This is a genomic window from Klebsiella sp. CN_Kp091 (genome assembly GCF_040065095.1).
Taxonomy (GTDB): Bacteria; Pseudomonadota; Gammaproteobacteria; order Enterobacterales; family Enterobacteriaceae; genus Klebsiella; species Klebsiella aerogenes.
The window spans coordinates 1-56,917 of the sequence record NZ_JBEAIO010000036.1; the positions used below are offsets into that span (position 1 = coordinate 1).

The following is a 56,917-nucleotide window of genomic DNA, read 5'->3' on the forward strand; positions in this document are numbered from 1 at the left end:
TGCCTGTCACGCAGGGGGTCGCGGGTTCGAGTCCCGTCCGTTCCGCCACTTATTTATATTAAGCCTGCTATATTAGCGGGCTTAATAGCGAGAAAGATTTAGGGGCGTAGCTCAGTTGGTAGAGCACCGGTCTCCAAAACCGGGTGTCGCGAGTTCGAGTCTCTCCGCCCCTGCCATATATAATCCTTTGCTTCGGCAAAGGATTTTTTTTGTCTTTAATTTCTCCTCTTACTCTGCCTTTCCTGTTGTTTTGTCACTCCGTCCATGGAGTCAGATCGCTATTCCAGGATGCTGCTTTTCAGAATTTCGCGAATATGGGCCTGCTTATCGCTATTTTGTAGCCAGATGGCATACAGAGGACGTGAAAGCGTCGCGCTATCGGTCACCGTGTGCAGGCCGGTTTTCTGCTGTGCCCAACTAACGGGTAACCATGTACAACCATTCAGCGTACTGAGTTGCTGATAAGCCAGTTCTGCGGAACTCGTCGTCAACAGGGGTACATCATCGCTGCCGATCAAACCTACTTCGTTTTGCTGGAAATCCGGCCCCCATTCCAGTCGCAGATAGTTCAAATCATTCTTATTTTTTCCCGGTGCGGCACAATAGAGCGCCAGGGTGAAATGACCCAATAACTGGCTGCTTAATTCATCCATCTTCGGTGATTCAGTGGTGATCAGGAGATCGAGTTGGCGTTCATGCAACTGCTTAACTAATGACTGGCGCTGAGCTATCCGCGCCTCAAATTGCAGGTTATAGGGATCTTTGTATAGCGTTCCCAGCCAACCGTTTAACAGGCATTCCCATAGCGACGCGCTGGCGCCGATCGAAAATTCATTATGGCGAGAAGAGTGGGCGACCTCCTTACGCGCGGCCTGCCAGGTATTCATCAACGTTTCTGCATAGGGCAGGAGCTTTTCGCCGGCTGACGTCAGACGAATATTGTTACGATGGCGGGTGAATAAATTTACGCCCAGCTGGTTCTCCAACTGACGAATGCGGAAGCTAACCGCTGATTGTGTTAAATAAAGCGCTTCCGCTGCCCGGCCAAAGTGGCGAGTTCTGCTCACTTCAAGGAAAGTTTTGAGCAATTCCGTGTCCACACTCTTCTCCGCAAAATTATTTGTCGTGATGATTTAAATGTTTTGTTTGACGCTCTGTCAAGCGTAACTAATACTCCGCGCCATAAATAGCTCGGCCAAAGAATCAGGAGCGTGTAGGATGGCGGAAAGCTTTACGACGACTAATCGTTTTTTCGACAATAAAAATTATCCACGCGGGTTCTCCCGTCACGGTGATTTCACCATCAAAGAGGCGCAACTGCTTGAACGTCATGGTTACGCCTTTAATGAGCTGGAATTGGGTAAACGCGAGCCTGTTACCGAAGATGAAAAACAATTCGTTGCGGTATGCCACGGCGAACGTGAGCCGGTAACCGAAGCGGAACGCGTTTGGATTAAGTATATGGCGCGAATCAAACGTCCGAAGCGTTTTCATACTTTATCTGGCGGCAAGCCGCAGGTTGAAGGCGCTGAAGACTACACTGAAAGCGACGATTAAAAAAAGGGCGAAAGCCCTTTTTTTATGCCATCAGCGTCTGCAGGTGATTTAACATACGGTCGATAGCCCGGTAGCTTAGCGCCTCCTGCAAATGATGACGTTCGATATCCCTATCCTCATTCAGATCGGCGATAGTACGCGCAACTTTCAGTAAACGTTGCCATGCGCGGATTGAGAGCCCTAACGCTGAGAGCGTCTGTTCCAGCCATATCGCGTCGTCTTCTTTCAGCTTGCACCAGACTTTTATCTCCCCGCTATCCAGTTGTGCATTAAGTTTATTCTGCCGTGCGATCTGTCTGTCGCGCGCCGCGAATACCCGTAGACGAATGGTGGCGCTTCGCTCTTCGCCAACGCCACCCCGGCTTAATACGCCCGGTGGAGGAAGTGGAATCTCAAGCGAGAGATCGAAGCGGTCGAGAAATGGCCCTGACAATCGGCCCAGGTAGCGCAGGGTCTGTTCCGGTGTGGCCCGATTATGCTGACCCTGGTAATGTCCTGTTGGGCTGGGATTCATGGCGGCAATCAGCTGAAATCGCGCAGGATAGTCAATCTTAGCCCGAGTGCGGGAAAGATGAATTTTTCCTGATTCAATGGGCTCTCGTAGTGCATCCAGAACCCGACGCTCGAATTCAGGTAGTTCATCAAGAAACAGAATACCGTTATGCGCGAGAGAGATCTCTCCAGGGGCCGGGATTGAGCCGCCGCCGACCATCGCCGTTAGCGACGCGCTGTGGTGAGGGGCGCGAAAAGGCCGCCGACGCCACTGACGCGTGACGTAATGAGCATTGACGAGGCTGAGGATGGCCGCGCTTTCCAACGCTTCCTGGTTGCTTAGCGGCGGTAAAAGCCCCGGCAAACGGCTGGCGAGCATCGTCTTTCCTGTACCCGGTGGACCCATCAAGAGTAAATTGTGACCGCCCGCTGCGACTATCTCCAGCGCGCGTTTTCCCTGCTGTTGGCCAATGACATCGCCGAGATCGTCATAATCGTCGTCTCCCGCTGTTATTTCGCCTGCCGGCGGCTGCAGAGTATGTTTCCCTTCCAGAAACGCGCAGACTTCCTGCAGGTGCCTGGCCGTGAGGCACTCATTGCCGCCAATCAAGCCGACCTCTTCGGCGTTATCTCCAGCAACGACAATCTGCCTTCCGGCTTTTATCGCTTCCATGGCGCTGGATATTGCCCCAGGAACGCCGCGTAACGCGCCTGTAAGCGCCAATTCGCCAATAAACTCATACTGATTAAGTTTCGATGCGGCAAGCTGCTGCGAAGCGACCAGGAGCGCGAGAGCGATAGGTAAATCATATCTTCCACCCTCTTTCGGCAGATCGGCTGGCGCAAGGTTTATGGTTATCTTCTTTGCCGGATAGCTGTAGCCGCTGTTAATAATGGCGCTACGTACCCGATCGCGGGCTTCCTTTACCGTGGTTTCCGGCAGACCTACCATCGTCAAACCGGGGAGTCCGTTGCTGATATGGACTTCGACGGTAATTAGCGGCGCGCTGACCCCGAGCGCCGCGCGGGTATAGACAATTGCGAGTGACATAACGCCTCCTGAGCGGAATGATTATGTCTATTTCTGTGGTTTCATGAACCTATGAATGCTTAACTTTACGCTGCCTGTTCCAGACAATTGTCTGCAAAGTTTTGCATTTTCATTGTTTTCGGAGTGCGCGCGCAAATCCGTCATGACGCCGTTTTAATGCCGTAAAACACGGATGCAAAAGCGAGAATAAGCTGAATTTTTTTCATTTAATTTTTTTCTTTTTAAAAACAACTGGTTTAATAAAAATCGTTAGCAAGATCAGAAAATGGAACATAAAAAAATCTTGTGCTTAATGTGATGTCTGTGGTAACTCTTTAGGTATTCCTTCGAACAAGAAGCCAGAAAGAACAGAAAATGACAGCCCTTCTACGAGTGATTAGCCTGGTCGTGATTAGCGTGGTGGTGATTATTATCCCACCGTGCGGGGCTGCACTTGGACGAGGAAAGGCTTAGAAATCAAGCCTTAACGAACTAAGACCCCCGCACCGAAAGGTCCGGGGGTTTTTTTATAACTTAAAAAACATAAGCGAGGAGCAGAATATGGGTTTTAGCATAAAATTCTGTTTCTCCCGATCTATGACGGGGAAGTAACTATGAACGGGGCGCAGTGGGTGGTACATGCTTTGCGAACACAGGGTGTCGACACGGTATTTGGCTATCCGGGTGGCGCGATTATGCCGGTTTACGATGCTTTGTATGATGGCGGCGTGGAACACCTGCTGTGTCGGCACGAGCAAGGCGCCGCAATGGCCGCCATCGGTTATGCCCGCGCGACCGGCAAGACTGGAGTTTGCATCGCCACTTCCGGCCCTGGCGCCACCAACCTGATCACCGGTTTGGCTGACGCGTTACTTGATTCTGTGCCTGTTGTCGCCATCACCGGTCAAGTGGCGGCGCCGTTTATCGGCACCGATGCTTTTCAGGAAGTGGACGTTCTCGGTTTGTCGCTGGCCTGCACCAAACACAGTTTCCTCGTGCAGTCGTTGGAAGAGCTGCCGCGCGTGATCGCGGAAGCTTTCCAGGTGGCAAACTCAGGCCGTCCTGGCCCGGTACTGGTGGATATCCCTAAGGATATCCAACTGGCTAAAGGTGAATTAGATCCGCATTTCTCTACCGTTCCTGACGATGTTGAGTTCCCTCACACACAAGTCGAGCAGGCGTTAGCGATGCTTGCACAGTCCCATAAGCCGATGCTGTACGTGGGCGGCGGCGTCGGAATGGCGCAAGCGGTGCCGGCCGTGCGCGAATTTCTGGCGGTGACGCAGATGCCTGTCACCTGCACACTGAAAGGGTTGGGCGCCGTTGCCGCAGATTATCCCTATTATCTCGGCATGCTGGGTATGCACGGTACCAAGGCGGCAAACCTGGCAGTGCAGGAGTGCGATTTATTGATCGCCGTCGGCGCCCGTTTTGATGACCGGGTGACCGGCAAGCTGAATACCTTTGCCCCGCACGCCAAAGTTATCCATATGGATATTGACCCGGCCGAGCTGAACAAACTGCGCCAGGCGCACGTCGCTTTAACTGGAGATTTAAACGCCATGCTGCCAGCATTGCAGCAGCCGTTGGCCATTGATGCGTGGCGCGAGCACAACGCACAGCTGCGCGCGGAGCACGCCTGGCGTTACGATCATCCCGGCGAGGCAATCTACGCGCCGCTGTTGCTCAAGCAGCTTTCCGATCGCAAACCGACGGATTGCGTCGTGACGACCGATGTCGGCCAGCACCAAATGTGGTCGGCCCAGCACATGACCTATACCCGCCCGGAAAACTTCATCACTTCCAGCGGCCTCGGCACCATGGGTTTTGGTCTGCCGGCAGCCGTTGGCGCGCAGGTGGCTCGCCCGGACGATACGGTTATCTGTATCTCCGGCGATGGCTCTTTCATGATGAACGTGCAGGAGCTGGGCACCGTTAAACGTAAGCAGTTACCGTTGAAAATCGTGCTGCTGGATAACCAACGTTTAGGTATGGTTCGCCAGTGGCAGCAGCTGTTCTTCCAGGAGCGTTACAGCGAAACCACGCTTACCGATAATCCTGATTTTCTTACGCTGGCCAGCGCCTTTGGCATTCCAGGCCAGCACATCACCCGTAAAGACCAGGTTGAAGCGGCACTCGACACCATGCTTTCGAGCCAGGGGCCATACCTGCTTCATGTCTCAATCGATGAACTTGAGAATGTCTGGCCGTTGGTGCCGCCCGGCGCCAGTAATGCAGAAATGCTGGAGAAATTATCATGATGCAACATCAGGTCGCTTTACAGGCTCGCTTCAACCCCGAAACCTTAGAACGCGTGCTGCGCGTGGTGCGCCATCGCGGTTTTCAAATCTGCTCAATGAATATGGAAACCGCGTCGGATGCGCAAAACATAAATATCGAACTGACCGTTGCCAGTCAGCGGCCCGTCGAATTACTGTTTAGTCAGTTACGCAAACTGGTCGACGTCGCCTGCGTCGAGATCCAGCAACCCACATCACAACAAATCCGCGCCTGAGCGCAGAGGAATAAAAAAAATGACGACGAAGAAAGCTGATTACATTTGGTTCAATGGCGAGATGACCCCATGGGGCGAGGCGAAAGTACACGTCATGTCCCACGCGTTGCACTACGGGACTTCGGTATTCGAAGGTATCCGCTGCTACGATTCTCACAAAGGGCCAGTGGTGTTCCGCCATCGTGAACACATGCAGCGTCTGCATGATTCAGCCAAAATCTACCGTTTCCCGGTTTCTCAGAGCGTTGACGAGCTGATGGAAGCCTGCCGCGAAGTTATTCGTACCAATAAACTGACCAGCGCTTATATCCGTCCGCTGGTGTTTGTTGGCGATGTTGGCATGGGCGTTAACCCGCCGGACGGTTACAAAACCGACGTTATCATCGCGGCGTTCCCGTGGGGTGCATACCTTGGCGCAGAAGCGCTGGAGCAGGGGATCGATGCGATGGTTTCTTCCTGGAACCGCGCGGCGCCTAACACCATCCCAACCGCAGCGAAAGCGGGCGGCAACTATCTCTCCTCTCTGCTGGTCGGCAGCGAAGCGCGTCGTCACGGTTATCAGGAAGGTATCGCGCTGGACGTTAACGGCTATATCTCCGAAGGCGCAGGCGAAAACCTGTTTGAGGTGAAAGATGGCGTGCTGTTTACTCCGCCGTTTACCTCTTCCGCGCTGCCGGGTATCACCCGCGACGCCATCATCAAACTGGCGAAAGATCTCGGTATCGAAGTCCGCGAGCAGGTGCTGTCCCGCGAATCTCTGTACCTGGCGGATGAAGTGTTCATGTCCGGTACCGCTGCGGAAATCACGCCGGTACGCAGCGTTGACGGTATCCAGGTCGGCGCAGGCCGCCGCGGCCCGGTGACCAAACGCATTCAGGAAGCCTTCTTTGGCCTCTTCACCGGTGAAACGGAAGATAAATGGGGCTGGCTGGATCCGGTAAGTAAGTGATTAAAAATGGGACGGCACGCACCGTCCCATTGCATAAACAGAGATGGGAGTAAAAAGAGCATGCCTAAGTACCGTTCCGCCACCACCACACATGGCCGCAATATGGCGGGCGCCCGCGCGCTGTGGCGCGCAACCGGGATGACCGATGCCGATTTCGGCAAACCGATCATCGCCGTTGTTAACTCCTTTACCCAGTTTGTACCTGGGCACGTGCATCTGCGCGATCTCGGCAAACTGGTTGCCGAGCAAATTGAAGCTGCGGGCGGCGTCGCTAAAGAATTCAACACCATCGCAGTGGATGATGGGATCGCCATGGGTCACGGGGGTATGCTCTATTCACTGCCATCCCGCGAGCTCATCGCCGATTCAGTCGAGTACATGGTTAACGCCCACTGCGCCGATGCCATGGTTTGTATCTCCAACTGCGACAAAATCACCCCGGGGATGCTGATGGCCTCCCTGCGTTTGAATATTCCGGTAATCTTTGTTTCCGGCGGCCCGATGGAAGCCGGGAAAACCAAGCTGTCTGACAAAATCATCAAGTTGGATCTGGTTGATGCCATGATTCAGGGGGCAGACCCGAAAGTCTCTGACGATCAAAGCGAACAGGTGGAGCGTTCCGCCTGTCCGACCTGCGGTTCGTGCTCGGGGATGTTCACCGCGAACTCAATGAACTGTCTGACCGAAGCATTAGGCTTGTCGCAGCCGGGTAATGGTTCTCTGCTGGCGACCCATGCCGACCGTAAAGCGCTGTTCCTCAACGCCGGTAAACGTATCGTTGAACTGACCAAACGCTACTACGAGCAGGACGACGCCTCCGCGCTGCCGCGCAATATCGCCAGCAAGGCGGCATTTGAAAACGCCATGACTCTCGATATCGCAATGGGCGGCTCAACCAATACCGTTCTGCATCTGCTGGCGGCGGCGCAGGAAGCCGAAATCGACTTCACCATGAGTGATATCGACAAGCTGTCCCGCAAAGTGCCGCAGCTGTGTAAAGTGGCGCCGAGTACGCAGAAATACCATATGGAAGACGTGCATCGCGCCGGCGGCGTGCTGGGGATCCTCGGCGAGCTGGATCGCGCGGGGTTACTCAACCGCGATGTTAAAAACGTTCTTGGCCTGACGCTGCCGCAGACCCTGGAACAGTACGATGTGATGGTGACTCAGGACGACGCGGTGAAAAAAATGTTCCGCGCCGGCCCGGCGGGGATCCGTACCACCCAGGCGTTCTCGCAGGATTGCCGCTGGGATACGCTGGATGACGATCGCGCCGAGGGATGTATCCGTTCTCTGGAGCATGCCTACAGTAAAGACGGTGGCCTGGCGGTCCTGTACGGCAACTTTGCCGAAAACGGCTGTATCGTCAAAACCGCCGGCGTGGACGATAGCATCCTGAAATTTACCGGCCCGGCGAAAGTTTATGAAAGCCAGGATGAAGCGGTTGAGGCCATCCTCGGCGGCAAAGTCGTGGAAGGCGACGTCGTGGTTATTCGCTATGAAGGGCCTAAAGGCGGGCCGGGAATGCAGGAGATGCTCTATCCGACCACTTTCCTGAAGTCCATGGGGCTTGGCAAAGCGTGCGCGTTGATCACCGATGGCCGTTTCTCCGGCGGCACCTCCGGGCTTTCCATCGGCCACGTATCGCCGGAAGCGGCGAGCGGCGGCAACATCGCGATCATCGAAGATGGCGACATGATTGCTATCGATATTCCTAACCGCGGTATTCAGCTGCAGCTCAGCGATGCCGAAATCGCCGCCCGTCGCGAAGCGCAAGAAGCGCGTGGCGATAAGGCGTGGACGCCGAAAGACCGCGAGCGCCAGGTCTCCTTCGCGCTGCGCGCTTATGCCAGCCTCGCGACCAGTGCCGACAAGGGCGCCGTGCGCGATAAATCAAAACTTGGGGGTTAATCATGGCCGAATCGCAACCCCTATCCGCCGCCCCTGAGGGGGCGGAGTATCTCCGGGCGGTACTGCGCGCGCCGGTTTATGAAGCGGTGCAGAAAACGCCGCTGCAAAAAATGGATAAGCTCTCTTCGCGGCTGGATAACGTGATTCTGGTGAAACGCGAAGACCGCCAGCCGGTGCATAGCTTTAAGCTGCGCGGCGCTTACGCGATGATGTCCGGCCTGACGGCGGAACAAAAATCAAATGGCGTGATCACCGCTTCGGCGGGTAATCATGCGCAGGGCGTGGCGTTTTCCGCATCCCGGCTGGGTGTTAAGGCGCTGATCGTGATGCCGGTAGCGACCGCCGATATCAAAGTCGATGCCGTTCGCGGCTTCGGCGGCGAAGTGCTGCTGTACGGCGCCAACTTTGACGAAGCTAAGGCCCGCGCGATTGAGCTGGCGCAGCAGCAAGGTTTTACCTGGGTGCCGCCGTTCGATCACCCGATGGTGATCGCCGGTCAGGGAACGCTGGCGCTGGAGCTGCTGCAGCAGGATGCCCACATTGACCGCGTATTCGTCCCTGTTGGAGGCGGCGGTCTGGCGGCAGGCGTGGCGGTGCTGATCAAGCAGCTGATGCCGCAGATTAAAGTGATAGCGGTGGAAGCGGAAGATTCGGCGTGTCTGAAAGCGGCGCTGGATGCCGGTCATCCGGTGGATCTACCGCGCGTCGGTTTGTTTGCTGAAGGCGTGGCGGTGAAGCGCATCGGCGATGAAACGTTCCGTTTATGCCAGGAGTATCTGGACGATATCATCACCGTCGATAGCGATGCTATCTGCGCGGCGATGAAAGATCTGTTCGAAGATGTGCGGGCGGTGGCGGAGCCTTCCGGCGCGCTGGCGCTGGCGGGGATGAAAAAGTATGTCGCCCAGCATAACATCCGCGGTGAGCGTCTGGCTCACATCCTGTCCGGCGCCAACGTCAACTTCCACGGACTACGCTACGTTTCTGAGCGTTGCGAGCTCGGGGAACAGCGCGAAGCGCTGCTGGCGGTGACGATACCGGAAGAGAAAGGCAGCTTCCTTAAGTTCTGTCAGCTACTGGGCGGCCGTTCGGTCACCGAGTTCAACTACCGTTTTGCCGATGCCAAAGATGCCTGTATTTTCGTTGGCGTGCGGCTGAGCCGCGGGTTGGATGAGCGCAAAGAGATCCTCGAGCTGCTAAGCGAAGGCGGATACAGCGTAGTCGATCTTTCCGATGACGAAATGGCGAAGCTGCACGTGCGCTATATGGTCGGCGGACGTCCGTCTAAACCGCTGCAGGAGCGCCTGTTTAGCTTCGAATTCCCGGAATCACCTGGCGCGCTGCTTAAGTTTCTGCACACCCTCGGCACCCACTGGAATATTTCGCTGTTCCACTATCGCAGCCACGGCACCGATTTTGGCCGCGTTCTGGCGGCGTTTGAGCTTGGCGAGCATGAGCCAGACTTCGAAACCCGTCTTAATGAACTGGGCTACGAGTGTCATGACGAAACCCATAACCCGGCGTTCCGCTTTTTCCTTGCGGGCTAGTGGTTAGGCAGTATTTTCCAGAACGCATCAATAAGCGGCTCATACAGCCGCTTTTTTTGTGCACAGACGCCCAGCTCAAATGGCGTTTTCTCATCGCTGCGATCGAGGATCATCACGCGATTACGCACCGGCTCGGGGCTGTTTTCCAGCACCACTTCCGGCAGTAGCGCCACGCCGCAGCCGAGGGCGACCATCGATACCATGGCTTCATGGCCGCCGACGGTGGCGTAAATGGATGGATTGCTGATTTTATGGCGGCGGAACCACAGCTCGATGCGGCGGCGCACCGGCCCCTGATCGGCCATGATAAACGGTACCGTTGCCCAGTCAGGATGTTCGACCGACACCTGATTGCGCACCGGGCAGGGTAACGCCGGGGCAATCAGCACTACCGCAAGATTTTCCAGCATCGAAAACGCCACCGAGCCCGGCAGCGTCTCCGGCTTACCGGCAATGGCCAGATCGGCTTCTCCAGTGACCACTTTTTCCATCGCATCAGCGGCATCGCCAGTCGATAACTTTATCTCTACTGAGGGATGCGCGGCGCGAAAGCGGTCGAGAATCGGCGGCAGATGGCTGTAAGCGGCGGTCACGGAGCAGAAAATATGTAGCTCGCCGGAGAGCGACGGCCCCTGCTGGTCGATGGCGTGACGCAGTTGCTGATACTGCAGTAAAGTCTGCTGGGCAAAGGTGCGAAGTTCTTCGCCAGCCTCGGTTAGGGTCACGGTGCGATTATCGCGAACGAACAGCGGCTGGCCGAGGTCCTCTTCGAGGCGTTGAATCTGCCGCGAAAGCGTCGAGGGACTAACGTGCATAGCCCGCGCGCTGCGGCCAAAATGGCGGCTTTCCGCCAGATGCAGAAAGGTTTTCAGATCGCGTAAATCCATGGCTCAATCCCCTGAGAATAACGTTGCAGTTATTGCAATGTGATGTTGTGAATATATCAATTTTCGCAACGAAATTCCTGTCATATAGTGGGTTCATTCTCGCAAAACGCGAACCGAACAATAAGCACGACAACACAACATCACGAGGTATCACCATGGCTAACTACTTCAACACACTGAATCTGCGCCAGCAGCTGGCTCAGCTGGGCAAATGCCGCTTTATGGGGCGCGATGAATTTGCCGATGGCGCAAGCTATCTTCAGGGTAAAAAAGTAGTCATCGTCGGCTGTGGCGCGCAGGGCCTGAACCAGGGGCTGAACATGCGTGACTCCGGCCTGGATATCTCCTATGCGCTGCGTAAAGAAGCGATCGCCGAGAAGCGCGCATCCTGGCGTAAAGCGACCGAAAACGGCTTCAAAGTGGGTACCTATGAAGAGCTGATCCCGCAGGCTGACCTGGTCGTCAACCTGACTCCGGACAAACAGCACTCTGACGTTGTGCGTTCCGTACAGCCGCTGATGAAAGACGGCGCGGCGCTGGGTTACTCCCACGGCTTCAACATTGTTGAAGTGGGCGAGCAGATCCGCAAAGACATCACCGTGGTGATGGTGGCGCCGAAGTGCCCGGGTACCGAAGTTCGTGAAGAGTACAAACGCGGTTTCGGCGTGCCGACGCTTATCGCTGTACACCCGGAAAACGATCCGAAAGGCGAAGGTATGGCCATTGCTAAAGCGTGGGCAGCGGCGACCGGCGGCCATCGTGCGGGCGTTCTGGAATCCTCCTTCGTGGCGGAAGTAAAATCTGACCTGATGGGCGAACAGACCATCCTCTGCGGTATGCTGCAGGCGGGTTCTCTGCTGTGCTTCGACAAGCTGGTGGCTGAAGGTACCGATCCGGCCTACGCGGAAAAACTGATTCAGTTCGGTTGGGAAACCATCACCGAAGCGCTGAAGCAAGGCGGCATCACCCTGATGATGGATCGCCTGTCTAATCCGGCGAAACTGCGTGCTTACGCGCTGTCAGAACAGCTGAAAGAGATCATGGCGCCGCTGTTCCAGAAACATATGGATGACATCATCTCCGGCGAATTCTCTTCCGGTATGATGGCTGACTGGGCGAACGACGACAAAAAACTGCTGACCTGGCGTGAAGAGACCGGTAAAACCGCGTTCGAAACCGCGCCGCAGTATGAAGGTAAAATCGGCGAGCAGGAGTACTTCGATAAAGGCGTTCTGATGATTGCAATGGTGAAAGCGGGCGTTGAACTGGCCTTCGAAACCATGGTTGATTCCGGCATCATCGAAGAGTCCGCTTACTACGAATCACTGCACGAACTGCCGCTTATCGCCAACACTATCGCCCGTAAGCGTCTGTATGAAATGAACGTGGTTATCTCCGATACCGCGGAGTACGGTAACTACCTGTTCTCTTATGCTTGCGTACCGCTGCTGAAAGAGTTCATGACTACCCTGCAGACCGGCGACCTGGGTAAAGCGATTGCCGAAGGCGCGGTAGATAACGCTCAGCTGCGCGACGTGAACGAAGCGATTCGCAGCCACGCTATCGAAGCGGTGGGTAAAAAACTGCGCGGTTATATGACCGATATGAAGCGTATCGCGGTTGCCGGCTGATAAAACAAAAGGTGCGGGCGGATGCCCTCACCCCAACCCTCTCCCACAGGGAGAGGGGGCAAACATTAAAGGCCTTCTCTTTGAGAAGGCCTTTAATGTTTATTTCCGGTACAGCACTTTGATGATGTGGTAACCGAACTGGGTATGCAGCGGGCCGGTTGGCTCCAGTTCAGGGCAGGAGAAGACCACTTTATCGAATGCCGGAACCATCTGGCCCTGGCGGAATTCGCCCAGATCGCCGCCGCGTTTTCCTGACGGGCAGATAGAGTGTTTTTTCGCCAGCTTGCCGAAGTCGGCGCCGTTTTTGAGCTGCTCAAGCAGATCGAGAGCCAGTTTCTCTTCTTTTACCAGAATATGCAGTGCTGCCGCTGTTTTAGCCATGATTGCGCCTTGATTGAGTTGGGATAAATCAGGGCGCCATAGTAACACGCGCTAGCGGCGATACAGCACCTTGATGATATGGTAGCCAAATTTGGTGTGTACCGGGCCATAGGGTTTGAGCAGCGGACAGCTGAACACGGCTTTATCAAACGGAGCGACCATCGCGCCCTGCTGGAACTCCCCCAGATCGCCGCCATGACGTCCGGACGGACATTTTGAGTAGCGCTTCGCCAGATGATCGAAGCTGACGCCTCGTTCCAGCTTGGCGAGGATCTCGTGTGCCAGTTTTTCTTCTTTGACCAGAATATGCAGGGCCGCTGCGCTTTTTGCCATAACCGGAGCCTCAGGATAAATTGCGTGGCTGACACTTTACCATCAGCCGGTAAATCTCAGCCTCGCTTTCTGCTACAATCCACACCCCGTTCGAAGATTGAGCAATATTCCCATGCGTTTAAACCCTGGCCAACAACAAGCCGTCGAATTCGTTACCGGACCGTGCCTGGTGCTGGCGGGCGCCGGTTCCGGTAAGACCCGCGTTATTACGAATAAAATCGCCCACCTGATCCGCGGCTGCGGTTATCAGGCGCGCCATATCGCGGCCGTCACCTTTACTAACAAGGCCGCGCGCGAAATGAAAGAGCGCGTCGGGCAAACGCTGGGGCGTAAAGAGGCGCGCGGGCTGATGATTTCCACCTTCCACACCCTGGGGCTGGATATCATCAAACGTGAATACGCCGCGCTGGGAATGAAATCTAACTTTTCCTTGTTCGATGATACTGACCAGGTCGCGCTGCTGAAAGAGCTCACCGAAGGGTTGATCGAAGATGACAAAGTGGTGTTGCAGCAGCTGATCTCGACGATCTCCAACTGGAAAAACGATCTGAAAACGCCGGCGCAGGCGGCGGCTGGCGCGAAAGGCGAACGGGACCGCATCTTCGCCCACTGCTATGGCCTCTATGATGCGCATATGAAGGCCTGTAACGTCCTCGATTTTGACGATCTTATCCTGCTGCCGACGCTGCTGCTGCAGCGTAATGAAGAGGTGCGCGAACGCTGGCAGAACAAGATCCGTTACCTGCTGGTGGATGAGTATCAGGATACCAACACCAGCCAGTATGAGCTGGTGAAGCTGCTGGTGGGGCAGCGCGCGCGCTTTACCGTGGTGGGTGATGATGACCAGTCGATCTACTCGTGGCGCGGCGCGCGGCCGCAAAACCTGGTACTACTGAGCCAGGATTTTCCGGCGCTGCAGGTGATCAAGCTTGAACAGAACTACCGTTCATCAGGGCGTATTCTGAAGGCCGCCAACATTTTGATCGCCAATAATCCGCACGTCTTTGAAAAGCGGTTGTTCTCTGAACTAGGCTACGGGGCTGAACTGAAGGTGCTCTCCGCTAACAATGAAGATCATGAAGCGGAACGCGTCGCAGGCGAACTGATTGCTCACCACTTTATTAATAAAACCAACTACAAAGATTACGCCATCCTTTATCGCGGCAATCACCAGTCGCGGGTCTTTGAAAAGATGCTGATGCAGAACCGTATCCCGTACAAAATCTCGGGCGGCACGTCGTTCTTCTCGCGTCCGGAAATTAAAGATCTGTTGGCCTATCTGCGCGTACTCACCAACCCGGATGACGACAGCGCCTTCCTGCGTATCGTCAATACGCCAAAGCGAGAGATTGGCCCGGCGACATTGCAAAAGCTGGGCGAATGGGCGATGAGCCGCAATAAAGGCTTATTCACCGCCAGCTTTGATATGGGATTAAGCCAAACGCTGACCGGGCGCGGGTATGAATCCCTCACTCGTTTCACCCACTGGCTGCGGGAAATTCAGCAATTGACCGAGCGTGAACCGGTCAATGCCGTGCGGGATTTAATTCGTGGGATTGATTATGAGTCCTGGCTATATGAAACCTCGCCGAGCCCGAAAGCCGCGGAAATGCGGATGAAAAACGTCAACCAGCTGTTCACTTGGATGACTGAAATGCTGGAAGGCAGTGAGATAGACGAGCCGATGACGCTGACGCAGGTGGTTACCCGCTTTACCCTGCGCGATATGATGGAACGCGGCGAATCGGATGAAGAGCTGGATCAGGTGCAGTTGATGACCCTGCATGCCTCAAAAGGGCTGGAGTTCCCCTATGTTTACCTGGTGGGAATGGAAGAGGGATTGCTACCGCATCAGAGCAGCATCGATGAAGATAACGTCGATGAAGAACGGCGACTGGCCTATGTGGGTATCACCCGCGCGCAGAAAGAGTTGACCTTTACGCTCTGTAAGGAGCGTCGTCAGTATGGCGAGCTGGTGCGCCCGGAGCCGAGCCGTTTTCTGCTTGAGCTCCCGCAAGACGATCTGATTTGGGAGCAGGAACGGAAAGTCATCTCTGCGGAAGAACGTATGCATAAAGGCCAGGCCAACGTCGCGAATATTAAGGCGATGCTGGCGAAGGCGAAAAAGGGCTAACGCTTCAGGCGACAAACTGCTGCCAGGCGGTGGAAAATGGCATCACCAGCAGCAGCGACGGCAGCATGTTGGCGGTGGGGAAATGGCGAATACCGCAAAGCCGAAAACCGGTCGCCAGCATAATAATACCGCCGCAGGCAGTAAAATCAGCGATCATCGATGGGCTTATCAGCGTCATAATAAACGTGGCGGCGAAGAACAGAATCACGAAGATGATCAGCTGGGGAATAAAAATCGCGGTGATAATGTAGCCCAGCGTGGATGCGAAAATAGCGGCGGTGAAAAAGTCGAGTATCGACTTGGTCAGTAGAATGGTCGGGTCGCCGGTCATCCCTTCGGTTAGGGCGCCAAAAATACCGGTACCGCTAGCGCAGAACAGGATCAGCACCGCGATAAACTGGTTCATAAAATCTCCGCCTTCTACACCAGCGTTGTTTTGGCCTGGAAAAATGCGCTCGATGGGCGTGCGTAGTTTGGTGCCCGCCCGCTCAATCCACTTCTCAATATTCAACAGGCCGCCAATAATCGTGCCGATGATAACGGCCAGCGCAATGGGCGGCAGATTGATCAGTTTGTTAAGGAAGAACACGCCCATACTGATAGAGATTAACCCGGAAATAAGCGGTAGCGTTTTCTTAAAGTGGTCCGGGATAAATCGGTTGAGCGAGGCGCCTGCAATTGCGCCAACGAGTAATGAACCGCTGCAAACAAAAATACCTATCGGCATACTATATTCTCCCTGTAATAAAATCAGGGCCTGAAATCAGACCCTGAAGCGTGTTTTTTAAATTATTTGATATTAAAAACGCGGCTGGCATTGCCCCAGGCTATTTTATCTTTTAGCCCTGTTTCCATCTCCAATGGATCAAACCAGTCGCAGGCCTGATGAATATCTTCATACGGATAATCGACGGAGAACATCACGCGATCGGCACCCATCACTTCAATCGCATTATTTAGCGAGTGAGTATTAAAATGACCGCTGGTGGTGACAATAAAGTTATTTTGCAGATAGTGCATTAACGGTTTTTCCGCCTTGCCCAAACCGCAGCCGAAACGCTGACGATAGAGACGATGTTGAGTGCGCGGCAGCATGTGTACCAGCCCTTCACCGAGGTGTCCCAGCACCAGATTAAGGTTTGGATAACGGTCGAACAGGCCGCTCATCATCAGGCGAATGGCATGAACGGCGGTTTCCTGCGCAAAGCCCCAGGCGGAACCGATCAGGCTTTCGTAACCGGTATAAATACCGCGAGCCGGGCCTTCCAGCGGTTCACGCGGATGCAGGTACACCGGCACGTTTAACTCGTTAACTTTATCCCAAAATACCAACATGGATTCATCATCAAGATACAGGCCATGTTCGTTATCTTTGACGTTGGTATAGCCGTTAATCAACGCGCCTTTCATGCCCAGTTTTTTCACCGCGCGCTCCAGCTCTTCCGCCGCCGCTTCCGGGTTTTGTAACGCCAGCGTGGCGAAAGCGCTAAATTTATCCGGATTCGGTTTTACATAATTATCAACGATAAAGTCGTTAGTGTCGCGAGCGAAAGAGACCGCTTTGGCTTTATCTAAAATAGATTGCGCGCCGGGTGAAGTCAGAGAAAGAATTACGTGGTCAATATTACGTTGCGCCATCTCTTCGAGCTGAATACTGCGGTCTAGCAGGCGGCGTTCAACATCTTGCATATATTCGCTACCGTTACGGTTAGCTTCGCCGGTCGAATCCCACAAACGATTATTTTCAGGGGTGGATACATGTTCTTCTAAAGCGATTTTTCCGCGCATGATAAGTTCCTTTATTTATTCTATCGATATGAACTGATGCGAGGAGATTAAAATGTTTGACGTATTGACAGCAATAAACCAAATAGAATACGGCGTATCAGTAATACTAATACAGCCGATTCTTTTATGATTTAAATGCTAATAGAACCGCCAGAGGCGGCAAGGCCTACAATCTGCGTGCGCAGCCAGATATGCCCTGGGTCGCGGTGCAGGCGCTGGTGCCAGACCTGGCGAATCGCGATGTTAGCCAGTGAGAAAGGCAGCGGCCAGCTGCGGCAGGGGTAACGTCTGGTGATGTGGCGCGCCAGCTGTTCCGGCACCACCGCGATCATCTCGCTGCCGGCAACCAGCTCGCCTGCGCCTAAAAAGCTGGGCAGCGTCAATGCGATGCGTCGCGGCATACTGTGTTCCGCGAGCAGTTTATCAATATCACCGTGGGCGGTGCCGTTGACGCGAACCGCAAGATGCTTTTCCTGACGCCAGTCTTCGGCGCTGAAATGATGACGAATGCGCGGGTGATTGTCCGCTGCCAGACAAACATACGATTGATCGAACAGATGCTGCTGATAGACGCTATCCGGCAACTGGGTAAGATACCCGATCGCCAAATCACATTTCCCGGATTCCAGCGCGCTAAGCGTTTGATCGTCAATATTCAGCACCGTAAAGGTGATGTCGCTGGCTTCCAGCCGTTGGATCTGGCTTTGCAGCAAAGGAAGAAGCGTCATCTGGCTGATATCGGTCATGCCGATGGTGAAGTTACGGTTGCTCTCTTGTGGGATAAATTCCGGCTTAGCCGCCAGATCGGTATCGGCCAATTGCAGCAGAGTAAAAATAGTGGGGGCGATAGCGTCCGCGCGCGGCGTTGGCGCCATTCGTTGACCAACGCGCACAAATAGCGGGTCGTCAAAGTGCTCGCGTAGCTTTTTTAGCAGCAGGCTTCCGGTTGGCTGGCTGATATCAAGCGCTTCCGCCGCCGGAGAGACATTCCCCAAACGGTAGAGCGCGGAGAAAAAGCGTAGTGATTTGAAATCCAGTTCTTCCCGCATGCGCCCTCCTGGCCGGAAATTACCTCGCCGCGTCGTCGTTGATCAGCAGCGCCCAGTGGACATAGCTTTGCCACTGGCACTCTTGCTCGACCATTTCCCGGCCCAGCGGATGTTCTTCCAGCCAGTCATCCGGCAGCGTCAGCGTCAGTTTTTCGTCGTCGGCGGTAAGCTGAATGGTTGGCAGGAGATCGTCGCGCCGGCGGCTGGCAAACAGAATCGCCAGTCGCTGCAGGCGACACAGATGTTCGGCAACGCGCGGCGGTACCGCGTTTTGCTGATGGAGCGAAGAAAGGTCGATGGCGTTAGTCTGGTTGAGCAGCAGCGTGGCGATGAGCTTCTTTTGCGCCGGGGTGAAGCCGGGTAGGTCGAGGTTATTGACCAGATAGGCGGCGTGCTGCGGCGCGCGTTTAAAATCAACGCTCAGGCCAATTTCATGTAGCGCGCAGGCGCTGACGAGTAAATCGCGGCTAAGCGGATCCAGCTCCCAGCCGCTTTCCAGTTGATCCACCAGATGGGTGGCCAGATTAGCCACCCGCTGCGCCTGTTCGGTATCGATCATAAAGCGCCGCTGAATATTACGCAGCGTGCGGCTACGAATATCCTGATCGACAGAAAGGTGCAACATGCCGTAGACCAGCCCTTCGCGTAAGGCGCCGCCAGCCAGCGTCATGCACTGAATATTCAGTTCGCTAAAGATAGCAATCAGAATGGCAAGGCCGCTCGGAAAAACCAGGGCGCGTTCGAGCGTCAGCCCTTCGATTTCCAGCTCTTCGAGTCGGCCGCACTGGATGGCGCGCTGCTTAAGCTGCTGTAGCTTGCTGAGGGTGATGCGCTCATCCATTCCCTGCGCCATCATAATTTCCTGCAGCGCCTGCACGGTGCCTGAAGCGCCGACGCACACTTTCCAGCCGTGATAACGCAGGACATCGGCGATCGGACGCAGCACATCGCGCGCCGCCGCTTCAGCGAGATCGAAGTTTTCTTTAGTCAGACTACGGTCGGAGAAGTAGCGTTCAAGCCAGGTGACGCAGCCCATCGACAGGCTGAACAGCGAGGTGGTTTGCGCGCCGGTGCCGGTCACCAGTTCAGTACTGGCGCCGCCGATATCCACCACCAGACGCTGATCGGCGCCGCCGGTGGTATGGGCTACGCCCTGGTAGATTAGGCGGGCTTCTTCTTCACCGCTAATCACCTGGACGGGGCAACCGAGGATTTCCTGCGCTTTCGCCAGAAACTCGCCGGCGTTGACCGCCAGACGCAGGGTGGCGGTGGCGACGACGCGAATTTGCGCCGAAGGAATATCCTGCAAACGCTCTGCAAACAGGCGTAAGCACTGCCAGCCGCGCTCCATCGCTTCCGCGGAGAGCGCATTATCGCTATTCAGGCCAGCGGCCAGACGCACCTTGCGCTTAATGCGGCTCAGCGTTTGAATACTGCCTGCCACCTCGCGCACCACCAACATATGAAAACTATTGGAGCCAAGGTCGATGGCGGCATACAGCGAGGTGGAACTCATACTCTTCATCTTTCAGGCGGCTCCTGTGTCGACTGGGCTTCGTTGCCCATTCCACTTATCTGAACGCGTTGCCCGGGATTATCTCCGTGGCGCATCCTGAAAGATTTCGCGTATGGCATAGATGTTAACCTGAACGACGACGATTGCGTGGCGGGCCATTACGGCGCGGGCCATTACCTGGGCGGGTACGCGTCAAACGCAACGGCTTCGGTAAATCGGTCATCAGCGCGTCCGGATTGTACTTGCTGACCGGGATCGAATGGCCGATATAGGTTTCGATTGCCGGCAGATTCAGTGCGTACTCTTCGCAGGCCAGACTGATGGAGTGTCCGCTGGCGCCCGCGCGGCCGGTACGGCCGATACGGTGGACATAGTCTTCGCAGTCATCCGGCAGGTCATAGTTAAAGACATGAGTGACGGCGGGGATATGCAGACCGCGAGCGGCTACGTCGGTCGCAACCAGAATATCGAGATCGCCGCGGGTGAACTCTTCGAGAATACGCAGGCGTTTTTTCTGCGCTACGTCGCCGGTCAGCAGGCCAACGCGATGCCCATCTGCCGCCAGATGGCCCCAGATATCTTCACAACGATGCTTGGTGTTGGCGAAAACAATAGCGCGGTCAGGCCATTCTTCTTCCAGCAGCGTCTGCAGCAGGCGCATTTTTTCGTCGTTGGAAGGGTAGAACAACTCTTCTTTAATGCGGTGGCCGGTTTTCTGTTCCGGTTCGACTTCAACGTACTCGGCGTTGTTCATTTGTTCGAACGCCAGTTCGCGTACGCGGTAAGACAGCGTGGCGGAGAACAGCATGTTCAGGCGCTGAGTGGCCGGCGGCATGCGGCGGAATAGCCAGCGGATATCTTTAATAAAGCCGAGATCGTACATGCGATCGGCTTCGTCCAGCACGACAACCTGAATGGCGCCGAGATTAATGTGGTTTTGTTTAGCGTAATCGATAAGGCGACCGGTGGTGCCGATCAGAATATCAACGCCGCTTTCCAGTACTTTCAGCTGCTTATCGTAGCCGTCGCCGCCATAAGCCAGACCGAGCTTCAGGCCGGTCGCCTGCGCCAGCGGTTCGGCGTCAGCGTGAATCTGTACCGCCAGCTCGCGCGTCGGCGCCATGATCAGCGCGCGCGGTTGGTTAACCTGGCGGTCTGCGATGGCCGGGTGAGAGAGAAGATAATGAAACGTTGACGTCAGAAACGCCATCGTTTTACCGGTACCGGTTTGCGCCTGCCCGGCGACATCGCGGCCTTCCAGCGTGAGCGGAAGGGCGAGAGCCTGAATGGGTGTGCAATTATGAAACCCTTTTTTTTCAAGGGCTTCGACAACTGCCGGGTGCAGGGCGAAGTCGGAAAACTTCTGTTCTGTCAAATGTGTTTTGCTCATAGTGTGGTAGAATATCAGCTAACTATTGCATTAAGAAAGCGTATCCGGTGAAATAACGTCAACCTTTCGTTGGCGATATACGAAATTATTCAAGGTGCGTCTCCGGCTACTGAATGGATCCCGGAAAGCTTAGACTACTAAGCGCAACGGGGGCGGTAAATCTGCCGCAGGTTGATTTGCAGACAGTGCGCTTAAGCATCGGCGGTGGTGGTCCATGGTGGATCCATTCCCGCAGGTAGCTTATAAAAGAGGCATCCTGAAGAATAGCGTGCATAACGTAGCATCAACACGTCGTTGATGACTGCGACACCAACACACCAGGCTTATTCCTGTGGAGTTATATATGAGCGATAAAATTATTCACCTGACTGACGACAGTTTTGACACGGACGTACTCAAGGCTGACGGGCTGACCCTCGTCGATTTCTGGGCAGAGTGGTGTGGTCCGTGCAAAATGATCGCCCCGATTCTGGATGAGATCGCTGAAGAGTATCAAGGCAAACTGACCGTGGCTAAACTGAACATCGATCAGAACCCGGGCACGGCGCCGAAGTACGGCATCCGCGGCATCCCGACGCTGCTGCTGTTCAAGAACGGCGAAGTCGCGGCGACTAAAGTCGGCGCGCTGTCCAAAGGCCAACTGAAAGAGTTCCTCGACGCCAACCTGGCGTAATCGGTTTGCCATTCCGGCGTCCGGATTCCTATTTTTTGTGGAACTCTGGACGCCCGGCCTGAGTCGTGCTAAGTTAATTCCAGACTTCGTTTTAAACATACCTATTGTTTGAATCTTGTTTTACCCAAAGCGTCCCGCAGACTATGCGCGTGAGGCTAATAATTCCGGGCTTATCACTCATTCCGTCTTGTCGTTTCAGTTCTGCGTTCTTTCCTGTGACCAGGCAACGTACAGACACGAGATGAAGCCGCTAACAGGCATGGATGTTCCTGCCATACCATTCACAACATTAAGTTCGAGATTTACCCCGAGTTTAAGAACCCACACCACTATGAATCTTACCGAATTAAAGAATACGCCGGTTTCTGAGCTGATTACTCTCGGCGAAAATATGGGGCTGGAAAACCTGGCTCGTATGCGTAAGCAGGATATTATTTTTGCCATCCTCAAGCAGCATTCAAAGAGTGGCGAAGATATCTTTGGCGATGGCGTACTGGAGATACTGCAGGATGGATTTGGATTCCTCCGCTCAGCAGACAGCTCCTACCTCGCCGGTCCAGACGACATCTACGTATCCCCCAGCCAAATCCGCCGCTTCAACCTCCGCACTGGTGACACCATTTCCGGTAAGATTCGTCCTCCTAAAGAGGGTGAACGTTACTTCGCGCTGCTGAAAGTTAACGAAGTTAACTACGACAAGCCGGAAAACGCGCGTAACAAGATTCTGTTCGAGAACTTAACGCCGCTGCACGCGAATTCACGCCTGCGTATGGAGCGTGGTAATGGTTCTACCGAAGACTTAACCGCCCGCGTACTGGATCTGGCATCGCCGATTGGCCGCGGCCAGCGTGGCCTGATCGTCGCGCCGCCGAAAGCCGGTAAAACCATGCTGCTGCAGAACATCGCGCAGAGCATCGCATACAACCATCCTGACTGCGTGCTGATGGTGTTGCTTATCGACGAACGTCCGGAAGAAGTGACCGAGATGCAGCGTCTGGTTAAAGGTGAAGTTGTCGCTTCTACCTTTGACGAACCCGCATCTCGTCACGTGCAGGTTGCCGAAATGGTTATCGAGAAAGCGAAACGTCTGGTTGAGCACAAAAAAGACGTTATTATCCTGCTCGACTCCATTACCCGTCTGGCCCGTGCCTACAACACCGTAGTTCCGGCTTCCGGTAAAGTGCTGACCGGTGGTGTGGACGCCAACGCCCTGCATCGTCCGAAGCGCTTCTTCGGTGCGGCGCGTAACGTGGAAGAGGGCGGCAGCCTGACTATCATCGCTACCGCGCTTATCGATACCGGCTCTAAAATGGATGAAGTTATCTACGAAGAGTTCAAAGGCACCGGTAACATGGAACTGCACCTCTCCCGTAAGATTGCGGAAAAACGCGTCTTCCCGGCTATCGACTACAACCGTTCCGGTACCCGTAAAGAAGAGCTGCTGACCACCCAGGAAGAGCTGCAGAAAATGTGGATCCTGCGCAAAATCATCCATCCTATGGGTGAAATCGACGCAATGGAGTTCCTCATTAATAAGCTGGCGATGACCAAAACTAACGACGACTTCTTCGATATGATGAAGCGTTCGTAGGACGGAATACGCCGAAAAAACGCCACGCGATTGCGTGGCGTTTTGTTTTGTAGCTTTGTATGATCCAGGCGGGAAAAGCGCCGCCAGCGTTGCCGTATGATATGCGCGGCGGGTAAGGCAGAAAGGACTTTAACAGTCTAAAATATATACAATAAATTTGTAATGTTCTGCTTTTCCCCTTCAGGAGTGGAGACATCATCGTTATACTCCCCGGATTAACTATGCTGAGAGCACATGTGTTGTGAATTTACTCACTGCTATTACTGAATTAATCAGTGTTTTCTTATTCACGACCCTGTTTATATTTGTTGCCCGTAAAGCAGCGAAAAAAATTGGGTTAGTGGATAAGCCAAACTATCGGAAACGGCATCAAGGTTTGATTCCGTTAGTTGGTGGTATCTCAGTTTATGCCGGTATTTGTTTTACCTTTGCGATTGCCGATTATTATATCCCTCATGCCACGCTGTATCTGGCCTGTGCGGGCGTGCTGGTGTTGGTTGGCGCGTTGGATGACCGATTTGATATCAGCGTAAAAATTCGTGCGGTTATTCAGGCCGCGATAGCCGTTATCATGATGACGGCGGGTAATCTGCATCTCAGCAGCCTCGGCTATATTTTCGGTTCGTGGGAGTTAGTCCTCGGCCCCTTTGGTTTTTTCCTCACGCTTTTCGCCGTTTGGGCGGCAATCAACGCCTTCAATATGGTGGATGGCATTGACGGGTTGCTCGGCGGGCTTTCGTCCGTTTCCTTCGCCGCAACCGGCATCATCTTATGGTTTGACGGCCAGTACAGCCTGGCGATGTGGTGTTTTGCGATGATCGCCGCCATCCTGCCCTATATTTTACTTAATCTCGGCGCGCTTGGACGTCGCTATAAAGTGTTTATGGGCGATGCCGGCAGCACCATGATTGGCTTCACCATTATCTGGATCCTGCTGGAGACTACGCAGGGTAAAACGCATCCCATCAGCCCGGTGACGGCGCTGTGGATTATTGCGATTCCTTTGATGGATATGGTGGCGATTATGTATCGCCGCCTGAGAAAGGGGATGAGCCCGTTCTCGCCGGATCGTCAGCATATTCATCATTTGATAATGCGTGCCGGGTTTACTTCCCGGCAGGCCTTTGTCCTGATTACGCTGGCTGCCGCTTTACTGGCGCTGGTCGGCGTAGTGGCGGAATACACCCGTATTGTTCCTGAATGGGTGATGTTAATACTCTTTTTGTTTGCTTTTTTACTTTATGGCTACTGCATTAAGCGCGCATGGAAAGTGGCGCGTCTGGTTAAGCGCATTAGACGCAGAATTCGGCGACACAGCGGCAATAATCCAAATTTAACCAAGTAAAACTGGGGACGTGATGACTCAACCATTACCGGGAGCACAAGCAGTGAACGTTGAGAACGAACTGGATATTCGCGGGCTGTTTCGCGCCTTATGGGCAGGAAAAGGCTGGATAGTCGGCACCGCCGTGCTATTCGCGCTGATCGTTCTTATTTATTCCTTTTTTGCTCGCCAGGAGTGGAGCGCGACGGCAATTACCGACCGGCCGACCGTCAATATGCTGGGCGGATACTATTCGCAACAGCAGTTCTTACGTAACCTGGATATCAAAGCCGATCTGGCTTCGGTAGACCAACCTTCCGCCATGGATGAGGCATACAAAGAGTTCATTATGCAACAGGCGTCATGGGATACCCGCCGTGACTTCTGGCTGCAGACCGACTACTACAAGCAGCGTCAGTCAGGTAACGCGCGCGCGGATGCGGCGATGCTTGACGATCTCATTAACGATATTCAGTTTATCCCGGGCGACCCGCTGAAAAGCGTCAATGACAGCATCAAGCTGACGGCGGAGACCGCGCCAGATGCCAATAATCTGCTGCGTCAGTACGTCGCTTTCGCCAGTCAGCGTGCCGCCGGTCATCTTAATGATGAGCTGAAGGGCGCCTGGGCGGCGCGTACCGTACAGATGAAAGCGCAGGTGAAGCGTCAGGAAGAGGTGGCGAGCGAGATCTACAACCGCCGCGTGCAGAGCGTCGAGCAGGCGTTGAAAATCGCCCAGCAGCATAACATTTCGCGCAGCGAGACCGATGTTCCAGCGGAGCAGCTGCCGGCCTCCGAACTCTTCTTACTGGGCCGGCCGATGCTGCAGGCGCGCCTCGAAAATCTGCAGGCCGTAGGGCCGGAATACGATCTCGACTATGACCAGAACCGCGCCATGCTGAACACGCTAAACGTTGGCCCGACGCTGGATCCACGTTTTCAGACTTACAGATATTTGCGTACGCCGGAAGAACCTGTAAAACGCGATAGCCCGCGGCGCGTATTTCTGATGATCATGTGGGGGATTGTGGGCGCGCTCATCGGCGCAGGCGTGGCGTTAGCACGTCGTCGTGTCCAGTGAATGGGGCCTGTGATGAAGGCTCCGCGCCATCATCACCTAATCGAAGAGAATCGATGTGAAAGTACTAACTGTATTTGGCACGAGACCAGAAGCCATCAAGATGGCGCCGCTGGTCCATGCGCTGGCAAAGGATCCTCATTTTGAGGCAAAGGTTTGCGTAACCGCGCAGCATCGGGAGATGCTCGATCAGGTGTTGAAACTGTTTTCGATTACGCCGGACTACGATCTGAACATTATGCAGCCGGGTCAGGGATTAACCGAGATCACCTGCCGCATTCTGCAAGGTTTAAAGCCGGTACTGGAGTCGTTTAAGCCGGACGTAGTGCTGGTCCATGGCGATACCACGACGACGATGGCGGCCAGTCTGGCGGCGTTTTATCAGCGGATCCCGGTGGGCCACGTGGAAGCGGGCCTGCGTACCGGCGACCTGAACTCGCCGTGGCCGGAAGAGGGCAACCGCACGCTGACAGGGCGCCTGGCGATGTACCATTTCGCCCCGACCGCCACCTCGCGCGATAACCTGCTGTGGGAAAATATTGACGCAGAGCGCATTACCGTCACCGGCAATACGGTGATCGATGCGCTGTTCTGGGTTCGCGATCGTGTCCTTGGCGACGAGGCGCTGCGCAATGAACTGATGCAGCGCTACCCGTTCCTTGAAGAGGATAAGAAATTAATTCTGGTGACCGGCCACCGTCGCGAGAGCTTTGGTCTCGGCTTCGAGCACATTTGCCATGCGCTGGCGGATATCGCCAGCCATCATCCTGATGTGCAGATTGTTTATCCGGTTCACCTGAACCCGAACGTCAGCGAACCGGTCAACCGTATTCTTGGCCATGTCGCTAACGTGAAATTAATTGAACCGCAGGATTACCTGCCGTTCGTCTGGCTGATGAATCGGGCGTGGCTGATTCTGACCGATTCCGGCGGGATTCAGGAAGAGGCGCCGTCGCTGGGGAAACCGGTACTGGTGATGCGCGAAATGACTGAGCGCCCGGAGGCGGTCGCCGCTGGCACCGTGCGGCTGGTCGGCACCGACAGGCAGCGTATCGTCGATGAAGTCACCCGGCTGCTGCAGGATGATGCCGCCTGGCAGGCGATGAGTCGGGCCCATAACCCTTACGGCGATGGTCAGGCATGCGATCGTATTTTATCCGCCCTTAAAAATAATCAGGTAACGCTATGAGTTTTTCTACCATTTCAGTGATTGGCCTTGGGTACATTGGTCTGCCAACCGCTGCCGCATTTGCTTCCCGGCAACGGCGGGTGGTTGGCGTGGACATCAATCAACACGCCGTTGAGACCATTAACCGTGGTGAGATTCATATCGTCGAGCCGGATTTAGCGAGCGTCGTGAAAACGGCGGTTGAACAGGGATATTTAAGCGCCACCACCGTGCCGGTGGAGTCTGACGCCTACCTGATTGCCGTTCCGACGCCGTTTAAAGGCGGGCATGAGCCAGATATGGCCTTTGTTGAATCCGCCGCTAAATCTATTGCGCCGACCCTGAAGAAAGGGGCGTTAGTGATCCTGGAATCCACCTCGCCGGTCGGCTCGACTGAACAGATGGCCGAGTGGCTGGCGGCGATGCGCCCCGATCTCAGCTTCCCACAGCAGGTTGGCGAGGCGGCCGACGTTAATGTCGCCTACTGTCCGGAGCGCGTGCTGCCGGGGCAGGTGATGGTTGAGCTCATCAAAAACGACCGCGTTATTGGCGGAATGTCGCCGGTCTGCTCGGTGCGCGCCAGTGAGCTGTATAAAATTTTCCTTGAAGGCGAATGCGTAGTGACTAACTCGCGCACTGCGGAAATGTGCAAGCTGACGGAAAACAGCTTCCGCGACGTCAACATCGCCTTTGCTAACGAACTATCGCTGATTTGCGCCGATCAGGGGATCAACGTCTGGGAACTCATCCGCCTGGCGAACCGCCATCCGCGCGTCAATATTCTGCAGCCGGGTCCGGGCGTCGGCGGCCACTGTATCGCCGTCGACCCGTGGTTTATCGTGGCGCAAAACCCGCAGCAGGCGCGTCTGATTCGCACCGCGCGCGAGGTTAACGACCACAAGCCGGAATGGGTAATCGATCGGGTAAAAGCACAGGTTGCCGAGTGCCTGAATGCCAGCAATAAACGCGCCAGCGAACTGACTATTGCCTGCTTCGGCCTGGCTTTTAAGCCTAACATTGATGACCTGCGCGAAAGCCCGGCGATGGAAATTGCCGCGCAGATCGCCCGCTGGCACAGCGGCGCGACGCAGGTGGTTGAGCCCAACATTCATGCGCTGCCGAAGAAACTTGATGGCCTGTGTACGCTGGCGACCCTCGATGACGCGCTGGCGAGCGCCGATGTGCTGGTGATGCTGGTCGATCACAACGAGTTTAAAGCCGTTAGCGGCGATAGCGTTACTCAGGCCTATATCATCGACACCAAAGGAGTGTGGCGGTGAGAACGATTCTGGTCACCGGCGGCGCGGGCTTTATTGGCTCCGCGGTAGTGCGTGAAATCATCCAGCACACCGCCGATCGCGTCGTGGTCGTGGATAAGCTGACCTACGCCGGCAATTTGATGTCGCTGGCGCCGGTGGCGCAGGATGCGCGTTTTGCCTTTGAACAGGTGGATATCTGCAACCGAGCCGAGCTGGATCGCATCTTCCGCCAGCATCAACCCGATACGGTGATGCACCTCGCGGCGGAAAGCCATGTCGATCGTTCCATCGATGGCCCGGCGGCGTTCATCGAAACCAATATCGTCGGTACCTATACGCTGCTGGAAGCCGCGCGCAGCTGGTGGAATACGCTGGCGGCGGAGCAAAAATCGGCGTTTCGCTTCCATCATATCTCGACGGATGAAGTGTATGGCGATCTGCACGGCAGCGATGATTTCTTTACCGAGACCACGCCCTATGCGCCAAGCAGTCCTTATTCGGCCTCGAAAGCTAGCAGCGACCATCTGGTGCGCGCCTGGCAGCGTACCTATGGCCTGCCGACGCTTATCACTAATTGCTCGAATAACTACGGCCCGTATCACTTCCCGGAGAAGCTGATCCCGTTGATTATTCTCAACGCGCTGGCGGGAAAACCGCTACCGGTTTACGGTAACGGCCAACAGATTCGCGACTGGCTGTACGTCGAGGATCACGCCAGAGCGCTGTATCTGGTGGCGACCCGCGGCGAGCCGGGCGAAACTTACAATATCGGCGGTCATAACGAGCGTAAAAACATCGAGGTGGTGGAAACCATTTGCGAACTGCTCGAAGAGCTGGCGCCGCATAAACCGCAGGGCGTGGCGCACTATCGCGATCTGATTACCTTCGTCGCTGACCGGCCGGGCCACGATCTGCGTTATGCGATTGACGCGGCGAAGATTGCACGCGAGCTGGGCTGGACGCCGGATGAGACCTTTACTTCCGGTATGCGCAAAACCGTCCAGTGGTATCTGGCAAATGAGGCATGGTGGCGACAGGTTCAGGACGGTAGCTATCAGGGCGAGCGTCTTGGGCTGCACGGCTAACTGGCCCAGGGGGGCATGATGAAAGGTATTATTCTGGCAGGCGGTTCCGGTACGCGCCTGCATCCCATCACGCGCGGCGTGTCGAAACAGCTGCTGCCGATTTACGACAAGCCGATGATTTACTACCCGCTGTCGGTGTTAATGCTGGCCGGGATCCGTGAAATCCTTATCATCACCACGCCGGAAGATCAGCGCGATTTCCAACGCCTGCTTGGCGATGGTTCCGAGTTCGGTATCCAATTGCAGTATGCCGTTCAGCCGACGCCGGATGGTTTAGCCCAGGCGTTTATCATCGGCGAAGCGTTTCTCAACGGCGAACCGGCGTGCCTGGTGTTGGGCGATAATATCTTCTTTGGCCAGAGCTTTAGTCCTAAGCTGCGTAGCGTCGCAACCCGCACCGAAGGGGCGACGGTATTTGGCTATCAGGTGATGGATCCTGAGCGCTTCGGCGTGGTGGAGTTTGATGACAACTTCCGCGCCTTGTCGCTGGAGGAAAAGCCGAAACAACCGAAGTCGAACTGGGCGGTCACCGGGCTTTATTTCTACGATGGCAAAGTGGCCGAGTACGCCAAACGGGTCAAACCGTCCGAGCGCGGCGAGCTGGAAATTACCTCCATCAACCAGATGTATCTTGAGGATGGCGCGTTAACCGTCGAGCTGCTTGGACGCGGCTTTGCGTGGCTGGATACCGGCACGCACGATAGCCTGATTGAAGCCAGCATGTTTGTGCAAACGGTAGAAAAGCGGCAAGGTTTTAAAATCGCCTGTCTGGAAGAAATCGCCTGGCGTAACGGTTGGCTTGACGATGATGGCGTCAAACGCGCCGCGAAGCGGCTGGAAAAAACCGGCTATGGCCAATACTTGCTGGATCTCCTCCGTGCCCGCCCGCGCCAGTATTGAAGCGCTGGAGTGGGAAAACCGCTTCTTCGCCGTTAATAGCGGCATCGTTCGCTTTGACGAACGCGCGCCGCAGCTCACCGCTGAAGCCCTGGCGGGATGGTCGCGAGTGCAGGCGAAAGTCGCCGCCAGCGACACCGTCCGGCTGGATGCGCTACAGGAGATCGGTTTTCAACTGGTAGAAGGCGAGGTCGATCTGGCGTTGCCGGTGGGCGAGCCGGCTGATGCCGGCGCCGAATGGGCCGTTGAAGGCGACATTGCGCGACTGCGTGAACTGGCGGCGCAGGCCTTTGCCATGAGCCGTTTTCGCGCTCCCTGGTACGCCGCTGACGCCAGCGGCCGGTTCTACGCGCAATGGATCGAAAACGCGGTACTGGGAACCTTTGACCACCAGTGTCTGTTATTTCGCGCGTCCGATGGCGACATCCGCGCATTTGTTTCTTTGCGTCAGCTCAATGACACCGACGCGCGTATCGGCCTGTTGGCCGGACGCGGCGCTGGAGCCGAGCTTATGCAGGCGGCGCGCCACTGGGCGGCGCAACGCGGGCTTTCTACACTGCGGGTGGCGACCCAAATGGGCAACACCGCCGCGCTTAAACGTTATATTCTCAGCGGTGCGAATGTGGAAAGCACCGCGTACTGGTTATACAGGTGACACGATGATTCCATTTAACGCACCGCCGGTGGTGGGGACTGAGCTCGATTACATGCAATCGGCGATGAACAGCGGCAAGCTTTGCGGCGACGGCGGTTTTACCCGTCGCTGCCAGCAGTGGTTTGAACAGCGCTTCGGCACCGCCAAAGCGCTGCTGACGCCATCCTGCACCGCGTCGCTGGAGATGGCGGCGCTGCTGCTGGATATTCAGCCGGGCGATGAAGTCATCATGCCCAGCTATACCTTTGTTTCCACCGCCAATGCTTTTGTACTCCGCGGGGCGAAAATCGTCTTTGTCGATATCCGTCGCGACACGATGAATATTGATGAATCGCTGATTGAAGCGGCGATCACCGATAAAACCCGGGCGATCGTGCCGGTGCATTATGCTGGCGTGGCCTGTGAGATGGACACCATCATGGCGCTCGCCGCCAAATATAACCTGTACGTGGTGGAAGACGCCGCGCAGGGCGTGATGTCCACCTATAAGGGCCGCGCGCTGGGCACCATCGGCCATATTGGCTGCTTTAGCTTCCATGAGACGAAAAACTACACCGCCGGCGGTGAAGGCGGCGCAACGCTTATCAACGATCGTAAACTGGTGGAACGCGCGGAGATCATTCGCGAAAAAGGCACTAACCGTAGCCAGTTTTTCCGCGGTCTGGTGGATAAGTACACCTGGCGCGATATCGGTTCCAGCTATTTGATGTCCGATCTGCAGGCCGCCTATCTCTGGGCGCAGCTGGAAGCCGCTGAACGTATTAACCAGCAGCGTCTGATGCTGTGGCAAAATTATTATGACGCGCTGCTGCCGCTGGCGCGCGCGGGCCGTATCGATCTGCCGGCGGTACCGGCGGATTGCGGGCAAAACGCGCATATGTTCTACATTAAGCTGCGGGATAACGATGACCGCGCGGCGCTGATTAACTGGCTGAAAGAGGCAGAAATTCTGGCGGTGTTCCACTATATTCCGCTCCATAGCTGCCCGGCTGGCGAACAGTTCGGCGAGTTCTGCGGGGAAGATCGTTATACCACCCAGGAGAGCGAACGCCTGCTGCGTTTGCCGCTGTTCTATAACCTGTCTGCGGTAAACCAACGGACGGTGATTAACTCGCTGCTGAGCTACTTCTCCTGATATGTCGTTGGCAAAAGCGTCACTGTGGACCGCGGCGTCCACCTTAGTCAAAATAGGCGCCGGTCTGCTGGTGGTAAAGCTGCTGGCGGTCTCATTTGGCCCGGCGGGCGTGGGCCAGGCCGGTAACTTCCGGCAATTGGTCACCGTCCTTGGCGTACTGGCGGGCGCCGGGATTTTTAATGGCGTCACTAAGCTGGTTGCCCAACATCACGACGATCCGCTACGCCTGAAGCAGGTGGTTGGGACGTCGTCATCAATGGTGCTCGGCTTTTCCACCCTGTTAGCGCTGGTCTTTTTGCTGGCGGCGGCGCCCATAAGCCAGGCGCTGTTCGGCCATTCGCACTACCAGAATCTGGTACGTCTGGTGGCGCTGGTGCAGATGGGGATTGCGTGGGCCAACTATTTGCTGGCGCTGATGAAAGGTTTTCGCGATGCTGCGGGTAACGCTTTTTCGCTGATTGCCGGTAGCCTGATTGGCGTTGCGGCCTATTACGCCTGTTACTACTTCGGTGGTTATCAGGGGGCGCTGTTAGGGCTGGCGTTAGTCCCCGCGTTGGTGGTGGTTCCGGCCGCCATTATGCTATGGCGGCGTGGCGCGATCCCGTTGAGCGCGCTACGCCCGCGTTGGGATAACGGGCTTGCAGGGCAGCTATCGAAATTTACCCTGATGGCGCTGATTACCTCGGTGACGCTGCCGGTGGCCTATGTGATGATGCGTAATCTGCTGGCGGCGCATTACGGCTGGGAGGCGGTCGGTATCTGGCAGGGGGTGAGCAGTATCTCAGATGCCTACCTGCAGTTTATTACCGCCTCCTTTAGCGTGTATCTGCTGCCTACGCTGTCGCGGCTGAGCGCCAAAACGGACATCACGCGTGAGATAGTGAAGTCGTTGAAATTCGTTCTGCCGGCGGTGGCGGCGGCGAGCCTGACGGTCTGGCTGCTGCGCGATTTTGCCATCTGGTTACTGTTTTCCGCGCGCTTCACCGCGATGCGCGACCTGTTCGCCTGGCAGCTGGTGGGCGATGTTTTAAAAGTTGGCGCTTACGTCTACGGCTATCTGGTGATCGCCAAAGCGTCATTGCGTTTTTATATTCTGACGGAAATCAGCCAGTTCACGCTGCTGACCGCATTTTCACACTGGCTTATTCCGGCGCACGGCGCACTTGGCGCGGCGCAGGCGTATATGGCCACTTATATTGTTTATTTCGCCCTTTGTAGTGGCGTGTTTTTACTCTGGCGTAAACGGGCATGACAGCACTGATACACGTACTGGGATCGGATATCCCGCACCACAACCAGACCGTATTGCGGTTCTTTAACGACGAACTGGCCGCCGACGCGCGGGCCAGGACGTTTATGGTCGTGGGTGATGCGACAGGTATGCGTGAGGCGTATCCGGCGCTGGAGATTACCTGCTACCCGGCTAAGAAATCGCTGGCGCAGGCGGTGATTGCCAAAGCGAAAGCCGATCGCCAGCAGCGCTTTTTTTTCCACGGCCAGTTTAATACCGGTCTGTGGCTGGCGTTGTTGAGCGGCGGGATCCGCCCGTCGCAATTTAACTGGCATATCTGGGGCGCGGATCTGTATGAGAACTCCGTTAGCCTGAAATTCCGTCTTTTTTATCCTCTGCGCCGCATGGCGCAAGGGCGGGTAGGGCGCGTCTTCGCCACCCGCGGCGATCTCAGCTGGTTTGCTAATCGCCATCCGCGCGTGCCGGGCGAACTGCTGTACTTCCCGACCCGTATGGATCCGACGCTAAATTCCCTTGCCGATACCGCCCCGCGCGGTGACACCCTGACCATTCTGGTGGGGAATTCCGGCGATCGTAGTAACGAGCATATTGCAGCGCTGAAGGCGATACATCAGCAGTTTGGCGATACGGTGAATGTCATCGTACCGATGGGCTATCCGGCTAACAATGAAGCGTACATTGACGAAGTGCGCCAGGCGGGAGAGACGCTGTTTAGTCGCGAGCATCTGCAGATCCTTAGCGAGAAGCTTGAGTTTGATGATTATCTGGCGCTGCTGCGCCGCTGCGATCTGGGTTATTTCCTGTTTGCTCGCCAGCAGGGTATCGGCACGCTGTGCCTGCTGATTCAGGCGGGTATTCCCTGCGTGCTCAATCGCGAAAATCCGTTCTGGCAGGATATGACCGAACAACAGATCCCGGTGCTGTTTACCACCGATACCCTGGACGCCAATGTGGTGCGCGAAGCACAGCGTCAGTTAGCGAGCGTTGATAAAACGCAAATCGCCTTCTTCCGCCCGAACTATCTGGCGGGCTGGCAGCGGGCGCTACAGCTGGCAGCGGAGGCGCGGGTATGACGTTAATGCAATTTAGCGGGCTGTTGGTGGTCTGGCTACTGTCGACGCTGTTTATCGCTACCGCCACCTGGTTTGAGTTCCGCCGCGTGCGATTTAACTTCAACGTCTTTTTCTCGTTGTTGTTCCTGCTCACCTTTTTCTTCGGCTTCCCGTTAACCAGTATCCTGGTGTTCCGCTTTGACGTCAGCGTAGCGCCACCGGAAATTTTGCTGCAGACGCTGCTGGTTGCGGTGTGTTTCTATGCTATCTACTACGTGACCTACAAAACGCGCCTGCGTCCGGCATCGCGCGATGTTCCACGTCGTCCGCTGTTTACCATGAACCGGGTTGAAACCCATCTGGCCTGGGGGATTTTGATGGGGCTGGCGCTGCTGTGCGTCGGTATCTTCTTCGCCCACAACGGTTTCCTGCTATTTAAGCTCAATTCATACAGCCAGATATTCTCTGCGGAAGTGTCCGGCGTGGCGTTGAAGCGCTTCTTCTACTTCTTTATTCCGGCGATGCTGGTGATCTATTTCCTGCGTCAGGATTACAAGGCGTGGATTTTTTTCCTGGTGAGCACCGTCGCCTTTGGCCTGCTGACCTACGCGATCGTCGGCGGTACCCGCGCCAATATCATTATCGCTTTCGCTATCTTCCTGTTTATCGGCATTATTCGCGGCTGGATCAGCCTGTGGATGCTGGCGGCGGCGGGTGTGCTGGGCATTGTCGGCATGTTCTGGCTGGCGTTGAAGCGCTACGGGATGAACGTTAGCGGCGATGAAGCGTTTTATACTTTCCTCTATCTCACGCGCGATACCTTCTCGCCGTGGGAGAACCTGGCGCTGCTGCTGCAGAACTACGACAAGATTGAGTTCCAGGGGCTGGCGCCGATGATCCGCGACTTCTACGTCTTTATCCCCAGTTGGATGTGGCACGGTCGCCCGACAATGGTGCTGAATACCGCCAATTACTTCACCTGGGAAGTGTTAAACAACCACTCGGGGCTGGCGATATCGCCGACGCTGATTGGTTCGCTGGTGGTGATGGGCGGCGTATGGTTCGTTCCGCTGGGCGCCGTCGCGGTAGGGCTCATCATTAAATGGTTTGACTGGTTGTACGAACTTGGCAATCGGGAGAGCAATCGCTACAAAGCGGCTATCCTGCATAGTTTCTGTTTCGGCGCTATCTTCAACATGATAGTGCTGGCGCGCGAAGGGTTGGATTCGTTTGGCTCCCGCGTGGTGTTTTTCCTCGTGATCTTTGGTATCTGCTTGTTAGCGGCGAAATTGCTGTACTGGCTCCTGGACAGCGCAGGATTGATTCATAAGCGGTTGAAGCCGCTTTCGCAACCGCAGGTATGATAAGGATGAACATGACTGATAACACTTCCGCGCCGCAGTATGCGCTGCGAGGGCTGCAGCTTATTGGTTGGCGCGACATGCAGCATGCGCTCAACTATCTCTTCGCTGACGGCGAACTGCGTCAGGGAACGCTGGTTGCGATCAACGCCGAAAAAATGCTGGCGGTAGAAGATAACCCGGAAGTGCGAGCGCTGATTGAGGCCGCCGAGTTTAAATATGCCGACGGCATCAGCGTCGTGCGCTCATTACGCAAAAAATATCCGCAGGCTGAGGTGTCGCGCGTTGCCGGCGCCGATCTGTGGGAAGCCTTAATGGAGCGCGCCGGGGCGCAGGGAACGCCGGTGTTTCTGATTGGCGGTAAGCCCGAGGTGCTGGCGGAGACGCAAGCGAAGCTGCGTGAGCGCTGGAAGGTGAATATCGTCGGCAGTCAGGACGGCTATTTTTCCGCCGATCAGCGCCAGCAGCTGTTTGAGCGGGTACGCGACAGCGGGGCGAAAATTGTCACCGTCGCGATGGGATCGCCGCGCCAGGAAATTCTGATGCGCGACTGCCGACTGGTGTATCCCGCAGCGCTGTATATGGGCGTTGGCGGCACTTATGACGTCTTTACCGGCCACGTACACCGAGCGCCCAAATTCTGGCAGAACCTGGGGCTGGAGTGGTTCTATCGCCTGCTCCTGCAGCCGAGCCGCATTAAAAGACAGTTCCGTTTACTGCGCTATTTACGTTGGCATTATTCCGGCAAGCTCTGATATTCCACTGCAACCAGAAGAGATTGCATACATATTCTGTGTAATCTCTTCACTCGCCTGATACTTTATTTGCCATTTCCGTAAAATTAATTAACCATTCGCATGCTTCAAACGCGTGGGGGAGACCTGCGCGTCGGCAAGGCTATGGTTTCAATTAATAACAATAACCGGCAGTACCCGGAATACAGCAAACACAAGAGGCTTTATGACTGAGAAAAAAGCGGAACTCCAGCGTGGACTGGAGGCCCGACATATTGAGCTAATCGCGCTAGGCGGGACGATTGGCGTAGGGTTATTTATGGGGGCGGCAAGTACGCTGAAGTGGGCCGGTCCGTCCGTCCTGCTGGCGTATATTATCGCCGGTTTATTTGTCTTCTTTATCATGCGTTCGATGGGCGAAATGTTGTTCCTCGAACCGGTAACCGGCTCGTTCGCCGTTTACGCACACCGTTATATGAGCCCGTTCTTCGGCTATCTCACGGCCTGGTCATACTGGTTTATGTGGATGGCGGTGGGGATATCTGAGATCACCGCCATCGGAGTATATGTGCAGTTCTGGTTCCCGGAGATGGCGCAGTGGATCCCGGCGCTGATTGCCGTCGGGCTGGTCGCGCTAGCGAACCTGGCGGCAGTACGTCTTTACGGTGAGATCGAGTTCTGGTTTGCAATGATTAAAGTCACCACCATTATCGTGATGATTGTCATCGGCCTGGGCGTTATCTTCTTTGGCTTCGGCAATGGCGGACAGTCGATCGGTTTTGGCAACCTGACCGAACACGGCGGCTTCTTCGCCGGCGGCTGGAAAGGCTTCCTGACGGCGCTGTGTATTGTCGTCGCCTCTTATCAGGGCGTTGAACTTATCGGTATCACCGCCGGAGAAGCGAAAAACCCGCAAGTCACGCTGCGTAGCGCGGTTGGCAAAGTGCTTTGGCGTATCCTGATTTTCTATGTGGGGGCGATTTTCGTTATCGTGACTATCTTCCCTTGGAACCAGATTGGCTCGACTGGAAGCCCGTTCGTCCTCACCTTCGCCAAAATCGGCATTACCGCGGCGGCGGGGATTATCAACTTCGTGGTGCTGACCGCAGCGCTGTCAGGGTGCAACAGCGGGATGTATAGCTGTGGGCGTATGCTGTACGCGCTGGCGCGCAACCGCCAGCTACCGGCGGCAATGGCCAAAGTGTCGCGTCAGGGCGTACCGGTAGCGGGCGTCGCGCTGTCGATCGTGATTCTGCTCATCGGTTCGTGCCTGAACTACATTATTCCTAACCCGCAGCGCGTGTTTGTCTATGTTTATAGCGCCAGCGTATTGCCGGGGATGGTGCCGTGGTTTGTGATCCTGATTAGCCAGCTGCGTTTCCGTCGCGAGCATCAGCAGGCGATGGCCAGCCATCCGTTCCGTTCGCTGTTGTTCCCGTGGGCGAACTATTTGACGATGGCATTCCTCGTTTGTGTGCTAATCGGCATGGGAATTAACGATGAAACCCGGATGTCGCTCTTTGTCGGAATTATTTTCCTCGCCCTGGTGACCCTTATTTATAAGGTTTTCGGCCTCGGCAAGCGGGGGAATCTTGATAAAACGGCGGAATAAGCGCCAAAGCGCACAAACTGTGAGCAAATAGAAATTTTATTTAAAAAGGCACTAGACAGGGGTGGGGGAAGTCCGTATTATCCACCCCCGCAACGGCGCTAAGCGCCCGTAGCTCAGCTGGATAGAGCGCTGCCCTCCGGAGGCAGAGGTCTCAGGTTCGAATCCTGTCGGGCGCACCATTTACCCGGTGCTGGAGCTGCGGTGGTTTTAATACCGCGTAAAAGAATTGTTGTGGTGGCTATAGCTCAGTTGGTAGAGCCCTGGATTGTGATTCCAGTTGTCGTGGGTTCGAATCCCATTAGCCACCCCATTATTTGATAGAGTTGTGAATTGCGAAGGTGGCGGAATTGGTAGACGCGCTAGCTTCAGGTGTTAGTGTTCTTACGGACGTGGGGGTTCAAGTCCCCCCCCTCGCACCACGACTTTAAAGAATTGAACTAAAAATTCAAAAAGCAGTATTTCGGCGAGTAGCGCAGCTTGGTAGCGCAACTGGTTTGGGACCAGTGGGTCGGAGGTTCGAATCCTCTCTCGCCGACCAATTTTGAACCCCGCTTCGGCGGGGTTTTTTGTTTTCCGGATTTGCTCAATCATCTTTTATCCCGCTGATCTTCCTCGTAAAAAATAGTTTCTATCTCTGCGAATTATTGTCCGGAATTGTCCCAAATGATTGCTGCGATAGATGCAATCTCGCTGGATCCTGTGCGATAATAATCGGGTAGATGCTCATTCCATCTCTTATGTTCGCCTTCGTGCCTCATAAACTCGGGAATGATGCAGAGCCGTACTTACGGTGCTTATCGTCCACTGATAGATGTCGCATTTTATATGTCTCATCAAACACCATGGACATAACGTTGAGTGAAGCACCCAATTTGTTGTCAAACAGACCTGTTTTAACGCCTGCCCTGATTTCAGTGCAGGCGTTTTTTTCTTTCAGGGGAAGGCTATCTTTTCGCGAGAGAAGGGCGCTATCGCCCCGAACGAGGCGATAGCGTTATCGTGAATTACTGCTGAGGGTTATTGTGCAGCGTCAACAGCAGGCCGTCACGACGCATGGTCGCCGCTTCTTCCGGCTGATGCAGGCGGTCCAGCGCATCGGCAAGCCACGCGTAATCAAAGGCATCCGGACGCTGCTTAAGCGCGGCGCGGAAGGCGATACTGGCCTCCTGCCATTCACCGTGACGCATCAGCGACTGGCCCAGGGTGCTCCACAGCAGCGGACGGTCGCCGACGGCTTTGATCTGCTGGCGCAGCACTTTCTCCAGTTGCTCCGGATTATTGGTCTTCAGTCGCGGGATCGGCATGACCAGGCGGTCGTCATACTGTTTCTTCAGACCATCGATAATAATCTGCTGCGCGGTATCGTGATCGTCGCTCTCGATAAGGCGTTCGGCCATTGCCACCTGCAGCGGTATCAGCGCGCGCGTTTTACGGCTCTGGTTGCGCCACCATTCGCGTAGCCCTTCGCTACCGCCGTCGGCCAGTGCTTTGTCCATCAGGCCAATCCACGCCAGCTGTTCCAGCGCGGCGCGGTGCTCTTCATCCCCCACGTTGGCTTTCGCCATGGATGGAATGATGTCCAGCAGTGAATTCCACGCGCCGGTGCGGGTATAGGCCTGCTCGGCAAGACGCAGCACCTCCGGATGACGCGGGGTCACTTCCAGCAGCTTATCGATGCCGTGACGAGCGGCGTGGTTTTCGTTCCGCGCCAGCTGTAGGCGCACGCGGGTAATTTCGACCGGGATGAGATCGTCGCCGGCCAGTTCGGCGGCGCGCTCAAGGTGCTGATTGGCGCGAGCTTCATCGCCGCGCTGTTGGGCCGCTTCCGCCGCTAACAGATAGTTCACGACCGGTTGTTCGGCGTGATCGGCATTTTTCGCCATCAGCTTTTCAACCTGTTGGTAATCGCCTTCCGCCAGTTTCAGCAGCGCTTGCTCGGTTTGCTTACGCGCGCGGCGGCGCTTACGGCCGACGAACCAGCCGCGCGTGTGCGCGCCGGTACGGAAAATGCGGCGCAGAAGCCACTCGATAGCGAACAGCACCACCATTGCGAGGATCAGGATGATCACAAGGCCCGTCACGCTGGTTTCGATATTGTAGTTATCGGTCTGGATCAGAACGTAGCCCTGGTGGCCCGCGATCATCGGGCCGACGACGATCCCGGCGATCAGCAGTGCGAAAAGCAGGAGAATTTTCAGCATCGGTTATTCTCCTTGCGGCGCAGGGGCTGGCGCGGTCGCTGCTGGCGCTGGCGCCGGAGCGGCTGCCGCAGGCTGGGCCATCAAATTACGCACCCGGGTTTGCATCAGCTTTTCCAGCAGGCTCTGGCTCTGCAGCGTTTCCGGCACGCTCATGGTGATACTCTGCTGACTGAGCTTATCCACCTCTTCAAGGAAAGCCTTGGTGGTGGCGTCTTCAGTATCGTAATAGGCGCGTACCCAGGTGGAGACGTTTTCCAGCGCCTGCTTATAGGTTTCTTCCTGATGACGCGGCACCGCCTGCGCGGCAACCAGCAGACGAGAGCGGATATTTTCGCGCAGATAGACATCCTGATTTGGCGCTAACAGCGGCACCGCCGTTTCGTCGCGGCGACGTATGGTAATAAAGCTATCCATAAAGTTCTGCCAGCTTTTCTGCAGGTTAACGCGCCATTCGCCGATGGAGCTGGAGAGCTCATCGCTGTCGGCATCCATCGGGGAATCATCGTCGTTATTATCAGCCAGACGCAGATTGTCGATTTGGTTCGCCAGCTGGTTAACCTTGAGGATAATGCCGTCGTAATCGACCTGGCTTACCGCCGACAGCGAAGCGATGTCATCGGTGATGGCGCGGCGCGCGCCGATAAGGCTTGGGTCGTTCATGTCGGCGAGGCTGGCATCGGCGCTTTTCAGCAGTGCGGCGGCGGTCGTCACATCCTGATCGCTCCACAGTTTACGTCCCGCCAGCTTAACCAGGAAATCAGCCTGCGCCAGCAGCCAGGTTTTGGCGTCGCTGCCGGAAATCACGGCAACTTTTTGCTGTAGCTCATCAAGCTGTTTCGTCAGGGTTTCCTGTTCGCGTTTGGCTTCGCTCAGCCGATCGGCCTGCTGTTTGATAATGCCTTCCAGCTCGCTCTTCTGGCTGTCCTGCGCTTTTTGCAGCGCCGCGAGCTGGCTTGCTAATTCAGAGCTGGTTTCGTTTTGCCGAGTAACCTGTTGCTTATTTAAGCCATACAGGCCAATACCGGCGGCGAGGGCGATAGCGATAGCAATCGCGCTGAGCGTCAGGCTGGTTTTGTTGCCGGCCTTTTTCTTCTCGTTGTTTTCTGGCTGTGGCGTGGTTTCCACGGCCTCCCTGGTCTCTTCAACCACGGCGGATTGATTTTGTTGTTCCGTCATTATGGCTTCCAATGTTGAGAGTTATTGTAATGCGCGTAGCAGCGCATCGTTGTCGGCGTTATCGGCAACCTGAATATCCTGCCAGCCCAATTCCCGGGCCTGAAGGGCCAGACGTTCGCTGACAACGACAAGGCTACAGTGCAGCAGCCACTGTTCGCGATACCACTGGGGTATTAACGACCACAGCTGCTGCAGCATCTCGCCGCTGGTGACCACCAGCGTAGTGACTCCACGAGATTGCCAGCGCATAGCCTCTTCCGCACCATCATAGTACTTCGCACAACGTTGATAACATTCACAAAATGTTACTTCGGCGCCGCGTTCACGCAGCGTGTCGCCTAATAATTCCCGCCCGCCGTTGCCGCGCAGAATCAGGGCTTTCTTGCCCGCAATGTTTTGTAATTCAGGTAATTGTAGCAAGACTTCGCTGATTTCCCGATCTAACGGGTAACGGATATTTTTACCACTGACCGTATGCAGGGCCAGCGCGGTGGTGCGGCCTATCGAGAAATAGGCCGGGTCGGAGGGCCAGCGTTGGCTCTCCTGCAGCAGACGGGCATGGGCGAATTCCACTGCATGCTGCGACAGCGCAAACAACAAATCGTCCGCGCCTAATGCCGCCAGCTGGCGCGGGAGCGCTGCCAGTTCTCGACCCGGCGTGAATTCAATCAGCGGAAAGCTCCAGGCCACGCGTCCCAGCGCGCGCAGGCGGCTGACTAACTCTTCACCTTGCGGTAGCGGACGGGTGACCAGGATGCTCATCGTGGGGCTTCTCCATCATAGACCGCCGCGAGGATGTCGCGGGCGCCGTTATCCAGTAGCTCTTCCGCCAGCGAGACGCCGAGCGCCTCTGCCTCTTCCGGCCGCCCGCGACGTTCGCCGCGCACGACCCGCGAACCATCCGGCGCGCCCACCAGCGCTCGTAGCCACAGCTCACCATCGCGCAGTTCGGCATAGCTGCCAATCGGCACCTGACAACCGCCTTCGAGACGGGTGTTCATCGCCCGCTCGGCTCGTACGCGCACGGCGGTCTCTGTATGGTTAAGCGGCGCTAACAGCGCTTTGGTCCATTCATCGTCAAGGCGGCATTCGATACCCACCGCGCCCTGGCCGACGGCCGGCAGAGATTGTTCAGGCGAGAGCGGCTGGCGAATACGCGCTTCCAGTTTCAGGCGCTTCAGCCCGGCGGCGGCAAGGATAATAGCGTCATACTCGCCGTTATCGAGTTTGCCTAATCGCGTGCCGACGTTGCCGCGTAGCGAGCGAATCACCAGATCGGGGCGCTCTGCCGCCAACTGGCACTGGCGACGTAAACTTGACGTGCCAACGATGCTGCCAGCCGGCAGCGCGTCGATTGAGGCATAGTGATTGGAAACAAAGGCGTCGCGCGGATCTTCACGTTCGCAGATGGTGACCAATCCCAGGCCTTCAGGGAATTCGACCGGGACATCTTTCATCGAATGGACGGCAATATCGGCGCGCCCCTCAATCATGGCGAGCTCTAACTCTTTTACAAATAAGCCCTTGCCGCCCACTTTCGCCAGCGGGGTATCAAGGAGCACGTCGCCGCGGGTGACCATGGGCACCAGCTCAACGGAAAGCCCCGGATGACAGGACTCCAGACGCTCTTTCACATAATGTGCCTGCCATAGCGCAAGCGGGCTTTGCCGTGTGGCAATTCTCAAAACTTTGTCTAACATGCTTGTTACCGTCATTGTCGACCATGAGCCATCCTAACATTGTTGCTTTAGGGATGTTAGTTTCGCGGTTAATGTGGGATGCTGGCATGATGACCTTTAGCGTTTCATGCGGATGCGGTTGCCGCAAGCGTAGTGGGGAATTTACACCCGGCAAACGGTGCTACACTTGTATGTAGCGCATCTTTCTTTACGGTCAATCAGCAAGGTGTTAAATTGATCACGTTTTAAACCATTTGTCAGCCAGCAGTTCATCACAACCACACCGATGACGAATGGTGACGGTTCTTGTTGAAATACTGAAATCCTCCGTACTATTGTACGTCGGATTTTTGAACATCAGGCGATATGTCTTGTACCTCTATATTGAGACACTGAAACAGAGACTGGATGCCATCAATCAATTGCGCGTGGATCGCGCGCTTGCTGCCATGGGACCCGCTTTCCAGCAGGTTTACAGTCTTCTGCCGACATTACTACATTATCATCACCCGCTGATGCCGGGTTACCTTGACGGTAACGTTCCCCGCGGCATTTGCCTCTACACGCCTGATGAAACCCAACGCCACTATCTTGACGAACTCGAACTGCATCGCGGCCTGCTAACGCAGGAACCGCCGAAAGGCGAACTGCCGATTACCGGCGTCTATTCGATGGGCAGTACCTCTTCCGTTGGGCAAAGCTGCTCTTCCGATCTGGATATCTGGGTATGCCATCAGGCCTGGCTGGATAACGAAGAACGCCAACTGCTGCAGCGTAAATGCAGCCTGCTTGAAAGCTGGGCGGCGTCGCTCGGCGTCGAGGTCAGTTTCTTCCTGATCGACGAAAACCGCTTCCGCCATAACGAAAGCGGCAGCCTGGGCGGCGAAGACTGTGGTTCGACCCAGCATATTTTGTTGCTCGATGAATTTTACCGCACCGCCGTGCGTCTTGCCGGGAAACGTATTCTGTGGAATATGGTGCCGGGCGATGAAGAAGATCATTACGATGATTACGTGATGGGGCTGTATGCCCAGGGCGTGCTGACGCCAAACGAATGGCTCGATCTCGGCGGCCTCAGTTCGCTGTCGGCGGAAGAGTACTTCGGCGCCAGCCTGTGGCAGCTGTATAAAAGCATCGACTCCCCGTATAAAGCGGTGTTGAAAACGCTGCTGCTGGAAGCCTACTCCTGGGAATACCCCAACAACCGCCTGTTGGCGAAAGATATTAAACAGCGCCTGCACGATGGCGAGATTGTCTCATTCGGTCTCGACCCTTACTGCATGATGCTGGAGCGCGTAACCGCCTATCTGCAGGCTATCGAAGACGACACCCGTCTCGATCTGGTTCGTCGCTGCTTCTATTTGAAAGTCTGTGAAAAACTCAGCCGCGAGCGCGCCTGCGTGGGCTGGCGTCGTGAAGTCGTCAGCCAGCTGGTGAAAGAGTGGGGCTGGGATGAAAAGCGTCTGATGATGCTTGATAACCGCGCTAACTGGAAAATCGATGAAGTGCGCAAAGCGCACAACGAACTGCTCGACGCGATGATGCAGAGCTATCGTAATCTGATCCGCTTCGCTCGGCGCAATAACCTTAGCGTCTCCGCCAGCCCGCAAGATATCGGCGTGCTGACGCGCAAGCTGTATGCGGCCTTTGAAGCGCTGCCGGGCAAGGTCACCCTGGTGAACCCGCAAATTTCACCGGACCTGTCGGAGCCGAATCTGACCTTTATCCACGTGCCGCCGGGCCGCGCCAACCGTACCGGTTGGTATCTGTATAACCGCGCGCCGGATATGGAATCGATTATCAGCCATCAGCCGCTGGAATATAACCGTTATCTTAATAAGCTGGTGGCCTGGGCCTGGTTTAACGGCCTGCTGACCTCACGCACCCGTCTGTTTATTAAGGGCAACGGTATCGTCGATTTGCCGAAGCTGCAGGAGATGGTGGCCGACGTGTCGCACCACTTCCCGCTGCGCCTGCCGGCGCCGACGCCAAAAGCGCTGTACAGCCCGTGCGAAATTCGCCACCTGGCGATTATCGTCAACCTCGAATATGACCCGACGGCAGCTTTCCGCAATCAGGTGGTGCATTTCGACTTCCGTAAGCTCGATGTTTTCAGCTTCGGCGAAGAGCAAAAATGCCTGATTGGCAGCGTCGACCTGCTGTATCGCAACTCGTGGAACGAAGTGCGCACGCTGCACTTTAACGGCGAGCAGGCGATGATCGAAGCGCTGAAGACTATTCTCGGCAAAATGCATCAGGATGCCGCGCCGCCGGATAGCGTGGAGGTGTTCTGCTATAGCCAGCATCTGCGTGGCCTTATCCGCACCCGCGTGCAGCAGATGGTCTCCGAGTGCATCGAACTGCGCCTCTCTAGTACCCGTCAGGACACCGGGCGCTTCAAAGCGCTGCGCGTCTCCGGCCAGACCTGGGGCCTGTTCTTCGAGCGCCTGAACGTTTCGGTGCAGAAGCTGGAAAACGCCATTGAGTTCTACGGCGCTATCTCGCACAACAAGCTCCACGGCCTGTCAGTACAGGTAGAAACCAATCACGTTAAGCTGCCGGCGGTGGTGGATGGCTTCGCCAGCGAAGGGATTATTCAATTCTTCTTTGAAGATGCGGATAACAATGACAGCGGCTTTAACATCTACATTCTCGACGAAAGCAACCGCGCCGAGGTCTATCACCACTGCGAAGGCAGCAAAGAAGAGCTGGTGCGCGACGTCAGCCGCTTCTACTCGTCATCGCACGATCGCTTCACCTACGGCTCAAGCTTCATTAACTTCAACCTGCCGCAGTTCTATCAGATAGTCGAAGTTGACGGACGCACGCAGGTGATCCCGTTCCGCAGTCAGGCGATTGCCGCCGCGGTGCCGCCGGGCCAGGAAGCGGTCGCCTCACCGGTGCTGCAGCAGCGCTACTCGTAGATTTGCCCCGGATAAGGCGCGATGCGCCGCCATCCGGGAAAGACGTCATTAACGGAAGCTCACCGTCTCGCCGGCCTGATTGCTCGCCGCCTGCTCCAGCAGATCCCAGAAGCGTTCGCCGCTGCGATCGCAGATCCACTCATCGCCTTGCAGATCGAAGTGATAGCCGCCTTGCTTGGTCGCCAGCCAAACCTGATGCAGCGGCTCCTGACGGTTAATAATGATCTTACTGCCATTTTCGAAGCTGATGGTCAGCACGCCGCCATTGATTTCGCAGTCGATATCGCTGTCGCCGTCCCAGTCGTCCAGACGTTCTTCGATGGTCATCCACAGGCTATCGGCCAGGCGATGGAATTCACTGTCGTTCATGGTTATATACCCTAAATAATTCGAGTTGCAGGAAGGCGGCGACGCAGGGAGTCCCAGGAGCTTACTCCAGTAAGTGACTGGGGCGAGCGAGGAAAGCCAACGTACATGCAGCTTGAATTATAACGGGTATAGCCTGCTTTTTTGAAGATGGCCGCAGCATAACGCGAAACAAAAGCGCGTGCAGTCAGATGCTAAACGCTTGCTTTTACGTCTTCTCCTGCGATGATAGAAAGCAGTAACGAATGAATCATGGGCAACTATCAATGAAAAACGTTTTACCCACGCTTGCCGTTCTGTTTGCAATCTTCAGCCTGACCGGCTGCGGTTTGAAAGGGCCGCTGTATTTCCCGCCGGCAGACAAAACCGCGCCGCCGCCGACCAAGCCGGTTAACCCAGGCATTCAGAGCGCGACGCCGGATCGTAACGATCGCGGCGATAATGGCGGTCCGACCCAGGTTAACTATTAACGATAACGTTCTGTTCCGCGCAATTGGAGTAGATAATGCAGTTCTCTAAAATGCATGGCCTCGGCAACGACTTCATGGTTGTTGATGCGGTAACGCAGAATGTTTTCTTCTCACCGGAGCTGATTCGTCGCCTGGCGGATCGGCATCTTGGCGTCGGCTTCGACCAGCTGTTGGTTGTCGAGCCGCCGTACGATCCCGATCTGGACTTCCACTACCGTATCTTCAATGCTGACGGTAGCGAAGTCTCGCAGTGCGGCAACGGCGCGCGCTGCTTCGCCCGCTTTGTCCGTTTAAAAGGCCTGACCAATAAACGTGATATCCGCGTGAGCACCGCCAACGGTCGTATGGTATTAAGCGTAACGGAAGATGATCTGGTGCGCGTTAACATGGGCGAGCCGAATTTCGAACCGTCTCAGGTCCCATTCCGCGCCAACAAAGCGGAAAAGACCTATATTATGCGCGCGGCTGAACAGACAGTATTGTGCGGCGTCGTCTCAATGGGCAACCCGCACTGCGTGATTCAGGTCGATAACGTGGATACCGCCGCGGTGGAAACCCTCGGTCCGGTGATGGAAAGCCACGAACGTTTTCCGGAACGCGCCAATATCGGCTTTATGCAGGTAGTGGAACGCTCTCATATTCGTCTGCGCGTCTATGAACGCGGCGCAGGTGAAACGCAGGCCTGCGGCAGCGGCGCCTGTGCGGCGGTGGCGGTCGGTATCCAACAAGGATTACTCGCCGAAGAGGTACGCGTGGAATTGCCAGGCGGGCGTCTCGACATCGCCTGGAAAGGTCCGGGTCAACCGTTGTATATGACTGGCCCGGCGGCACACGTCTACGACGGATTTATTCATCTATGAAACAGATCGGGGAAGAACAGCAGGAACTCGCCACAGCGCTCGACGACAGCGCGGTAGTAGATTATCTGCTGCAAAATCCTGAGTTCTTTATTCGTAATGCGGCGCAGGTAGAGCATATCCGCGTCCCGCATCCGGTGCGTGGCACCATCTCGCTGGTAGAGTGGCATATGCTGCGGGCGCGTAACCATATCAACGTGTTGGAAGAGAACATGACGCTGCTGATGGAACAGGCGACGGCCAATCAAAGCCTGTTTCAGCGCCTGTTCCATCTGCAGACGCGTCTGGCGTCCGCCGATAGCCTGGATGAAATGCTCAACCGCTTTCATCGTTGGGCGCGCGAGCTGGGCCTGGCAGGTGCGACGGTGCGCCTGTTTCCGGACAGCTGGCATCTCGGCGCGCCGTCTAAATTCACCCATCTGGCGTTGAGCCGGCAGGCGTTCGAACCCATTCGTATCCAGCGGCTGGGCCAGGCTCGTCACTATCTTGGGCCGCTGAATGGGCCAGAGCTGCTGGTGGTGCTGCCGGATGCGAAAGCTATCGGCTCGGTGGCGATGTCGCTACTGGGCGATGACGACGCGCCGGGGGTGATGTTTTTCAGCAGCCGCGATCCGCAGCATTATCAGCTAGGCCAGGGGACGCAGCTACTGCAGGAGATCGCCCGTATGCTGCCCGGCCTGCTGGAGCGCTGGATTGAACGCGCATGACCGACTCCCCGCTATTCGCCTGCGTCGACCGCTTCCTGCGCTATCTCGGCGTAGAACGCCAGCTTAGCCCGATTACGCTCACGAATTACCAGCGTCAGCTGGAAGCGCTGATCGCGCTGGCGGATGATGCTGGCTTAAAAAGCTGGCAGCAGTGTGACGCCGCTCAGGTACGTAGCTTTGCCGTGCGCAGCCGCCGCGCGGGCTTAGGGCCGGCCAGCCTGGCGCTGCGGCTTTCCGCCCTGCGTAGTTTCTTCGACTGGATGGTCAGCCAGGGCGAGTTAGCGGCTAACCCGGCGAAGGGGATTGCGGCGCCAAAAACTCCCCGTCATTTGCCGAAAAATATCGACGTTGATGATGTGAATCGGCTGCTGGATATCGACCTTAACGACCCGCTCGCGGTGCGCGACCGGGCGATGCTGGAAGTGATGTACGGCGCGGGGCTGCGTCTTTCTGAGTTAGTTAACCTTGATATTAAGCACCTTGATCTTGAGTCAGGGGAAGTGTGGGTGATGGGTAAAGGCAGCAAAGAGCGCCGCCTGCCAATTGGACGCAACGCGGTGGCGTGGATCGAACACTGGCTGGATTTGCGCGGCCTGTTCGGCAGCGATGACGACGCGCTGTTTTTGTCGAAGCTGGGTAAGCGCATTTCAGCGCGCAACGTGCAGAAGCGGTTTGCCGAGTGGGGTATCAAGCAGGGGCTCAATAGCCACGTGCATCCGCATAAGCTGCGGCACTCCTTCGCGACGCATATGCTGGAGTCGAGCGGCGATCTGCGCGGCGTGCAGGAGCTGCTGGGGCATGCCAATCTCTCCACCACCCAAATCTATACTCATCTCGATTTTCAACACCTTGCCTCGGTGTACGATGCCGCGCATCCGCGCGCTAAACGGGGGAAATAATGCGTTTTTACCGACCTCTGGGCCCGATCTCCGCGCTGACGTTCGACCTGGATGACACCCTTTACGATAACCGCCCGGTGATTGACCGGACGATGCAGGAATCGCTGACGTTTGTGCGCAATTACCATCCGGCGCTGAGCCAGTTTGATGCCCATGCGCTTAATCAGCTGCGACAAACGCTATTGTCCTCAGAACCTGAGATTTATCATGATGTCACCGTCTGGCGCCACCGCGCGCTGGAGTTAGGGATGCGTAACGCCGGGCTCTCCGCCGCCGAGGCGAAAGCCGGCGCCGATGCGGCGATGGAAAACTTCGCCCACTGGCGCAGCCGCGTCGATGTGCCGCAGGAGACGCACGATACGCTGGCGAAGCTGGCGCAGAAATGGCCGCTGGTGGCTATCACCAACGGTAACGCCCAGCCGGAACTGTTCGGCCTGAACGACTATTTCCGTTTCGTGCTGCGCGCGGGTCCGGATGGCCGCTCCAAGCCGTTTGCCGATATGTACCATCTGGCGGCGGAGCGTCTGGATTTGCCGCTCGGGCAGATTCTGCACGTCGGCGATGATCTGACCACCGACGTAGCTGGCGCAATTCGCTGTGGAATGCAGGCCTGCTGGATCAAGCCGCAGGACGCCTCGCTGATGAAAACCGCCGATAGCCGCCTGCTGCCGCATATTGAAATTTCACGGTTGGCATCTCTGACCTCGCTGATATAATCACCAGTAACTCTGTATATATTAACAGGGGTTCGTGGAACCCCTTCTCTTCCGGCGGTGCCAATGGACGTTTCTTACCTGCTCGACAGCCTTAATGACAAACAGCGTGAAGCCGTAGCGGCCTCGCGCACCAATATGCTGGTTCTGGCAGGGGCGGGCAGTGGTAAGACGCGCGTACTGGTGCACCGTATCGCCTGGCTGCTGAGCGTGGAGAACTGCTCGCCGTATTCCATTATGGCGGTGACCTTTACCAACAAAGCGGCGGCGGAAATGCGCCACCGTATCGGCCAACTGATGGGCACCACCCAGGGCGGTATGTGGGTCGGCACCTTCCACGGCCTGGCCCATCGCCTGCTACGCGCCCATCATCTGGATGCCAACCTGCCGCAGGATTTCCAAATCCTCGATAGCGAAGACCAGCTACGCCTGCTGAAGCGCCTGATTAAGGCGATGAACCTGGATGAGAAGCAATGGCCGCCGCGTCAGGCGATGTGGTACATCAACAGCCAAAAAGATGAAGGGCTGCGCCCGCACCATATTCAGAGCTACGGCAACCCGGTCGAACAGACCTGGCAGAAGGTGTATCAGGCCTATCAGGAAGCCTGCGATCGCGCCGGGCTGGTGGACTTTGCCGAGCTGCTGCTGCGCGCGCACGAACTGTGGCTGAACAAACCGCATATCCTGCAGCACTACCGCGAGCGCTTCACCAATATTCTCGTCGACGAATTCCAGGATACCAACAACATTCAATATGCCTGGATCCGCCTGCTGGCGGGCGATACCGGCAAAGTGATGATTGTCGGCGATGATGACCAGTCGATTTACGGCTGGCGCGGCGCGCAGGTCGAAAACATTCAGCGCTTCCTGAATGACTTCCCCGGCGCGGAAACCATCCGCCTGGAGCAAAACTACCGTTCGACCAGCAATATTCTCAGCGCGGCTAACGCCCTGATTGAAAACAACAACGGGCGGTTGGGCAAAAAACTGTGGACCGACGGCGCCGACGGCGAACCCATTTCGCTGTACTGCGCCTTCAACGATCTCGATGAAGCGCGTTTCGTGGTTAACCGAATTAAAACCTGGCAGGAGAACGGCGGAGCGCTGGAGCAGTGCGCCATTCTCTATCGTAGCAACGCCCAGTCGCGCGTGCTGGAAGAGGCGCTGCTACAGGCCAGCATGCCTTACCGTATCTACGGCGGCATGCGCTTCTTCGAACGTCAGGAAATCAAAGATGCGCTCTCTTATCTGCGCCTGATTGCCAACCGCAACGATGACGCGGCGTTTGAGCGTGTGGTCAATACGCCTACCCGCGGCATCGGCGATCGTACTCTGGATGTGGTGCGCCAGACCTCGCGCGATCGTCAGCTGACGCTGTGGCAGGCCTGCCGCGAGCTGCTGAAAGAGAAAGCGCTGGCTGGCCGCGCTGCCAGCGCGCTGCAGCGCTTTATGGAGCTTATCGACGCGCTGGCGCAGGAAACCGCCGATATGCCATTGCATGTCCAGACTGATCGGGTCATTAAAGATTCCGGCCTGCGTATGATGTACGAGCAGGAGAAAGGCGAGAAGGGCCAGACCCGTATCGAAAACCTGGAAGAACTGGTGACGGCGACGCGCCAGTTCAGCTACAACGAAGAAGATGAAGATCTGATGCCGCTGCAGGCGTTCCTCTCCCACGCCGCGCTGGAAGCCGGCGAAGGGCAGGCGGATACCTGGCAGGATGCGGTACAGCTGATGACTCTGCACTCGGCGAAAGGGCTGGAGTTCCCGCAGGTGTTTATCGTCGGCGTTGAAGAGGGGATGTTCCCGAGCCAGATGGCGCTTGATGAGGGCGGTCGTCTGGAGGAAGAGCGTCGTCTGGCCTACGTCGGGGTGACGCGCGCGATGCAGAAACTGACGCTGACCTACGCCGAAACCCGTCGTTTGTACGGCAAAGAGGTTTACCATCGCCCATCGCGCTTTATCGGCGAGCTGCCGGAAGAGTGCGTGGAAGAGGTACGGCTGCGGGCGACGGTGAGCCGCCCGGTTAACCATCAGCGCCTCGGTACACCGGTGGCGGAGAACGATACCGGCTATAAGCTGGGCCAGCGGGTTCGGCATCCGAAGTTCGGCGAAGGCACCATCGTAAACCTTGAGGGCAGCGGTGAACATAGCCGGCTGCAGGTGGCATTCCAGGGGCAGGGAATTAAATGGCTGGTTGCCGCCTATGCCCGGCTGGAAACGGTGTAACTTTAAGAAAAATATAATTTTTTTGTAATAATCTGCTAGCCTTATATGCTAAAGGGCAGGATTTGCTCTTTAGCGTTCCCTTGCGTGTTGACGCCGTTTTGGCGCTGGCGTAACATGCGCGCACGATTACGCTAAGAGGACATTCGCCTTGGACACACCCAGTAGATGCTGGCTCAACTTCCTGTCATTCAGGAACAACTCCTAAGGCTATCCCCTTATGCCGATAGCCTTAGCGGTTGTCGGCGACTCGTCCTATCCCCGTCGCTCTGAGTCAGGCTTAATGGTCTGAAACCCAAATAGTTTCTGTGTGCCCATCGAACTGTCCGATAAATTTTTTGTATTGGGAGTCCCGGTCATGCTGAGCGCATTTCAACTGGAAAATAATCGTTTAACGCGCCTTGAGGCCGATGAGATCAAGCATCTTGCCAGCTCGGTGTGGGTCGATCTGGTCGAGCCAGACGATGACGAACGTAGCCGTGTGCAAACGGAGCTAGGCCAGAACCTGGCGACGCGCCCGGAACTGGAAGACATCGAAGCGTCAGCGCGTTTCTTTGAAGACGAAGATGGTTTACACATCCACTCCTTTTTCTTTTTCGAAGATGCTGACGATCACGCCGGTAACTCAACCGTGGCGTTTACTATCCGCGAAGGCCGCCTGTTTACCCTGCGCGAGCGTGAACTGCCCGCTTTTCGCCTGTACCGCATGCGCGTGCGTAACCAGACGCTGGTCGACGGCAACGCCTATGAGCTGCTGTTAGACCTGTTCGAGACCAAAATCGAACAGCTGGCGGATGAAATAGAAAACATCTACAGCGACCTGGAAAAGCTGAGCCGCGTGATTATGGAAGGCCATCAGGGCGACGAGTATGACGAAGCGCTGTCGACGCTGGCGGAACTGGAAGATATCGGCTGGAAGGTTCGCCTCTGTCTGATGGATACCCAGCGCGCGCTCAACTTCCTCGTGCGCAAGGCGCGTTTGCCAGCAGGCCAACTGGAACAGGCGCGAGAGATCCTGCGAGATATCGAATCCCTGCTGCCGCACAACGAATCGCTGTTCCAGAAGGTGAACTTTCTGATGCAGGCGGCGATGGGCTTTATCAACATCGAGCAGAACCGCATTATCAAGATCTTCTCGGTGGTCTCAGTGGTGTTCCTGCCGCCGACGCTGGTGGCGTCCAGCTATGGGATGAACTTTGAGTTTATGCCGGAACTCCACTGGAGCTTTGGTTATCCGGGAGCCATCGTGTTTATGATGTTGGCCGGCCTGGCGCCGTATCTCTACTTCAAGCGTAAAAACTGGCTGTAGTTGTTGTGCCGGATGCGCTTCGCTTATCCGGGCCTACGTGTTGTGCTTTTGTAGGCCGGATAAGGCGTAGCCGACATCGGGTAATATCCTATCCCCGACGCCCCCGTCTTTGCGTATATACCGCATCCATCACGAATATCGCCAGCGCCACCCAGATAAAGGCGAAGGTTACCATTTTATCCGTGCCCGGCACTTCACCGTAGAACGTTACCGCCAGCAGGAACATCAGCGTCGGGCCGATGTACTGGAAAAAGCCCAGCGTCGACAAGCGCAGGCGGGTCGCCGCGCCGGTGAAGCACAGCAGGGGGATGGTGGTTACCACGCCCGCGGCCATTAGTAGCAAATTGAGCGACCAGGGGTTGTCTCCCATATGGCTGGTTGGGCTATCAGTGATGCCGAAAAGCCAGATCGCCGCCACTGGCAGCAGCCATAGCGTTTCCACCAACATGCCGGTCTGCGCATCGACGGCGATTTTCTTACGTACCAGTCCGTAGAAGGCAAAGCTGAAGGCTAGCCCAAGGCCGATTACCGGCAGTGAGCCAAAGGTCCACAACTGCACCAGCACGCCGCAGAAGGCGAGGATCACCGCCAACCACTGCAGCCGACGAAAGCGTTCGCCGAGGAAAATCATCCCGAGCACGATATTAACCAGCGGGTTAATAAAGTAGCCGAGGCTGGCTTCCAGCATATGGTGGTTATTGACCGCCCAGATAAAGAGCAGCCAGTTGCCGCCGACCAGCACTGCAGAGAGCGCGAGCAGGAAGATCTTGCGCGGGGTTTTTAGCAGTTTTTTTACCTGCGGCCACTGGCGGCTGACGCTGATGAGCGCCACCATGAAAAAGAAAGACCAGATCACGCGATGCGTGAGGATTTCATCGGCGGGAACGTAGTAAATAAGTTTGAAGTACGCCGGTGCGATACCCCAGATAAAATAGGCGGCCAGCGCCAGCATAACGCCCAGCCGCGTTTGTTTTGCGTCCATTGGTAGAATCCATTGCCAAAGAGAGTGATGTTACTCGATCTGCGGCAATCAACCCACCATATAGGTGGCCGTGGCGCTGGCGATATAAACCTGCTCTTCGTTATGCAGCTCGACGCGGGCCACCGCGACTTTGTTTCCAGCGCGCAGCAGGCTGCTGGTGGCGGTAAAGCGCTCGCCGCGGCCAGGGCGTAAGTAATCGACGCGCAAATCGATAGTTCCCATCCGCGAGAGGCGCTGGCGCAGCTCTTCTTCATTGATAGTGTCATGGCGAGTCAGGGTGCTGCCGACGCAGACCAGCCCAGCGGCGACATCCAGCGCAGAGGCGATAACGCCGCCGTGCAGGATACTCTGTGCCCAGTTGCCAACCATCATCGGCTGATTATTAAAGCTGAGCTGGGCAAATTCCTTTTCATAACGCTCCAGCTCAAGCCCCAGCGCACGGTTAAAAGGCATGTGATAAACAAAAATCTCTCCCACCAGCTTTAGCGCGGCGGCGGCGGTCAGTTCAGACATAGCAGAGGTCCATTTCGTTAATGAAATGTTGATTTTATGCTTCAAAAATATTGATTTCCACTTTCGGAGGCGATAACGCAGCGGGAGGTGGATAAATAGGTAGAATGGCAGCAGGACAAAACATTAAATAAGAACCCTTCTTCAGGAGAACAGTAATGCGTATCTCTTTAGCCTGGCTGCTGGCGCTTAGCGCGCTGCCGGCGGGCGTTCTGGCGCAGGACGCGCCGATTGAACAATCCGTTCATGACAAACCCGCGGTACGGGGCAGTATTATCGCCAACCTGCTGCAGGACCATGATAATCCGTTCCTGCTTTATCCTTATGAGAGCAACTATCTGCTCTATACGTGGACCAGCGATCTCAATAAAGAGGCTATTCGTAGTTACGACTGGGCAGATGACGCGCGTAAGGATGAGGTGAAGTTCCAGCTCAGCCTGGCATTCCCGTTATGGCGCGGCATTCTCGGCGATAATTCGCTGCTTGGCGCCTCCTATACGCAAAAATCCTGGTGGCAGCTCTCTAACAGTAAAGGCTCGGCGCCGTTTCGCGAAACTAACTACGAGCCTCAGCTCTTCCTTGGCTTCGCGACGGATTATGAGTTTGCCGGCTGGACCTTGCGCGATATCGAAGTCGGCTATAACCACGACTCTAACGGCCGTTCCGATCCAACGTCACGTAGCTGGAACCGCCTGTATACTCGCCTGATGGCGAAAAACGGTAACTGGCTGGTTGAAGTGAAGCCGTGGTATGTGGTCGGCAGCACCGATGATAACCCGGATATTACGAAATACATGGGGTACTACCGCCTGAAGATTGGCTACCAGCTGGGGGAAGCTATTTTTAGCGCTCAGGGGCAATATAACTGGAATACGGGCTACGGCGGCGCGGAAATCGGGGTCAGTTACCCTATTACCAAACACGTGCGCGCCTATACTCAGGTGTACAGCGGTTATGGCGAGTCGCTCATCGACTATAACTTCAATCAGACGCGGGTCGGCGTCGGCGTGATGCTCAACGATCTGTTTTAATCGTTGCACTCTGGCTCTCAGGCGCTGAAAATAGCGCCTGTTTTCTTTTCAGGCGGATGGGGTCAACGTGGCACAGGCGGAAGTATTAAATCAGGAATCGCTGGCTAAGCAGGTTTTACAAGAGACCTTCGGCTACCAGCAGTTCCGCCCGGGCCAGGAATCGATCATCGCCACGGCGCTGGAAGGCCGCGATTGCCTGGTGGTGATGCCGACCGGCGGCGGTAAGTCGCTGTGCTATCAGGTGCCTGCATTGGTGCTAGGCGGCCTGACGGTTGTCGTGTCGCCGCTGATTTCGCTGATGAAAGACCAGGTCGATCAGCTGCTGGCTAACGGCGTCGCCGCGGCTTGTCTTAACTCGACTCAGAGCCGCGAGCAGCAGCAAGAGGTGATGGCGGGGTGCCGCAGCGGGCAGATTCGTCTGCTGTATATCGCGCCGGAACGCCTGATGCTGGACAACTTCCTGGAGCATCTGAGCCACTGGAACTTAGCGATGCTGGCGGTGGATGAGGCGCACTGTATCTCGCAGTGGGGCCATGATTTCCGCCCGGAATATGCCGCGTTGGGCCAGCTGCGTCAGCGGATGCCGCATATTCCGTTTATGGCGCTCACCGCCACCGCGGATGACACCACCCGCCGCGATATTGTTCGCCTGCTGGGGCTTAACGATCCGCTGATTCAGGTTAGTAGCTTCGATCGCCCCAATATCCGCTATATGCTGATGGAGAAATTTAAGCCGCTCGATCAGTTGATGCGATACGTCCAGGATCAGCGCGGTAAATCAGGGATTATCTACTGCAACAGCCGTTCTAAAGTTGAAGACACCGCCGCCAGGCTGCAAAGCCGCGGCATCAGCGCGGCGGCCTACCATGCTGGCCTGGAAA

At 55.9% G+C, this 56,917-nt stretch carries 51 protein-coding genes and 5 tRNA genes (1 of these 56 cut by a window edge); 39 read left to right on the forward strand and 17 right to left on the reverse strand.

Annotated elements, in window-relative coordinates; all coding sequences use genetic code 11:
- Positions 1–100 precede the first annotated feature (100 nt).
- Positions 101–176: transfer RNA gene (locus tag ABLV17_RS14105), tRNA-Trp, on the forward strand.
- A gap of 102 nt (positions 177–278) precedes the next feature.
- Here ABLV17_RS14105 and hdfR read toward each other — a convergent pair.
- Complete coding sequence (hdfR, locus tag ABLV17_RS14110; RefSeq protein ID WP_045389306.1) at positions 279–1,100, reverse strand: HTH-type transcriptional regulator HdfR; 822 nt, start codon at positions 1,098–1,100, stop codon at positions 279–281.
- Between the two features lie 118 nt (positions 1,101–1,218).
- Here hdfR and ABLV17_RS14115 point away from each other — a divergent pair, with 118 nt between their 5' ends.
- The gene (locus ABLV17_RS14115; protein WP_015368901.1) at positions 1,219–1,557 is read left to right on the forward strand and encodes a DUF413 domain-containing protein; all 339 of its coding nucleotides are present in this window, start codon (positions 1,219–1,221) and stop codon (positions 1,555–1,557) included.
- A 22-nt stretch (positions 1,558–1,579) separates the two neighbouring features.
- On the opposite strand, the gene ABLV17_RS14120 is transcribed toward ABLV17_RS14115, so the two are convergent.
- On the reverse strand, positions 1,580–3,100 hold the full coding sequence (locus ABLV17_RS14120; RefSeq protein WP_271032859.1) for a YifB family Mg chelatase-like AAA ATPase: 1,521 nt from the start codon (positions 3,098–3,100) through the stop codon (positions 1,580–1,582).
- A gap of 354 nt (positions 3,101–3,454) precedes the next feature.
- Between ABLV17_RS14120 and ilvL the strand changes: the two genes are divergently transcribed.
- From ilvL to ilvA, 6 genes are all read left to right on the forward strand, one after another.
- The gene (gene ilvL / locus ABLV17_RS14125; protein ID WP_001311244.1) at positions 3,455–3,553 is read left to right on the forward strand and encodes an ilv operon leader peptide; all 99 of its coding nucleotides are present in this window, start codon (positions 3,455–3,457) and stop codon (positions 3,551–3,553) included.
- Between the two features lie 140 nt (positions 3,554–3,693).
- The gene (gene ilvG / locus ABLV17_RS14130; RefSeq protein WP_087858717.1) at positions 3,694–5,340 is read left to right on the forward strand and encodes an acetolactate synthase 2 catalytic subunit; all 1,647 of its coding nucleotides are present in this window, start codon (positions 3,694–3,696) and stop codon (positions 5,338–5,340) included.
- Positions 5,337–5,594 carry an acetolactate synthase 2 small subunit gene (gene ilvM / locus ABLV17_RS14135; protein WP_015368897.1) on the forward strand — a complete coding sequence of 86 codons (258 nt, stop codon included), beginning with the start codon at positions 5,337–5,339 and terminating at the stop codon, positions 5,592–5,594. Before ilvG ends, ilvM begins: the two co-directional genes overlap by 4 nt.
- Before the next feature lie 19 nt (positions 5,595–5,613).
- A complete protein-coding gene (locus ABLV17_RS14140) occupies positions 5,614–6,543 on the forward strand; it encodes a branched-chain amino acid transaminase (protein WP_008807980.1) in 930 nt (309 codons plus the stop codon).
- Positions 6,544–6,603: 60 nt separating this feature from the next.
- Positions 6,604–8,454, forward strand: coding sequence for a dihydroxy-acid dehydratase (gene ilvD, locus ABLV17_RS14145; protein ID WP_015368896.1), 1,851 nt, complete (start codon positions 6,604–6,606; stop codon positions 8,452–8,454).
- A gap of 2 nt (positions 8,455–8,456) precedes the next feature.
- Positions 8,457–10,001, forward strand: a complete 1,545-nt coding sequence (ilvA, locus tag ABLV17_RS14150) for a threonine ammonia-lyase, biosynthetic (RefSeq protein ID WP_308957996.1) — start codon at positions 8,457–8,459, stop codon at positions 9,999–10,001.
- Here ilvA and ilvY read toward each other — a convergent pair.
- Complete coding sequence (gene ilvY / locus ABLV17_RS14155; RefSeq protein WP_080924841.1) at positions 9,998–10,888, reverse strand: HTH-type transcriptional activator IlvY; 891 nt, start codon at positions 10,886–10,888, stop codon at positions 9,998–10,000. The two genes, ilvA and ilvY, sit on opposite strands and share 4 nt — an antisense overlap.
- A 155-nt stretch (positions 10,889–11,043) precedes the next feature.
- Here ilvY and ilvC point away from each other — a divergent pair, with 155 nt between their 5' ends.
- On the forward strand, positions 11,044–12,519 hold the full coding sequence (gene ilvC / locus ABLV17_RS14160) for a ketol-acid reductoisomerase (RefSeq protein WP_015703965.1): 1,476 nt from the start codon (positions 11,044–11,046) through the stop codon (positions 12,517–12,519).
- Positions 12,520–12,618: 99 nt separating this feature from the next.
- On the opposite strand, the gene ppiC (ABLV17_RS14165) is transcribed toward ilvC, so the two are convergent.
- Together ppiC (ABLV17_RS14165) and ppiC (ABLV17_RS14170) are read right to left on the reverse strand one after the other, a co-directional pair.
- Positions 12,619–12,900 carry a peptidylprolyl isomerase PpiC gene (gene ppiC / locus ABLV17_RS14165; protein ID WP_002883180.1) on the reverse strand — a complete coding sequence of 94 codons (282 nt, stop codon included), beginning with the start codon at positions 12,898–12,900 and terminating at the stop codon, positions 12,619–12,621.
- Between the two features lie 51 nt (positions 12,901–12,951).
- Complete coding sequence (ppiC, locus tag ABLV17_RS14170; RefSeq protein ID WP_308957997.1) at positions 12,952–13,233, reverse strand: peptidylprolyl isomerase PpiC; 282 nt, start codon at positions 13,231–13,233, stop codon at positions 12,952–12,954.
- A 112-nt stretch (positions 13,234–13,345) separates the two neighbouring features.
- Here ppiC (ABLV17_RS14170) and rep point away from each other — a divergent pair, with 112 nt between their 5' ends.
- Positions 13,346–15,367, forward strand: coding sequence for a DNA helicase Rep (gene rep, locus ABLV17_RS14175; RefSeq protein WP_087858715.1), 2,022 nt, complete (start codon positions 13,346–13,348; stop codon positions 15,365–15,367).
- Between the two features lie 4 nt (positions 15,368–15,371).
- Here rep and ABLV17_RS14180 read toward each other — a convergent pair whose 3' ends face one another.
- The 5 genes from ABLV17_RS14180 to rhlB all read right to left on the reverse strand — a co-directional run bounded on the left by ABLV17_RS14180 (position 15,372) and on the right by rhlB (position 21,110).
- Positions 15,372–16,094: a DUF554 domain-containing protein gene (locus ABLV17_RS14180; RefSeq protein ID WP_113374964.1), complete on the reverse strand. Its 723-nt coding sequence runs from the start codon at positions 16,092–16,094 to the stop codon at positions 15,372–15,374.
- A 62-nt stretch (positions 16,095–16,156) separates the two neighbouring features.
- Positions 16,157–17,155, reverse strand: a complete 999-nt coding sequence (locus ABLV17_RS14185; RefSeq protein ID WP_087858714.1) for an amidohydrolase family protein — start codon at positions 17,153–17,155, stop codon at positions 16,157–16,159.
- Between the two features lie 131 nt (positions 17,156–17,286).
- Positions 17,287–18,204: a LysR family transcriptional regulator gene (locus ABLV17_RS14190; RefSeq protein WP_087858713.1), complete on the reverse strand. Its 918-nt coding sequence runs from the start codon at positions 18,202–18,204 to the stop codon at positions 17,287–17,289.
- A gap of 19 nt (positions 18,205–18,223) precedes the next feature.
- The gene (gene gppA, locus ABLV17_RS14195; protein ID WP_308957998.1) at positions 18,224–19,729 is read right to left on the reverse strand and encodes a guanosine-5'-triphosphate,3'-diphosphate diphosphatase; all 1,506 of its coding nucleotides are present in this window, start codon (positions 19,727–19,729) and stop codon (positions 18,224–18,226) included.
- A gap of 115 nt (positions 19,730–19,844) precedes the next feature.
- A complete protein-coding gene (gene rhlB, locus ABLV17_RS14200; protein WP_015368886.1) occupies positions 19,845–21,110 on the reverse strand; it encodes an ATP-dependent RNA helicase RhlB in 1,266 nt (421 codons plus the stop codon).
- A gap of 343 nt (positions 21,111–21,453) precedes the next feature.
- Here rhlB and trxA point away from each other — a divergent pair, with 343 nt between their 5' ends.
- From trxA to ABLV17_RS14295, 19 genes are all read left to right on the forward strand, one after another.
- A complete protein-coding gene (trxA, locus tag ABLV17_RS14205; protein ID WP_002883224.1) occupies positions 21,454–21,783 on the forward strand; it encodes a thioredoxin TrxA in 330 nt (109 codons plus the stop codon).
- A gap of 331 nt (positions 21,784–22,114) precedes the next feature.
- Entirely contained in the window at positions 22,115–23,374 is a 1,260-nt protein-coding gene (gene rho, locus ABLV17_RS14210) for a transcription termination factor Rho (protein ID WP_002883293.1), read from the forward strand.
- 241 nt (positions 23,375–23,615) lie between these two features.
- Positions 23,616–24,719: a UDP-N-acetylglucosamine--undecaprenyl-phosphate N-acetylglucosaminephosphotransferase gene (wecA, locus tag ABLV17_RS14215; protein ID WP_015368885.1), complete on the forward strand. Its 1,104-nt coding sequence runs from the start codon at positions 23,616–23,618 to the stop codon at positions 24,717–24,719.
- Positions 24,720–24,732: 13 nt separating this feature from the next.
- Positions 24,733–25,779, forward strand: a complete 1,047-nt coding sequence (wzzE, locus tag ABLV17_RS14220) for an ECA polysaccharide chain length modulation protein (RefSeq protein ID WP_308957999.1) — start codon at positions 24,733–24,735, stop codon at positions 25,777–25,779.
- A gap of 55 nt (positions 25,780–25,834) precedes the next feature.
- Complete coding sequence (wecB, locus tag ABLV17_RS14225; RefSeq protein WP_308958000.1) at positions 25,835–26,965, forward strand: UDP-N-acetylglucosamine 2-epimerase (non-hydrolyzing); 1,131 nt, start codon at positions 25,835–25,837, stop codon at positions 26,963–26,965.
- Positions 26,962–28,224, forward strand: coding sequence for a UDP-N-acetyl-D-mannosamine dehydrogenase (wecC, locus tag ABLV17_RS14230; RefSeq protein ID WP_308958001.1), 1,263 nt, complete (start codon positions 26,962–26,964; stop codon positions 28,222–28,224). The genes wecB and wecC overlap by 4 nt, the downstream gene beginning before the upstream one ends.
- Complete coding sequence (rffG, locus tag ABLV17_RS14235; RefSeq protein WP_047038438.1) at positions 28,221–29,288, forward strand: dTDP-glucose 4,6-dehydratase; 1,068 nt, start codon at positions 28,221–28,223, stop codon at positions 29,286–29,288. The genes wecC and rffG overlap by 4 nt, the downstream gene beginning before the upstream one ends.
- A gap of 18 nt (positions 29,289–29,306) precedes the next feature.
- Positions 29,307–30,188, forward strand: coding sequence for a glucose-1-phosphate thymidylyltransferase RfbA (gene rfbA, locus ABLV17_RS14240; protein WP_087858709.1), 882 nt, complete (start codon positions 29,307–29,309; stop codon positions 30,186–30,188).
- Complete coding sequence (gene rffC / locus ABLV17_RS14245; protein WP_308958010.1) at positions 30,166–30,840, forward strand: dTDP-4-amino-4,6-dideoxy-D-galactose acyltransferase; 675 nt, start codon at positions 30,166–30,168, stop codon at positions 30,838–30,840. The genes rfbA and rffC overlap by 23 nt, the downstream gene beginning before the upstream one ends.
- A 4-nt stretch (positions 30,841–30,844) precedes the next feature.
- Positions 30,845–31,975 (forward strand): dTDP-4-amino-4,6-dideoxygalactose transaminase, encoded by a 1,131-nt coding sequence (gene rffA / locus ABLV17_RS14250; protein ID WP_113374967.1) that lies wholly within the window; start codon positions 30,845–30,847, stop codon positions 31,973–31,975.
- A gap of 1 nt (position 31,976) precedes the next feature.
- On the forward strand, positions 31,977–33,227 hold the full coding sequence (gene wzxE / locus ABLV17_RS14255; RefSeq protein WP_045378694.1) for a lipid III flippase WzxE: 1,251 nt from the start codon (positions 31,977–31,979) through the stop codon (positions 33,225–33,227).
- Entirely contained in the window at positions 33,224–34,300 is a 1,077-nt protein-coding gene (locus ABLV17_RS14260) for a TDP-N-acetylfucosamine:lipid II N-acetylfucosaminyltransferase (RefSeq protein WP_308958002.1), read from the forward strand. The genes wzxE and ABLV17_RS14260 overlap by 4 nt, the downstream gene beginning before the upstream one ends.
- Positions 34,297–35,643 carry an ECA oligosaccharide polymerase gene (gene wzyE / locus ABLV17_RS14265; RefSeq protein WP_087858705.1) on the forward strand — a complete coding sequence of 449 codons (1,347 nt, stop codon included), beginning with the start codon at positions 34,297–34,299 and terminating at the stop codon, positions 35,641–35,643. Before ABLV17_RS14260 ends, wzyE begins: the two co-directional genes overlap by 4 nt.
- 11 nt (positions 35,644–35,654) lie before the next feature.
- A complete protein-coding gene (gene wecG / locus ABLV17_RS14270; RefSeq protein WP_015368874.1) occupies positions 35,655–36,395 on the forward strand; it encodes a lipopolysaccharide N-acetylmannosaminouronosyltransferase in 741 nt (246 codons plus the stop codon).
- Positions 36,396–36,600: 205 nt separating this feature from the next.
- Entirely contained in the window at positions 36,601–37,986 is a 1,386-nt protein-coding gene (locus tag ABLV17_RS14275; protein WP_087858704.1) for an amino acid permease, read from the forward strand.
- Positions 37,987–38,088: 102 nt separating this feature from the next.
- A tRNA-Arg gene (locus ABLV17_RS14280) sits at positions 38,089–38,165 on the forward strand.
- Between the two features lie 55 nt (positions 38,166–38,220).
- Positions 38,221–38,296 (forward strand) — tRNA-His (locus ABLV17_RS14285).
- Between the two features lie 22 nt (positions 38,297–38,318).
- A tRNA-Leu gene (locus ABLV17_RS14290) sits at positions 38,319–38,405 on the forward strand.
- A gap of 42 nt (positions 38,406–38,447) precedes the next feature.
- Positions 38,448–38,524, forward strand: a tRNA-Pro gene (locus ABLV17_RS14295).
- 466 nt (positions 38,525–38,990) lie between these two features.
- On the opposite strand, the gene hemY is transcribed toward ABLV17_RS14295, so the two are convergent.
- The 4 genes from hemY to hemC are packed head-to-tail and all read right to left on the reverse strand — an operon-like array spanning position 38,991 to position 43,063.
- A complete protein-coding gene (gene hemY, locus ABLV17_RS14300; RefSeq protein WP_042894676.1) occupies positions 38,991–40,187 on the reverse strand; it encodes a protoheme IX biogenesis protein HemY in 1,197 nt (398 codons plus the stop codon).
- 3 nt (positions 40,188–40,190) lie between these two features.
- The gene (hemX, locus tag ABLV17_RS14305; RefSeq protein WP_113374970.1) at positions 40,191–41,363 is read right to left on the reverse strand and encodes a uroporphyrinogen-III C-methyltransferase; all 1,173 of its coding nucleotides are present in this window, start codon (positions 41,361–41,363) and stop codon (positions 40,191–40,193) included.
- A gap of 21 nt (positions 41,364–41,384) precedes the next feature.
- Entirely contained in the window at positions 41,385–42,125 is a 741-nt protein-coding gene (gene hemD / locus ABLV17_RS14310) for a uroporphyrinogen-III synthase (RefSeq protein ID WP_113374971.1), read from the reverse strand.
- Positions 42,122–43,063 carry a hydroxymethylbilane synthase gene (gene hemC / locus ABLV17_RS14315; RefSeq protein ID WP_032715387.1) on the reverse strand — a complete coding sequence of 314 codons (942 nt, stop codon included), beginning with the start codon at positions 43,061–43,063 and terminating at the stop codon, positions 42,122–42,124. Before hemC ends, hemD begins: the two co-directional genes overlap by 4 nt.
- 350 nt (positions 43,064–43,413) lie before the next feature.
- On the opposite strand from hemC, the gene cyaA reads away from it, so the two are divergent.
- Positions 43,414–45,966, forward strand: a complete 2,553-nt coding sequence (cyaA, locus tag ABLV17_RS14320) for a class I adenylate cyclase (RefSeq protein ID WP_015368868.1) — start codon at positions 43,414–43,416, stop codon at positions 45,964–45,966.
- Between the two features lie 48 nt (positions 45,967–46,014).
- Here the strand turns inward: cyaA and cyaY are convergent, their stop codons facing one another.
- Positions 46,015–46,335, reverse strand: coding sequence for an iron donor protein CyaY (cyaY, locus tag ABLV17_RS14325; RefSeq protein ID WP_015368867.1), 321 nt, complete (start codon positions 46,333–46,335; stop codon positions 46,015–46,017).
- Between the two features lie 263 nt (positions 46,336–46,598).
- On the opposite strand from cyaY, the gene ABLV17_RS14330 reads away from it, so the two are divergent.
- The 7 genes from ABLV17_RS14330 to corA all read left to right on the forward strand — a co-directional run bounded on the left by ABLV17_RS14330 (position 46,599) and on the right by corA (position 53,513).
- Entirely contained in the window at positions 46,599–46,802 is a 204-nt protein-coding gene (locus ABLV17_RS14330) for a lipoprotein (RefSeq protein ID WP_020077593.1), read from the forward strand.
- 35 nt (positions 46,803–46,837) lie between these two features.
- Positions 46,838–47,662, forward strand: coding sequence for a diaminopimelate epimerase (dapF, locus tag ABLV17_RS14335; RefSeq protein ID WP_015703982.1), 825 nt, complete (start codon positions 46,838–46,840; stop codon positions 47,660–47,662).
- Complete coding sequence (locus tag ABLV17_RS14340; protein ID WP_087858701.1) at positions 47,659–48,366, forward strand: DUF484 domain-containing protein; 708 nt, start codon at positions 47,659–47,661, stop codon at positions 48,364–48,366. Before dapF ends, ABLV17_RS14340 begins: the two co-directional genes overlap by 4 nt.
- A complete protein-coding gene (gene xerC / locus ABLV17_RS14345; RefSeq protein WP_213794875.1) occupies positions 48,363–49,265 on the forward strand; it encodes a tyrosine recombinase XerC in 903 nt (300 codons plus the stop codon). The genes ABLV17_RS14340 and xerC overlap by 4 nt, the downstream gene beginning before the upstream one ends.
- On the forward strand, positions 49,265–49,981 hold the full coding sequence (yigB, locus tag ABLV17_RS14350) for a 5-amino-6-(5-phospho-D-ribitylamino)uracil phosphatase YigB (RefSeq protein ID WP_015368862.1): 717 nt from the start codon (positions 49,265–49,267) through the stop codon (positions 49,979–49,981). The genes xerC and yigB overlap by 1 nt, the downstream gene beginning before the upstream one ends.
- Positions 49,982–50,044: 63 nt before the next feature.
- The gene (gene uvrD, locus ABLV17_RS14355) at positions 50,045–52,207 is read left to right on the forward strand and encodes a DNA helicase II (RefSeq protein WP_015368861.1); all 2,163 of its coding nucleotides are present in this window, start codon (positions 50,045–50,047) and stop codon (positions 52,205–52,207) included.
- Positions 52,208–52,562: 355 nt separating this feature from the next.
- Positions 52,563–53,513 (forward strand): magnesium/cobalt transporter CorA, encoded by a 951-nt coding sequence (corA, locus tag ABLV17_RS14360; RefSeq protein WP_002883400.1) that lies wholly within the window; start codon positions 52,563–52,565, stop codon positions 53,511–53,513.
- Between the two features lie 88 nt (positions 53,514–53,601).
- On the opposite strand, the gene rarD is transcribed toward corA, so the two are convergent.
- Positions 53,602–54,495 carry an EamA family transporter RarD gene (gene rarD, locus ABLV17_RS14365; protein ID WP_015368860.1) on the reverse strand — a complete coding sequence of 298 codons (894 nt, stop codon included), beginning with the start codon at positions 54,493–54,495 and terminating at the stop codon, positions 53,602–53,604.
- A 48-nt stretch (positions 54,496–54,543) separates the two neighbouring features.
- Positions 54,544–55,008, reverse strand: a complete 465-nt coding sequence (gene yigI, locus ABLV17_RS14370; RefSeq protein WP_004097567.1) for an acyl-CoA thioesterase YigI — start codon at positions 55,006–55,008, stop codon at positions 54,544–54,546.
- A 155-nt stretch (positions 55,009–55,163) separates the two neighbouring features.
- Between yigI and pldA the strand changes: the two genes are divergently transcribed.
- Both pldA and recQ read left to right on the forward strand, forming a co-directional pair.
- Complete coding sequence (gene pldA, locus ABLV17_RS14375; RefSeq protein WP_348854337.1) at positions 55,164–56,036, forward strand: phospholipase A; 873 nt, start codon at positions 55,164–55,166, stop codon at positions 56,034–56,036.
- A 67-nt stretch (positions 56,037–56,103) separates the two neighbouring features.
- On the forward strand, positions 56,104–56,917 hold the 5' end (the start) of the coding sequence (gene recQ, locus ABLV17_RS14380) for an ATP-dependent DNA helicase RecQ (RefSeq protein WP_348854338.1). The gene runs 1,013 nt beyond the window's last position; 814 of the gene's 1,827 nt are visible here — the first part of the coding sequence; the start codon lies at positions 56,104–56,106; the stop codon falls past the right edge of the window.

What these genes read in the sequence shown, in the direction of transcription:
- ABLV17_RS14115 (WP_015368901.1), top strand. Translation starts at nt 1,219, where the DNA reads ATGGCGGAAAGCTTTACGACGACTAATCGTTTTTTCGACAATAAAAAT.
- ABLV17_RS14120 (WP_271032859.1), bottom strand. Translation starts at nt 3,100, where the DNA reads ATGTCACTCGCAATTGTCTATACCCGCGCGGCGCTCGGGGTCAGCGCG.
- ilvL (WP_001311244.1), top strand. Translation starts at nt 3,455, where the DNA reads ATGACAGCCCTTCTACGAGTGATTAGCCTGGTCGTGATTAGCGTGGTG.
- ilvG (WP_087858717.1), top strand. Translation starts at nt 3,694, where the DNA reads ATGAACGGGGCGCAGTGGGTGGTACATGCTTTGCGAACACAGGGTGTC.
- ilvM (WP_015368897.1), top strand. Translation starts at nt 5,337, where the DNA reads ATGATGCAACATCAGGTCGCTTTACAGGCTCGCTTCAACCCCGAAACC.
- ABLV17_RS14140 (WP_008807980.1), top strand. Translation starts at nt 5,614, where the DNA reads ATGACGACGAAGAAAGCTGATTACATTTGGTTCAATGGCGAGATGACC.
- ilvD (WP_015368896.1), top strand. Translation starts at nt 6,604, where the DNA reads ATGCCTAAGTACCGTTCCGCCACCACCACACATGGCCGCAATATGGCG.
- ilvA (WP_308957996.1), top strand. Translation starts at nt 8,457, where the DNA reads ATGGCCGAATCGCAACCCCTATCCGCCGCCCCTGAGGGGGCGGAGTAT.
- ilvY (WP_080924841.1), bottom strand. Translation starts at nt 10,888, where the DNA reads ATGGATTTACGCGATCTGAAAACCTTTCTGCATCTGGCGGAAAGCCGC.
- ilvC (WP_015703965.1), top strand. Translation starts at nt 11,044, where the DNA reads ATGGCTAACTACTTCAACACACTGAATCTGCGCCAGCAGCTGGCTCAG.
- ppiC (WP_002883180.1), bottom strand. Translation starts at nt 12,900, where the DNA reads ATGGCTAAAACAGCGGCAGCACTGCATATTCTGGTAAAAGAAGAGAAA.
- ppiC (WP_308957997.1), bottom strand. Translation starts at nt 13,233, where the DNA reads ATGGCAAAAAGCGCAGCGGCCCTGCATATTCTGGTCAAAGAAGAAAAA.
- rep (WP_087858715.1), top strand. Translation starts at nt 13,346, where the DNA reads ATGCGTTTAAACCCTGGCCAACAACAAGCCGTCGAATTCGTTACCGGA.
- ABLV17_RS14180 (WP_113374964.1), bottom strand. Translation starts at nt 16,094, where the DNA reads ATGCCGATAGGTATTTTTGTTTGCAGCGGTTCATTACTCGTTGGCGCA.
- ABLV17_RS14185 (WP_087858714.1), bottom strand. Translation starts at nt 17,155, where the DNA reads ATGCGCGGAAAAATCGCTTTAGAAGAACATGTATCCACCCCTGAAAAT.
- ABLV17_RS14190 (WP_087858713.1), bottom strand. Translation starts at nt 18,204, where the DNA reads ATGCGGGAAGAACTGGATTTCAAATCACTACGCTTTTTCTCCGCGCTC.
- gppA (WP_308957998.1), bottom strand. Translation starts at nt 19,729, where the DNA reads ATGAAGAGTATGAGTTCCACCTCGCTGTATGCCGCCATCGACCTTGGC.
- rhlB (WP_015368886.1), bottom strand. Translation starts at nt 21,110, where the DNA reads ATGAGCAAAACACATTTGACAGAACAGAAGTTTTCCGACTTCGCCCTG.
- trxA (WP_002883224.1), top strand. Translation starts at nt 21,454, where the DNA reads ATGAGCGATAAAATTATTCACCTGACTGACGACAGTTTTGACACGGAC.
- rho (WP_002883293.1), top strand. Translation starts at nt 22,115, where the DNA reads ATGAATCTTACCGAATTAAAGAATACGCCGGTTTCTGAGCTGATTACT.
- wzzE (WP_308957999.1), top strand. Translation starts at nt 24,733, where the DNA reads ATGACTCAACCATTACCGGGAGCACAAGCAGTGAACGTTGAGAACGAA.
- wecC (WP_308958001.1), top strand. Translation starts at nt 26,962, where the DNA reads ATGAGTTTTTCTACCATTTCAGTGATTGGCCTTGGGTACATTGGTCTG.
- rfbA (WP_087858709.1), top strand. Translation starts at nt 29,307, where the DNA reads ATGAAAGGTATTATTCTGGCAGGCGGTTCCGGTACGCGCCTGCATCCC.
- rffA (WP_113374967.1), top strand. Translation starts at nt 30,845, where the DNA reads ATGATTCCATTTAACGCACCGCCGGTGGTGGGGACTGAGCTCGATTAC.
- wzxE (WP_045378694.1), top strand. Translation starts at nt 31,977, where the DNA reads ATGTCGTTGGCAAAAGCGTCACTGTGGACCGCGGCGTCCACCTTAGTC.
- ABLV17_RS14260 (WP_308958002.1), top strand. Translation starts at nt 33,224, where the DNA reads ATGACAGCACTGATACACGTACTGGGATCGGATATCCCGCACCACAAC.
- wzyE (WP_087858705.1), top strand. Translation starts at nt 34,297, where the DNA reads ATGACGTTAATGCAATTTAGCGGGCTGTTGGTGGTCTGGCTACTGTCG.
- wecG (WP_015368874.1), top strand. Translation starts at nt 35,655, where the DNA reads ATGACTGATAACACTTCCGCGCCGCAGTATGCGCTGCGAGGGCTGCAG.
- ABLV17_RS14275 (WP_087858704.1), top strand. Translation starts at nt 36,601, where the DNA reads ATGACTGAGAAAAAAGCGGAACTCCAGCGTGGACTGGAGGCCCGACAT.
- hemY (WP_042894676.1), bottom strand. Translation starts at nt 40,187, where the DNA reads ATGCTGAAAATTCTCCTGCTTTTCGCACTGCTGATCGCCGGGATCGTC.
- hemX (WP_113374970.1), bottom strand. Translation starts at nt 41,363, where the DNA reads ATGACGGAACAACAAAATCAATCCGCCGTGGTTGAAGAGACCAGGGAG.
- hemD (WP_113374971.1), bottom strand. Translation starts at nt 42,125, where the DNA reads ATGAGCATCCTGGTCACCCGTCCGCTACCGCAAGGTGAAGAGTTAGTC.
- hemC (WP_032715387.1), bottom strand. Translation starts at nt 43,063, where the DNA reads ATGTTAGACAAAGTTTTGAGAATTGCCACACGGCAAAGCCCGCTTGCG.
- cyaY (WP_015368867.1), bottom strand. Translation starts at nt 46,335, where the DNA reads ATGAACGACAGTGAATTCCATCGCCTGGCCGATAGCCTGTGGATGACC.
- ABLV17_RS14330 (WP_020077593.1), top strand. Translation starts at nt 46,599, where the DNA reads ATGAAAAACGTTTTACCCACGCTTGCCGTTCTGTTTGCAATCTTCAGC.
- dapF (WP_015703982.1), top strand. Translation starts at nt 46,838, where the DNA reads ATGCAGTTCTCTAAAATGCATGGCCTCGGCAACGACTTCATGGTTGTT.
- ABLV17_RS14340 (WP_087858701.1), top strand. Translation starts at nt 47,659, where the DNA reads ATGAAACAGATCGGGGAAGAACAGCAGGAACTCGCCACAGCGCTCGAC.
- xerC (WP_213794875.1), top strand. Translation starts at nt 48,363, where the DNA reads ATGACCGACTCCCCGCTATTCGCCTGCGTCGACCGCTTCCTGCGCTAT.
- yigB (WP_015368862.1), top strand. Translation starts at nt 49,265, where the DNA reads ATGCGTTTTTACCGACCTCTGGGCCCGATCTCCGCGCTGACGTTCGAC.
- uvrD (WP_015368861.1), top strand. Translation starts at nt 50,045, where the DNA reads ATGGACGTTTCTTACCTGCTCGACAGCCTTAATGACAAACAGCGTGAA.
- corA (WP_002883400.1), top strand. Translation starts at nt 52,563, where the DNA reads ATGCTGAGCGCATTTCAACTGGAAAATAATCGTTTAACGCGCCTTGAG.
- rarD (WP_015368860.1), bottom strand. Translation starts at nt 54,495, where the DNA reads ATGGACGCAAAACAAACGCGGCTGGGCGTTATGCTGGCGCTGGCCGCC.
- yigI (WP_004097567.1), bottom strand. Translation starts at nt 55,008, where the DNA reads ATGTCTGAACTGACCGCCGCCGCCGCGCTAAAGCTGGTGGGAGAGATT.
- pldA (WP_348854337.1), top strand. Translation starts at nt 55,164, where the DNA reads ATGCGTATCTCTTTAGCCTGGCTGCTGGCGCTTAGCGCGCTGCCGGCG.